The following is a 57,237-nucleotide window of genomic DNA, read 5'->3' as shown; positions in this document are numbered from 1 at the left end:
GCCGGGTAGACTATCCTCGCGGGCTGGCCGTCCGCGACGAGCGCGGCGACGACGCCGACGCTCGCGAGCGTCGCCAGATACGCGGAGAGGACGACTCGGTAGGTGGAGCCGTCGCCGTCGGTGGAGGGCATCGTCCGGAGGTGGGCCCCCGGCGGAAAAACACTACCGCCCGACGACGGCGACCTCGCGGAGGTCGAGCGCGGTCTCGAACTCCTCGCGGCGGTCGGCCGAGCGACCGGCCCACAGCAGTTGCTCGCGGTGGGCGCGCGCGACCGCCTCGTGCTCGCGGCGGCCCAACTCGAGGGCCGAGCCAACCTGCTCCCAGTGGCCCCGTTCGACGAAGAACGCCTCCCACGCGTCGGTTTCGAGCGCGCGCTCGTAGCCGGCCCGGTAGTCGTCGCGGCGGGCGGCGAGATACGACTGCACGTCGTCGAGCAGTCGCGGGAGCGCCGCCGGCCCGACGCTGGCGCGGGCCGTCGCCAGCATCAGCGGTTCGCCCTCGATGGGGTGGTCGGTCCCGGTCACCCGCCCGCCCGCATCGCCTTGCGGGTGAAGTCCTCGACGAGCGGTTCGACCGCCGACGCCTCCCCCTCGAAGACGACGGTCACCTCGGTCAACTCGATGCTTCCGGCGGCTTTCACCTTCTCCGAGGAGAGGGTCGCCGTCCAGTCGTCGCCCTCGACGCGGTCGTCGCTCACCGCCTCGCCGCCGAGATTCGAGAGGTAGTTGCGCGCGAGTCGCTGTGAGATGCCGCGGAACGACTTCTGCTCGCGCATCATCCACCCGCGACCGGCGGGAACACGCTGAGGCTGTCGCCGTCGGCAAGCGGCGTCTCGGTCCCCTGCATGTGGACTACCTCGCGGCCGTTCTTGAGCACGCTCAACTGCGGGCGGATGCTCCCGTCGTCGGCGAGTATCTCGCCTTCGAGGTCGGGCCACTCCGACTCGATGGCCCGGAGGACGTCGCCGACGGTGCCCGCCTCGAACTCCCGCTCGACGGTCTTCGCGCCGACGGCCTCCCGGAACGTGGCGAAGAACCGCAACTCGATGCGCATGCACCTACTGGGAGTGCCACCCGATAAAGCCTGTCGGGGGTCGCGACACGACTTTCACCTATCGGCTCCCGATTCCGGCATGGACACCACGGTCCACCTGCTCGACCGCGGCACGATGGAACTCGACCTGAACTACCCGCTTGAGGGCGCGGTCACGGCGACGGCGTCGAACCCGAACCCCGACGCCGTCCGCGCGGAGGGGCCGGTGTTCAACCTCCTCGTCGACCACCCAGCCGGAACCCTCCTGTGGGACACCGGCTCCCACCCCCGGGCGGGCGCGGGCCACTGGCCCGCCGAGGTGTACGACACCTTCACCCACCGCGACGCCGACGAGCACCCACTCCCCGCGGCGCTCGAGGAGGTGGGCTACGACCTCGCGGACGTCGACCACGTCGTCCAGTCGCACCTCCATCTCGACCACGCGGGCGGCCTCCACAACTTCGCGGGCACCGACGTGCCGGTGTTCGTCCACGAGCGGGAGTTGAAACGCGCCTACTTCGCCGCCGCGACCGGACGGGACGCCGCCTACATTCGCGGCGACTTCGACCACGACCTGAACTGGGCCCCGCTGTACGGCGACGGCGGCCTGCTGTTCGACGGACTGGAGTGGCTCCACCTCCCGGGGCACACCCCCGGCCTCGTCGGCCTGCTCGTGGAGGGTGGCACCGCCGACGGCCGCGACCTGTTCGTCGTCGGCGACCAGGCGTACAGCGCCGCCAACTACGAGGACGGCCACCCGATGGGCCGCGACCTGCTCCACTCGCGGCCGGACTGGGAAGCGAGCCTGCGGCGGTGCCGCGACGTCGAGCGTCGGCGCGACCCACTCGTCGTCTACGGCCACGACCCCGAGCAAGTCGACCGACTCCCGGACGTGCTGTGACCGGGCGACCGCCTCGCCCGGGCGAACACTCATGTCGGTCAGACGCCTGCGTACTGACAGGATGCGACGCCGGAGCTTTCTCGTGGGGTGTGGGGTTGCGCTCGCGGGGTGTGCCGGGGGGTCGACCGAGACGCCCACGCGAACGCCGTCACCGACGGCGACGCCGGCGCCCCAGCGGTCGACGCCGGGCGGTTCACGCGAGTCGTTCGCGGCGTATCTCGACGCCCGCGGCGTCACCGTGGCGTCGCTCGGCGGGTCGGGCGGGACGGTCACGCTCCGCTACGAACCGGCCGGTGGCGACTACGACCAGTTGAGCGCCGAGATCGGGCAGATAGCCGGCGGCTTCCTGCGCGAAGTCGAGGAGGGGTGGGACGTCGACCGCCTCGAGGCCACCATCGTCCGCGGCGACGGCACGGCCGTCGCCCGCTGGCACGTCCGGTCGGCGTGGCTCGACGCGTACCGTGCCGGCGAGATAACGGGTCGAGAACTCTCCTTCCGCGTGCTCGACTCGCTAGAGCGGGTCGGGCCGACGCCCACTTAGACTTAGCGCCGGGCCGCGAGTCCCGCGGCGACCAGCGCCGCCAGCAGGACCGCCAGCACACCGAACCCGGGCTGGGCCGCGCCGCTCGGCGTCTGCTCGGTCGGGGAACTGGTCGGCGACGCACTCGCCGTCGGCGTCGCGCTCGCGGTGGGCGTCCCTGGGACTGGCGTCGCACTCGGGGTCGGCGTGGCGGTCGGCGCCGAGCCGTCGTCGGTCACGGTGACCGTGCCGGCGGTGACGCCGCCGAACGCCACCTCGTACTCGCCGGGCGCGTCGAACGTCGTCGTCACCGACCCGCTCCGCGTCTCGCCCGCGGGCACATCGAGCAGGCGGCTGGTGCCCGTGTCGCTCCCGTCGATGGACAGCGCGAGGTCGACCGAGCCGTCGGCGTCGCCGGTGTTCTCGGCGGTCGCGGAGACGGTCACGGATTCGCCGACCGTCACCTCGGTCGCCGACAGCGACGCCGACGTGACCGACACGTCCGCGGTGCCCGAGGCGGTTCCGGTGGTGCCGCCGGCGGAACCGCCCGTGTCGCCGGAGGTGCCGTCGGTCCCGTCGGTGTCGTCACCCGGGTCGTTGGGCCCGCTCGAGGTGACCGTTATCGACTCGCCGGTCGTCGTGTTCGACAGCGCGTCGCCGTCCGCGTCGGTCAGCGTCTCGACGCTCGCGTCGAGCGTGCTCGACCCCGCGGAGTCGCCGTCAACCTGGAGCGCCGCGAGCGTCACCGTCCCGTTCGGCCCGGGGTACTCGCCGGTGTAGCCGACGATGCGGAGCACGCCCGGCGCCGGGGTCGACGTCTCCACGTCGAACGTCGAGGTACCGCTTGCCGTCACCGAGACGACCGACGGGTCGTAGCTGACGTTGACCGTGAACGAGCCGACGCCGTCGGGGTCGGCCACGTCCGAGACGACGAGGCTGGCGGATGCGGTGCCGCCGACCGCGACGGCGTTCGGAGCGTCGACGCCGACCGTCGGCGTCGACTGGGTGCCGGCCGCGAGGCCGACGCCGGCGGTCACGAGCGCGAGCACGCAGACCAGCGCGAGGATGCGGTCACGCATCAGTCCGCCCTCCGGTAGTCCGCGTCACGATTACCTTGCTCGTACTGGGCGACGAGCATCGCGTCGACCGCGGTGACCTCGCCGTCGCCGTTCACGTCGGCGTAGCCGGTCGCCACGCCGCCGCCGGCGACCACCTCGGCGATGCGTCTGGCGTCGCCCGCGTCGACGGTGCCGTCGCCGGAGGCGTCGCCGGTCGCGTAGCCCTCGAGCGAGAGCGTCACGTCGTGCGGTCCGGGGCCGGTCGTCTCGACCAGCAGGGTGCCGTCCTCGGCGGTCGTCACCGGCGTCGGGGTGCCGTCGACCGTCGCGGAGACGCCGGCGAACGACCCCGGTATCTCGGGGGGTGGCGCGACCCCGACGACGCTCGTCCCGTCGTCGCTGTCGACGACGACGGAGAGTTCGAACGTCGTCGGCCGCGTCGCGTCACCGGCCTGCGTCGTCTGCCGGACGACGCTGTCGGCCGCCACGGAGCCGTTGGCCGTCGTGGCGAGCACCCGCGGGGCGACCAGCGAGTCGGGCGCGACGAACGAGACGTTCGCCTCGTCGCCCGGCGCCACGTCGACGCTCACCGACGGCAAGGCTCGGCCCGCCGCAGTGGCGCCGACGGCGTACGAGCCTTCGACGACTGACAGCGAGAGGTCGCCACCCGTCCGCTCGGTGCCGTCGACGTCGACGGCGGCTCCGGTCATCGTCGCCCCGGCGCCGTCAGTCACCTCGACGTTGAGCGTGCCGACGCCCAGCGCCGTCGCCGTCACCGCGTCGCGGACGTTGTTCGGCTCGTTGTACAGCGGCCGGACGTCGGCCTCGACGGTCCGGTCGCCCGCCTCGTCGACGACGAGCGTGAAGGCGTAGGTCCGCGTCTCCCCGGCGGGCACCTCCTCGCCGTACACGTACAGCGACTGCCCGCTCCGGTAGCTGGCGTTCTGCACCGAGTAGGTCCGCTCGGCACCCGACGCCTCGACGTGCGGGTCGGGCGACGGCGCGGACAGCGAGGTGCCCAGCGGCACCTCGACGATGGGGCTGAACAGCACGTCGTCGCTCGCGGTGTTGTCGACGACGACGCGCACCTCGTTCTCGCCGACCTTGAACTGGTCGGGCAACTCGACCGTCGCGCCGAACGCCGGCGGGGTCGACCCGACGGCCACGAGGGGCGCGACGGCGGCGAGCAGTACCACGGCCGCACAGACGATAGTGAATCTCCGCATTCTCAGGCACCTCCGGTGTTCGCGTCGTACTCGTCGGCGTCGACGAGTTGGTCGTTCTCGACGCCGACGACGAGTTGGCCCGTGCCGGTGGCCTCGACGGTCACCTGTATCGGCGGGCCGGCGTCGCGCAACGTCTGTAACTCGCTGTCGGTGAGCGACAGCGTCCGCCGCGGCGTCGTCTCGTCGACCGACAGCGTCCGGTTGACGAGGTCGGGGTTCGCCGCGGTGCCGAACCGCACCGTCACCGACTGGTCGGGCGCGGCGCCGTCGACGCCGAGCGTCAACAGCGCCTCGATGGCGACGGCGCTCGCGCGGGTGTACCCCCACGAGCCCTCGGCGTCGTAGGTGCCGACCAGATAGGCGGTCCCGGCGGCGACGGTGTCGTTCGTCGCGGCTAGTCCGGTCTCGTTGAGCGCCAGCACCGCGTAGCCGGTCGTCTCGCTGGTCGTCCCGGTCGAGCGCCACGACCCGGAGCGGGTCTCCGTCCACGCGCCGGCGTCGTCGCCGCTCGCCCCCTGGTTGGCGACGAGCCACGCGACGCCCGCGTCGACGGCGTCGTTCACCGCCGGGGTGTCCTCGCCGGAGACCGAGAGGCCCCACAGGGCGAGTGCCGTCGACATGGCGTTGCTCTCGTCGTCGCCCCACGAGCCGTCGGCGCGTTGCGAGGCGACGAGATACGCGGTGGCGTTCGCACGCAGGCGGTCGGCCGCCGCGGTCGCGGAGGCGTTGAACGGGCCGGCGCGGTCGAGCGCGACCAGCGCGAAGCCCGTCATCGCGTCGTCGTCGTCGAAGTAGTGCTTGTCGTTGGCCAGCCGGCCGTCGGCCGCCTGATTCGATTCGAGCCAGAACACCGTCTCGTTGACGTTCACCGCCGAGAGGTCCGCGCTGACGCCCGGTCGCGCCCCCTGTACGGGGTCGTTGGCGACCGAACTCGTGCCGAACAGCGCGTACGCCGTGTAGTACATGTCGCCGCTGGGGTCGTTGCCCCACATGCTCCAGGCGCCGTTGTCGTGCTGGGCGTCCTCGCCGGTCGAGAGCCGCTCGACGCCGACCGCGATGCTGTCGTTCGTCCGTTGCTCGTCGTAGCCGCCAGGTGCGGGGTTCTCGCGGTAGTACTTGTCCGTGTTCAGCGCCGTCAGCATCGGCGAGGTGGTCTGCTCGACACAGCCGTGCGGGTAGTCGAACAGGTAGTCGAGGCCCGCCAGCGTCCGGCCCTGCGGGCCGAGCTGTGCGGTCAGCGACAGCGAGTGGTCGAACGTCGTCTCGTTGCGCACGTCGAGGGTGGTCGTCCGGGTTCCGCTGTCGGTCACGGCGACCGAACCGCTGTCCTCGACGCGGACCCGCGGCGTGATGACCGACACGGAGACGTTGCCGCCGTCGGTCTGGTCGCGGGAGGCCGCCGAGACGCCGACCTCGTACGGGCTCCCGTCGCTCTCGTTGACCGCACGGACTTCCCAGCGGTAGCGGACGTAGCTGTCCGTGACCGCGCGCTGGTCGACCGGGTAGCGGTCCGTCAGTTCCAGCCCGTCGGGAAGCGATAGCGACGCGTTCTGGTCGGCGGCGAAGTTCGACCGCCCCGTCGCGTACACGTAGAACGTCCCGCCGCGCTCTATCTCAGAGGGGGCGTCCGGGCCGCTGAGACGGAACGAGAACGCTTCCGTGTCGGTGACGTCGGTGTCGACGTTGTACGCCTGCGAGGGGTCGTCGGTGACGTTCACGACGACGCGGTGGCGACCGGCCGGGAACGTGTGGTTCCGCGTGGTCTCGTAGTCGCGGCGGGGGTCGATGGACGGCACCGACAGCGTGACGTTCATCGAGCCGTCGCCGTAGTCGAGCGTCGCCTCGTGGCTCGGACTCGGGAGGTTGCCACGGTTGTAGAACCGCACCTCCACCTCGGTCGGCTCGTCCGTGATGGAGTTGTACGGCACGTACACGTACGCCACGAGGTCGCTGTAGCCGACCTCGGTGGCGTTCTCGGCGACGTTGTTCGTCTCGTCGCTCTCGGCGACGGCGTCGGCGGGGTCGGCGGTCGCCACGAGGTCGACCCGCGGCCGCGACCCGGAGACGTTACCCTCCGCCCAGTCGGTGAACTCGACTGTCGTCGTCGCCGACTCGCCGGGGGCGAGGTCGCCCAGCGTCCGGTCGAACGACGTCTCGGCGGTCCGGTAGTAGCTGACCCGGGCGCTGGCGTTCAGCCGCACCGCGACGCCGCGTGCGGTGTCGGTGCCGTCGTTCGTGACCGTGACGTTCGCGGTCACCCCGTCGGTGAGTCGCTGGGTGCCGTTGGCCGCCACCTCGACGGTCAGGTCCGGCGCCTCGCGGACGAACACGTCGACTGTCGTCGTGTTCGCGTTGCCGCTCTCGTCGGTCACCGTCACGTTCACCGCGTGGGTGCCGCCGGTGGCGAACGACAGCGTCGCCGTCGGGTCGGCCGTCGTCACCGGCGCGCCCGAATCGGGCGCGAACGTGTAGGTGGCGATGCGGTGGTTGTCGGTCGAGTTGCTCGCGTTCACGACGAAGTCGGCGCCGGTCGCCACCGAGTCGGGGGCGCCCGCCCGGGCGACGGGTGGAATCCGGTCGACCACGTCGACGGTCGTCTCGGCGGCGAACAGTCGCCGCTCGCCGTCGTCGCTGGCGACGACGCGGGGTGTGCGTTCCCCGAGCGGCCCGGCGTAGGTGTAGTTCGTGTCCGTGTCCGGGTGGCTCGTCGACGCCTCGAACTGGCCGTCGCCGTCGAGGTCCCACGAGTAGAACGCCGGCGTCGGACCCGTGACGTTCCGGAGCCGGAACGTGACGTTCGTGACGTTGGCGTCCGCCGTCGTCGGCACGGCGACGAGGTCGCCGGTCGGCTGGCTGATGGTCACGGTCGTCGTCTCGGTCGCAAGTAGCGAGCCGCCGGCGTCGTACACGTTCACCCGCGCGGTGTAGGTTCCCGCCGCGCCGTAGACGTGGGTCGCGTCGGCGTCGGGGTGGGTCGTCCGGTTCGTCGCACCGTCGCCGAACGTCCACCGGTACTCGTCGGGCGTGGTGCCGCTCGTGTTCGTCAGCGAGAGCGTCACCTCGGTCGCGTTCGCGTACGCCGGCTCGGGCGTGGCGACGAGGTCGCCGTCGAAGCCGCCGGTCGCCTCGGCGGTCCGTATCGCGTAGATGGCGCGGTCGCTCACGACGTTGGAGCCGGCGCGGACGAACAGGCTCCCGTTGGCGACGGCAGGCGCGACGTACACCGGCTTCGGCGTCGGGATGTAGTCACAGCTCCGCGAGGTGTAGTTGTAGTCACACCGCTCCGTCATCCCGAGGTCGTAGTACCACTGCTGGGCGCCCGTCGCCAGGTCCAGCGAGTACACCGAGGCGTTCGTCGTCGCGAGATAGACGCTGTTCCCGGCCACGGCGGGGGCGCCCGACACCGGGCCGCTGGCGTTGAACTCCCACACCAGTTCGCCGGTGTCGCGGTCGAGCGCGCGGACGCCGCCGGGGATGCCCGCGGAGGCTTCGGCGGTCCAGCCCTTGCCGACGACGACGAGATTCTCGGTCACGGCGGGGGAGCCGTCGACGCCGACGTACCCCTCGGCCCCGGACCAGAGTTCGGTGCCCGTTTCGAGGTCGTAGGCGTACGTGGGCGTGCCGTCGCCCGCGAGGTAGACGACGCCGTCCGCGATGGCCGGTGCGGCACCGTCGTAGTTGTATCCAAGCGAGTGGTTCCAGAGATGTTCCCCGGTCGTGAGGTCGAACGCGTACACGTAGCCGGGGTCGCTGTCGCCCCAGCCCTGGGTGACGACGACCGTATCGTTGGCGACTGCGGGCGGCGACCGGACCTGGCTCGCGTGCCGGTCCTGGAGGTCGTCGCGCCACAGTTCGGCGTGGCTCCCGCCGGTATCGACCACGAACACGCTGTCGCTGACCGCGGAGGTGACGACGAGCCTGTCGCCGACGACCTTCGGTTCGGCCACCGCGATGCCGTCCGCGAAGAACCCGTTCCACTCGGCCGGTCGGGAGACGTTCCAGAGCTCGTCCCCGGTGGTGGCATCGAGCGCGTACACGATTTCGTAGGTGGTGTTCGCGCTGGAGTCGTTCCAGAACGCACCGACGTACGCGACGCCGTCGACGACGGTCGGCGCGGAGGTCAGGTCGAACCGCTCCCCGTCGTCGCGCAGACTGTACCCGGGCGGCTGGAGGTAGTTGCTCCACTCGAGCGTGCCGGTTCCCGCGTCGTACGCGAGCACGCTGGGGTCCTCCGTGGAGACGACCATTCCGTTCCAGACGGCCGGGGCGAGCGGTTCAGCCGCGAGGTTGCTCGCGTTCCAGACCGTCTCGACCGGCGCCGCGGGCCCGCGCGCGGAAGCGTTGTAGCCGCTGTTGGCCGCGTCGAAGTGGAACTGGGGCCACGCGCCGCCCACCGGCTCGACGGCCGACTGCACGCTGACAGTCACCGTGTCCGAGGCCGTCGCGCTGTCGTTGTCGACGACGGTCACCGTGGGGTCGTAGACGCCGGCCGTCGCGTAGCTCGTGGTCACGCTGTCGGTCGGCGGCTGGGTCGTCGTGTCGACGATACCGTTGCCGTCGAGGTCCCAGCGGTACTCCACGATTGAGCCGTCGGGGTCCAGCGAGTCCGAGGCGTCGAGCCGCACCGCCTCGCCCTCGGACACGGTCGTCCGGTTCGCGCCGAGGACGGCGTCGGGCGGCTGGTTCGACTCGCCCGCTTCCTCGACGGTGATGGTCCGAACGTGGCTGTCGGTGGCGCCGTCGTCGTCGACGGCCGTCAGCGTCGCGTTGAAGCTTCCCGCCGTCCCGTACGCGTACACGAGGTTCTCGCTCGGGTCGGCGGTCGTCGCGTCGGTGACTCCGTCGCCGTCGAGGTCCCAGCGCAACTCCATGACGGTGCCGTCGGGGTCGAACGTGTCGGTGGCTCCGAACCGGATGGGGCCGCCCACCTCGACTGTGGTCCGGTTGGGTTCGAAGTAGGCGCTGGGCGGCTGGTTCGACTCGCCCGAGCCGACGGTCACGTTCCGGATGGCGGTGAACAGTCGCGTCTCCGTCCGGTTGTACGCGGTCACGCTCGCGGTGTAGGTGCCGTTGGCCGCGTACGCGTGGACGGTCTGGTTGGTCGGGTGGGTCGTGAAAGCGCCCGACCCGTCGCCGAACCGCCACGAGTAGAAGCTCACGTTGTCGTTCACGGCCAGCGACACGTTCGTCACGCGGAACGTGACGTTCTGCGAGGCGTTCACGTCGCTCCGGTTCACCACGAGGTCGGCAGTCCCGGCCGGCAGGACGGTGAGGTTGACCGAGTCCGAGTAGAGGAGGCTGTCGGTGCCGTTCTCGGCGACGCTGACGCTGGCGCGGTAGTCGCCGGGTCGCCGGTAGCGGTGGGCCGTCTCGTTCGTGTCGGTGAGCGTTCCGGCGTCGCTCCCGTCGCCGAACGACCAGTAGTAGGTGACGTTCTCGGGGACGTTCGTCTCGTTGCGGACCCGGAACTTCGCGGGCCCGTAGCCGGCGTACACCGGCTCCTCGACGGTTACGTCGCCGCTCGCCGGCGCCTGGAAGGTCGCGGTGACGTTCCGCGGGCCGTCGACCGTGAGGTTCCGAACGACCGGTTCCGTGAGGCTCCCCTCGGGCGGGAAGACGAGCACCTGGACCGACCCGGTGAGTTCGAGTCCGGGGTCGTTCAGCGACGTGATCTGGAACGGGTAGACGTGGCCGTCGGCGGCCGTCTGATTGACCCACGTGGCGTTCGCGGCGCCGTTCCGGTGGGTGAACCCGACCGTCGCGCCCTCGACGGGGTTGCCCGCGGTGTCGTTGACGTACACGTCGACCACGTACCCCTGGGGAAGCGTCGTCTCCCCGAGGTGGACGTCGGTCGTTCCCGTCTGAATCACGCCGAGTGCGAAGATGTCGGGCGACCCGTCGCGGGGCATCTGGCCGGTGCCGTTCTTGAAATCACCCTGCGCGTACACGTTCGTGAACGTGCCGTTCGAGGGCAGTCCCAGCCTGTAGCCGCCGCTGGCGTTCGTGGTCGTGACGCCGGGGCTGTCGATGGAGGCGCGTTTCGCCCCGACGGTGTCGCCGCCGCGCGTCCCGTCGGCGCGGACGACGCTCCCGGTGACGTTCACGCCGCTCCCGCCGCCCGACGGCCCTGATTCGATAGGTGTCCCGTCGGTCGGTGTCGTGGTCGCCGTCGCCGTTATCCCCGCTGGCGTCGGTGTCGGCGTCGCTGTCGGTGTCGTGGTCGCCGTCGGTGTCGTGGTCGCCGTCGGCGTCCCCTCCTGGGTCGTCGCGGCGACGGCGTTCGTCGCGGCGCCCGAGATGGACGCGCTGACGGCGATCGGCGAGACGACCAGCAGGAAGACGAACGCGACTGCGGACGCCTGGCCGGCCGTCAGCGTCGGTGCCATCGTTCCCCGGTCGCTGTCTGCTGTGGTGAACGGTACGACTGTCTCCGGTGAAGACCCCCTCCCCCTGTCATCAGTGGTTTCACCACTCGACCAGGGCTAATAGGTGTTTCTTAATTGATATATTCTCGGCGACGCGGTGAATAAATTATACGGAGGTTGATATCACTGTGGCGGACCGGATTCGCGGTGACCCCGCCTCCAGCGCGTCGGTAGTTGCTCGGTGCCGGGTCCGAAGTCAGTCGCGGTACATATCCGACAGGCGGATGCCGTCGTCGACGATTCGGGCGTTGCGCTCGCGGTCTAGTCGCTCGGCGAGCGCCTCGTGTTCGTAGAACTGGTCGATGAGCGAGACACAGAAGTTCCGCCACGCGATGGCGTAGATGGGCGACTGGCCCCACGCCCGGAGTTCCGGTACGAAGTCGTCGTACGTCTGCGCTCGCGACTCCAGATGCTCGATGACGTCCAGCGCCGTCGCGGCGGCCTCGGCGTCGTCGTCGGCCTCGCGGATGGCGTGGTTGACGCGCCGCTGGTAGTCCTCCAGCGCCCGCTCCATGTCCTGTCCGGTCGGCCCCTCCTCGGGCAACGAGTCGAGGATGCTCTTCGGGATGGCGAGGTCGAGTTCGTCCATGCACGGGCGTGGGGGTGGCCGCGGGGAAAGGCTTCCGCCCTATCGGAGGCGGCCGACGGCCGCGCCGGCGACGACGGCGACGGTGGCCGACAGGCCGTTCGTGAGACCGACGACGGCCGCCGCCGCGAGGTTCCTGAGTAGCGACCCGGTGCTGGACGCTTCGGGAACGAGCAGGAGCACGGCGCCGAAGCCGACGAGGTAGCCGACGACTGCGAGCAGATACGTGACGGCGGCCGTCACGCCGAGGCGGTTCTCCACGTCGAGCGTCTCGGCGAACCCGTAGCCGAGGACGACGGCGCCGACGGGGACGAACAGCGCCTGCACCACGTCCATCCCGAGCAGGACGCCGGTCAGCGCGCCGGGGCCGAACCCGTCGTCGGTGAGCAGTATCGGGAGGTACTGTCGAACGCCGCGCACGACGCCGTTCAGCAGGACGAGCACCGCGATAGCCGCGTAGGGGAGGGCTGGCGAGCGGGAAGTCACGCCCGGGGGCTGTCACGCCTGGGTGTTAGGGGTACCGCTCCTCGCCGTTCGCCGCGTCGCCGCTCGCCGGTCCGAGACGCGGGTCGCGCTCGCTCCGCTCGCGCTCACCGCGTCTCGCTGTGCCGCACCTCGACGGCGACGCCCCGCGTCGACTCGGCCATCTCGGGGCCGGACATCTCGGCGCGGCCGACGGCGAAACACCGCTCGCCCTCGACGACGACTTCGTCGCCCGGGCGGATGTCGTCGCTGGCGTCCGTGACGCCCGGCGCGAGCACGCTCCCCTGCGGGACGAACGGGTCGATGTCGACCCGCTTCGTGGGCGCCTCGGAGTCGACCCACTTGTGCGCGCCCGCCAGCGTGAAGGAGAGCGTACCGTACTGCGCGACCAGCGTCGCCAGTTGCTCGCCCTCGTGGTTCACGCGCAGTTTCGGGTAGTACGCGCCCGTCCGGATGTCGTCGAACACCGCATCGCCCGCGCCGTCGCCGATGAGGTAGTCCGCGACGGCCCGCACGGTGTTGTGCTCCCGCTCGCGCTTCGAGTACTGGGAGTAGCCGTCGAGCGCCTCGGAGAGGTTCGACAGCGACGCGTCGGTCGTCGGGTGGTCCGCGACGGTGTAGGTGAACTCGACGCCCAGCGCCTCCTCGACGCGCTCACAGATGGGCCGGTAGTCGTCGGGGACGTGCGCTATCAGTTCGGGGTAGCAGTCGCCGTTGCGTTCGAGGTAGCGTTTCAGCACCTCCGCGACGAACGCGTACTCGCCTTCGGACCACTCGCCCGTGACGACGGAGTCGTAGTGCTGTGCCGGGTAGGTGAGTTCGAGTTCGTTCGGGACGACGCCGATGGGCGAGGTCATCGAGACGAGGTGGCCCCGGTAGCCGACGGCCCGCGAGAACTGCCGGTGGCTCTGTGACTCGCTGTACGGCTTGCGCGCCGAGCAGGGGACGAGCACGAGCGGCGCGTCCTCGAACCGGCACCGGTAGCGCGTCGTCACGCGGTCGGCGAACCGCTGTATCTCGGCGCGGTTCAGGGTGTCCTCGCTGGCCGCCAGAAGCTCGTTGCGCCGGAGTATCGGCGTCCGCTGCTCGACGTAGGCGTACTGCTGGTCGAGCCGTCGGAACAGCGCCGTCGTCCACGCCTCGTGGCGCGCCTGCCCCTCGACGTAGTCGCGGAGCCGCCCCCGGCGGATGCGCTGGCGCACGCGGGCCAGCTCCGCCCGCAGGGCGTTCACGTTGTGCTCGGCACAGTCCCGACGGTCGAACTCCGCGCGGGGTTGCTGGCAGGCCTCGCAGGCACAGGGGAGTTCCTCTAGGTCCTCCAGGAACTGCTCACCGTCCGTGTGGAGGTAGAACCCCTCGGTGCCACGGACGTACGCGTAGTCGGAGTCGAACAGGTCGACGCCGGCCCACGCCAGCGTCGCGGCGTTGGCGGGCGTCGCCGCGCCCGGCGCGTACAGCGCGGTGTCGGCCGGCGTCGCGTCCTTCACCGCGAGCAGGGCATCGAGGAACGCCTCGGCGTGCCCGGCGAGCCCCGCGGCCCCCGACAGCACGTAGGCGTCGGCGCCGTAGTCGGCCGCCGTCTCGGGGTTCACGACCGCGGCGCTCGGGAACTCGACGTCCGGGTAGTCGACCTGGAAGGCGTCGGCGACTTCGGGGTCGGTCCCCGCGGGGAACGCGCGGTGGCGCAGGACCGTGAGCCGGTCGTCGTCGCCCTCGGGTGCCGGCTGGTCCTCGCGCCAGAGGCTCCCGGCGTCGTGGAGCACGCCGTCCACGAGCGCCGGCGTCCGCAGGGGGTCGGCGAGGCGGAGTTCCGCCAGCCGCGCGGGGCCGTCGCGCTCGTGAACCTCGAAGTGGTCGGTCATTGCCGGTCCTCCGGCGCCGACCGTTAAGGGGCTTCCCTCTTCGGCCGATGGGCCTTTGTCGCCCGGTTCCCGAGTCGACGTATGCCCGATTCGCCCTCCATCTCCCGCCGGCAGGCGCTCGCCGCCGCGGGTCTCGCGACCACCGGCGTCGGCGGCTACGTCGCCGGCGTCCGGACTGCCGACGCCGTGCCGGACTGGCTCGCCGGCCGCGACTGTGACCCGGCGCCGTTCGTCACCGACCCGACCGACTGGCCGTTCCCCCGGCACGACCGCGCGAACACCGGCCACGCGCCGGCACGCGCCGCCCCGGACTGGCCGCTCGAACGGGCGTGGAAACGCGAGTGGCCGGTCGGCGGGGTGTCCACCACCACCGAGGTGGTCGTCGCCGACGGCGTCGCGCTCCTCGGGGTGCAGGCCGCCCCGCACGACCTCGTGTTCGCCGTCTCGCTCGACGACGGTCGGACGCTCTGGACGCGACGGGCCGACCGCGTCGGCGTGGGACAACCGTTCGCCGCCGGTGGTCTGGGGTTCGCCGCGACGGATACGGCCGGGCCGGACGGGGGGTTCGGCGCCCGGTCGCTCGCGGACGGGGCGCCGCTGTGGCACGGCGGCGTCGGCTACCACGTCCCCCGAACCGTCGCCGGGGGGCGCCTCCTCGCGTCCCGGCGACTGGCCGACAGCGACCCGGACCGGACGTCGATTCGGGCGCTCGACGCCCGCACCGGCGTCGAGTGCTGGCACACGACGGTCGACGGCTGGGCGATGGACGTGGCCGTGAGCGAGACGGCGGCCGTCTACGCGGCACACGACGCCGGCCCGGTCGCGCTCGACCCGGCGAGCGGCGAGACGCTGTGGCGCGGGGCGGCGGCCTGCGACACCGTCGCCGCCAGGGACGGCCGCCTCGTCGGGAGCCACTTCCCCGGCACGCTCCGTGCGTTCTCGCTTGCGGACGGCTCCGTCGAGTGGCACGTCGAGAGCGACCACGTCGGCGACGGCACAACCGACGACGGACAGGGCGTCGCCCGCCCGAGTTTCGAGGTGGGCGCAGTCACGCCCGACGCGGTGCTGTACACGCTCGAAGTCCACAGCGACTACCCGAGTCGCGTGCAGGCGCGCGACCTCTCGTCGGGCGACCTGCTGTGGGACGTCGGCCCCGACCCCGAACCGGGCCCGTACCACGCCTACTCCCGCCCGCTGGTCGTCGGTGACGACGTTCTCGTGGTCCGGTCGACGCGGTCGACCGACGGCCCCGACCCGGGCGACGCGCTCTTGCGTCTCGACGCCGCGACCGGCGCCGAACGGGGTCGCCTCGACCTCCCCGATGGCCGGCACGTGCTCGACGCCGTCCCCGCGGGGGGCCGCCTGTTCGTCGCCACCGACGAGCGCCTCCTCGCGTTCGCCTGACTACGCGTCGTCGCCCGGCCCGTCCTCCTCGCTGAGGTCGATGGTGTCGACGCCGTCGGGCAGGTGGTCGAGCGCGCTCGGCGGCCAGTCGAAGTGGCCGACGGTAAACGCGACGCCCGGGTTCGCCTCGGCCAGTCGCGCGACGCCGTCGGCGGCGGCCTCGTAGGCCGCCCGCTCCAGGCGGTCGGGCACCTCCGCGTTCAGGGGGTACGTCTTCGAGAGCGCACGCGGGAACGGCCCGAACGGGGGTTTCAGTCGCCAGGTCGCGTCGAACCGGCGGTTGTTCTCCCCCTCCGTCAGCAGGACCGTCTCGCCGTCGACCGGCAGGCGGTCGAGTCGGTCGTGGTGCCGGTGCACCTCCGGCCGTCGCGCGGACTCGGCGGAGACGTGGAAGAACGCGTCCTTCGTCGTCGGGTCCGTCCGTTCGAGGTGGTCGGCCTCGTCCAGGAGCGCGCGGTAGCCGTCGACCATCGCCGGGTGCGCGCGGGCCCGCTGTTCGACGAGTTCGAGCAGGGTCCCCCGCCGGAGCGCCTGCTTCACGCGCCGGAGTTCCGCGTACGTGACGTGGAGGTTGTGGCGCGCGAGCAGGTACTCGCGGCGGTCGTCCGGTTCGGCGCGGAGTTCGGTCGGCGTGTGGTCGGCACAGACCGGACACGAACAGGGGAGGTAATCGAGGTCCGCGAGATGTTCGGTCCCCCGGACCGTCAGGTAGCGGTCGTCGCGGGCGTACAGCGCGTACGCCGCCGAGTCGAACAGGTCACAGCCCGCCGCGACGGCCAAGGCGAACATCATCGGGTGGCCCGCGCCGAACAGGTGGACCGGCGCCGCGGGACCGAGTCCCCGTTTGGCCGCGGTCACCACCTCGACCATCTCGGCGTAGCGGTAGTCGTTCATCAGCGGCACCACCGCGCCGACGGGGAACACGTCGAGGTCGGTGCCGGCGGCGTGAGCGCCGGCCGCCTCGCGCAGGTCGGGGTACGTCGACCCCTGGACGGGCGCGTTGACGAGCATCTCCCCCACGTCGACGCCCTCGGCCGTCTCGAGCGCCTCCTGCGTGACCGCGAGGTCGCGTTCGGCCTGCTCGCGGGCGGCGTCGGGTGGCGTCGGGATATCGACGGGCGTGGCGATGTCGCTCCCGATGTCGTGCTGGAACTGCAGTATCTCGGGCGTGTCGACGTCGATGTCGCCGTACTCCGCGAGCTGGAACGAGCCGGAGTCGGTCATGATGGCGCCCGAGAACTCGAAGAGGTCGTGGAGTCCCTCGTCGAGCGCCCGGTCGCGGAACTCATCGCTTCCGTAGAAGATGTAGCCGTTGGTGATGAGTATCTCCGCGCCGAACTCGGCCTCCATCTCGGCGGGCGGCACCGTCTGGAGGTGTGGGTTGATGACGGGGAGGAGAGCGGGCGTCTCGACCGTGACGCCCGCGCGGGGGACCTCGAGTTCGCCGATGCGGCCGGCGGCGTCCTGGTCCCGTATCTCGAAGCGGTCGCGCATACCCCCTCTCCGCGAGTGCCGCCGGTAAGGATGTCGCTTCCGCGGCTCAGCGGTCGTCGTCGCTCTCCCCGCCGGACTGCACGTCGACGCGGGTCGGCCCCTCGTTGCTACGCCGGTCCGACCCGAGCAGTCGCTCGCGCAGGTCGTCCGCCACGGACTCGAGTTGGTTGGTGAGCGTGCCGACCTCCTCGCGGAACTCCTCGACCTCGCGTTCGACGTAGTGGACGCGCTCCTTCGGGATGCGGCGCACCACGTCGCCGTCGTCGGTCTCCTCCATCTTCACTATCCAGTGGTCCTGGAAGTACGCGACGTGTTCGTTCTCGACGGTGTGTTCGACGGTGCCCTCGCCCGGGTCGTCGTACACGATGGTCGCCGTACCGAGGTCTTCGTCTACCATACCAGAACCGACGACGGCCACGCGGGAAAAGCTGGGGGCGTCTCAGCCGCGCTCGTAGAGGATCGACAGCAGGTTCCGCTCGGCGGCCCGGACGTGCTGAGTGAACGTCGAGGCGGCGATGTCGAGCCGTTCGGCCAGCTCCTCGCCGGTCGTCTCGCGGGGGCGCTCGTAGTAGCCCGCCTCGTAGGCGGCTTCGAGCACCTCGCGCTGGCGGTCGGTGAGCCGCTCGTCGACCAACTGGTCGAACTCGTGGCTGGTGAACACCGGGCTCGTGCGCTCCGTCTCGCGTTTCGCGGTCAGTTCGGTTTCGGGGTACGTCTCGAGGAAGGCGGCGGCGACCGTCGACGCCGTCCGGTGGGGTGGCACCTCCGCGACGATGCGACCCTCGCCGTGGCGGCCCACCACGTCACGCGGGACGGCCCCGAGCTCGGCCAGTTCGAGGGCGGGACAGCTCTCCTCGACGACGAACTCGACGAACCCCTCACCCTCCCCGTCGACGAGCACCCGCGGGTCGACGCGCTCGTCATCGTCGGCCCGGTCGACGATCTCGTGGGGGTCGACGCCGTCGACGCTGAAGAACTCCGCGTACCGGCCGTCCCCGCGGGGCAACATCCTGTCCAGCAGTATTTCGCAGTCCTCGGTCGCCGAGACACCGACGAACGGGAACGGCGCGGCTGAGACGTCGAACACCAGCTCCTCGACCGTGCCCCCGGCGGTGCCAGGTCGAGCCATACTATCGGTGGTACCCGTGTCGCACTTGAGTGTACGGGAACGCCGGTCCCGTTGCGTCCGCTCGGCCGGCGGTCCGCACGGTCGCCGGTCGACTCACCGGTCGCCGCGTATCTCGATGGTGCCGTCGCTCCAGACCGTCACGTGGTGCTCGCAGTAGCAGAAGGCGAGCTTCGCGAGGCGGTCGTCGCCGTGGGGGTCGCGTATTGCCTCGAGCGCATCCGGCGGCACGGCCTCGTACAGCGGCGGCAACTCCTCGAGGCGCTGTCCGGTACACGCCGCGACGGCTTCCAGCGTCGCTACCGTGACCGACCGGTCGCCCGTACATTCGTACTGTGGGCCGTGACCGCCATCGCCCGACGACTCGCTCATGACACCACTGTGGCGTCTTGCTCCCGAACGGCAATGAATCGGATGCCACGTTATTTCGGTACCTTCCCGCTCACCTGAAATATTCCGCCAGCCGCTCTGCGGCCGCCACCGCGCGCGGCGTCACCAGCGCGAACCGTATCCAGTCGTCGTAGGCGGTGCCGAACGCCTCGCCGGGCATGCCCGCGACGCCGGCCTCGTCGATGAGCCGTTCGACGTTGTCGAGCGTCCCCGGGTAGTCGTCGAACCGGGCGAGCACGTAGAACGCCCCCTCGGGCGTGATGTAGTCGGCGCCCGCCTCGTCGAGCGCGTCGGTGAAGGCGTCGACCCGGTCGCATAACATCTCGCGGTTCCGCTCGTAGTAGTCCGGCGGCGTCTCCCGGAGCGCGTTCAGGACGGCGTGCTGGCTCGGCGCCGCGCCTGCGACGTTGACGAGCATGTGGCGGGTCCGGGCGGGGCCGACCAGTCGCTCCGGAAGCACCGCGTACCCCACCCGGAGGCCCGTGACGGCCATCGACTTCGAGAACGCGTTCGTGACGGCGACGTTCGGCGAGTCACAGCCGAGCGCCGAGAAGAACCGCCCCGAGAAGTCGAAGTGGTCGTACACCTCGTCGGAGACGAACAGCGCGTCGTTGGCCTCGGCGACGGCCGCCAGTTCGCGCTTCACCTCCTCGCCGTACACCGCCCCGGTCGGGTTGTTCGGCGAGCAGGCCACTATCAGGGCGGTGTCGTCGCCGGCCGCCTCGCGCACGTCGGCCGGGTCGAGGCGTCCGTCGTCGTCGACGGGAACGAACCGGGCGTCGGCGCCGAGCATCTCCGTCCGCCCGGAGTAGTACGGGTAGACCGGGTCGGTGAGGATGACCTCGTTCCCGGGGTGGGCCTCCAGCCCGCAGGCCATCGCCAGGTAGTTCGCCTCGCCCGCGCCGTTGGTGACGACGACCCGCTCGACGTCGACGCCGCGGCGGGCGGCTATCTCCTCGCGCAACGCGGCCAGCCCCTCGCTGGGAGGGTACTGATACTGTTCGACCGGCGCGTCGGCGAACTCGCGGAGCCCCTCGCGGAGCGGTTCGGGTGGCTCCCAGTCGGGGTTGCCGCTCACCATGTCGACGACGTCGCGGTCGGCCTCGTCCGCGTACGCCATCACCTGGAAGAACAGCGGCTCGTCGTAGCTCATGGCTCCCTCTCGACGCGCGTCCGTGTTCGGTGTTGCGTTCGACGCAGGCGGGCGTTCGACGCAGATGGATTCAAGCGCCCGGCTCCCCTCCGTCCGGTATGCGCGAGTTCGCTGCGGACCCGCCCGCCGAGGAACAGGTCGGGGACGCGCTCCGTGAGACGGACGCGACGGTCGCGACCGCCGAGTCGTGTACCGGCGGGCTCATCGGCTCGCTGTTGACCGACGTGCCCGGGTCGTCGGACTACTTCGACCGGGCGCTGTGCACCTACTCGTACGACGCGAAGATGGAACTGGTCGGCGTCGACCGGGAGACGCTCGATTCCGAGGGCGCCGTCTCCGCGCCCGTCGCCCGACAGATGGCCGCGGGCGCCCGCGACACCGCCGGGACGACGTGGGGCGTCGCCACCACTGGCATCGCGGGGCCGTCGGGGGGCACGCCGGAGAAGCCGGTCGGCACCGTCTTCGTCGGCGTCGCCTACCGCGGCGAGTGGGGCACCGGCGAGACGACCACGACCGTCGAGCGCTACGAGTTCGACGGCACGCGGCTGGAAATCAAGGAGCGCATCGCCCGACAGGCGCTTTCGGACCTGCTGTCGGCCGTCGAGCGGCGGCGGTACCGCCGGACGCGGTGACAACCCTTGTAATCCCTCCGCGTGTCGTCGCCGGTAGATGAACAAGAAGGGTCACGTACTGAACGCCGCACTGCTGGGTATCGGTCTCGGCTACGTGCTGGAGCCGTCGGGCGACGTGGAGACGTTCCGCACCATCGCGGAGGTGTTCATCCCCATTACGCTGGGCGCGCTGTTCCCCGACGTCGACACCGCGTTCGGCAAACACCGCAAGACGCTCCACAACCTCCCGGTGCTGGCGCTGTTCGTCGCGTACCCGCTGTACTTCGGCAACCTCCAGTTCGTCTGGATAGGCGTGCTTACCCACTACGTGCTCGACGTGGTGGGGAGCAAGCGGGGCATCGCCCTGTTCTATCCGGTCTGGAGCAAGGAGTTCGGCTCCCCGACGGGCGTGACCACTTCCTCGTCGTACGCCGACGCGGTGACGCTCGTGGTCACCCTGTTGGAACTCGGGGCGGCCGCGGTGCTGATTCACGTCGTGCCGGGCGCCGTCGAGTCGCTGGTGGGGTCGCTCCCGTTCGACGCGGGTAGCGCGACCAACACCACCGCGATGTTCGGTCAGTAGCAGGACACGTCGTCGAACCGGCCGTCGTAGGCGACGTGGCGGGGGTGGGTGGGTTCGGTCCCCGAGAGGAACAGGCGGTCGAGTTTCTTCCAGGTGTTCTCGTAGGCGAGGTGGGCGAACTCGGCGTGGCGACGGAGGTGGTGGCCGGTGCCGGGGCGGTGGAACACGCGCCGGGGTTCGCCCCAGCGGAACGCCGCCACCACGTCCTCCATCGTGTCGGCGGTGCCTTCGAACTCCGTCCACACCTCCCCGACGGTGCCGTGGAGGTGGGCGTACGACGACCCGAACGTCGGCAGGCCGGTCTCCGCGGCCACCTCGCGGGCCCGCTCGTTGTGTTTCCGGCGGTGTTTCGGGTTGTACGTCTCGACGCCCCGAATCGCGTCGCCGTACTCGCGTATCTCCGCGACGCCGAGGCTGACGGTGGCGAACTCCGGGTGGGGGACCAGCGCCGTCGCGTCCTGCCTGCGGAACTCGTCGAACGCGCCGTCGAGCGTGATGAAGTCCGGGACGGGCTCGGAGAGCCCGAGCGCGAGGACGTGTTTTCGGTTCCGCCAGGACCCGGTGAACACCTCGCGGGCCGGCACGACGAGCAACTCGTCGTCGGAGAACCGCTCGGCGCGGGCGCGTATCTCCGGCAAACGCCGGAAGTGGGGCGCGTACACGACGGCGTCGAGGCCGCGTCGCTTGGCCCGCTCGACCACCCGTTCGTCGAGTATCTTGACGTGTGGGTCGACCCGGAACACGCGAGCGGGTTCCGGCGGTAGCGGTTTAGCCGTTCTGATAGGGACCCGCGCGTCCGACTCACGGAACTCCTTATCACCGTTCACGTCGTAGCTGTAATCATGAGCGACTCCGACGACCTCCTCCGCATCGCGCTGGTCGTGCTCGGCGTGCTCCTGTTTGCACCCCTGCTGGTGATGGGGCTGATGATGCCGATGATGGGCTACTGGTACACCGGCGGGGGGATGGGGCCCGGGATGATGGGGTCGGGCGGCGGCCTCTGGTGGGTCGGGACGCTACTCCTGCCTCTGGTGGTACTCGGGGTGGGCGGCTACGCGCTGTACCGTCTGTTGACCGGCCGGGACGGCGGCGGGGACCCCGCAGTCCGCGAACTCCGGATGGCTTACGCCCGCGGCGACCTGAGCGACGAGGAGTTCGACGAGCGCAGGGAGCGTCTCGGTGAGTGACCGGTTTCTCAGCGGCTGAGAACCCCCCGAACCGCTTATAGGTGGGCCCGTCCACGCTCGGGGCATGTGGACGTGCGCTATCGAGGGGTGTGGCCACGAGGCCGACCGGGCGGAGGACCTGCTGGTCCACCAGGCCAGCGAGCACGACCGGCACCAGTGTGCGGTGTGTGGCACCGTCGTCCCCGACGGCTACTTCGCCATCCGGCACGCGTTCTCCGAGCACACCCGCGCCGAGTACGTCCGCGCCTACGAGGCCGACCCGGAGGACGTGCGCCACCGCGAGTCGGTGATGGAGGCCATCGAGGACGCCGTCGACATCGACGAGGTCGTCTCCCGCATCGACGGCACCCCCGACGAACCCCCGGTCTGACATCTCGCTTCACCTCCGAGGCGAAACCCGACGTTACTCCGCGCCGTCCGTCCGCAAGCCGAGCGTACCGGCCGGATGGCCGATATTAACTATCGGCGCGGGCGTCGTGGTCCGGTCCATGTCTCCCCTGCCCAGCGACCTGACGCGACGCACACTACTTCGGGCGACCGGCGGAGGCCTCGGCGTCGCCGCCGTCGGCACCGCCGCCGGCGGCACGGTCGGGGACTGCCCGGACGCGACCCGGCGCCCGGCGATGCGTCACTGCGAGACGGCCGCGACGGCCGCTTGCGCCGACGGGCATCCCGAGACCGTCCGGTTGCGTCGCCGCGTCGAGCGCTCGCTCGAACGCCGGTACGCGACCGTCGGGTCGCTCATCGAACAGGGGTTCGTCCCCTACTTCGACGTGCTTCGGACCGAGACGGGCGGCTACTCCCACTGGCTGAAGCCGGGCTACATCGGCAACGGCTCGGTCGTCGACCCCGAGCGACCGGAGGCCGTTCTCGTCGACAACCGCTGGTGGCGACCCATCGGCGTCATGTTCGTCGCCACCGACGCCGGCGAGGCTCTGGGTGAGGTACCGACCGTGTACGAGGACGACGACGAGCGGTGTTCACCGTGGCACCACCACGTCGGCCTCCCCGGCCGGTTCGCGTGGTGGAGCTACGAGAAGGCGCGCGCGATTCGTCGCGCCGACGACGGCGTCCCCACGGTCCCGTTCCCCTGCCGCACGCCCTGCATGATGCACGTCTGGACGTATCCGAACCCCAAGGGGGTCTACGCCCACCACCCCCCGCCACAGGAGAACCGGGGCGGCCCGCCGGCCGAAGACGCGGGGTTCGACACCTGGGCCACGCCCGGCGAGGACGTGCTCGACTGGGACTGTCTCCCCGACGACGTGGTCGAGGAGGCGCGACCCGACTCGCTTCCGGCGGCGGTGGACGCGAGCGCGCTGGCCGAGGAGTGGCGCGACGAGGTGGCGGAGAGTGGGCTCCTCGACCGGTTCGGCCTGTGACGTTCAGTCGGCGTCGAGGAGCCGCGAGACGATGGTGGCTTCGGCCTTTCGGAGGTGGGCGTGGAGGGTCGGGGCCGCGATGTCGAGCGACTCCGCGACCGCTTCGGCGGTGCTCTCGCGGGGCCAGGTGAAGTACCCTCCACGGTAGGCCGCCTCCAGCACCTCGCGCTGGCGGTCGGTGAGCGCGTCGAGCAGGCCGCCCGGCCTGTCGCCCCCCGAGAGCGGTCGGTCACACCGGGTGGTGGAGACGAGCGTGGCGCCGGGGAAAGCGTCCCGGACGTGGTCGACGAGGTCACGGACGTCGGCGTCGACTGGCGCCTCGATGGTGAGCCGCCCACCGTCGGGACCGACCGTCGCCGAGCGGACCGTCGCGCCCATCGGCTGGACCCGGTCGAGGAGTGCCGACTCCGTGACCACGAGTTCGACCCGTCCGCCCCCGCCGGTGGTCGTCACGACCCGCGCCTGCTCTACCCGGTCGCTCGGTGCCGTCGCGTCCCTGACCACGTCCGGGGCGGCGCCGTCGACGTCGAGGTACAGTATCCAGTTCGCCCCCGAGGCGACGTAGCCGTCGAGCGTCAGTTCACAGTCGAGTTCCGTCGCCGGGTCCTGCAGGAGGCTCCCGTCGCCGGGAACCACGAACTCGAGTTCGACGACCGCGTCGGCGAACAGCAGTTGCCGGTTCCTGGCGGCGTGGACGACGAACCCGACCGTCCGACCGAGCACGGCGAACCCTTCCCGCTCCCGCTCGGTGAACCCGTCGGGGGTCGACGCGTGGACGACCAGCGCGCCGTGGACGTGGTCGTCGTGCTGGAGCGGGACGGCCGCGACCGACTCGTCGTCGGTGCCCAGCACGGGCGACTCGCTGGACACTTCGACCTCGCCGGCGGCCAGCGCCCGGCCGACCGCGCCGTCGTCGGCCGTCGGCACCGCCTCGTCGCCCGGGAGGTCGTCGGGGGCGTCGCCGGTCACCGCGCTGGTCGTCCGTCTGACCGCGGCGTCGCTGTCGAGCGTCGGGCGGCCGATCCAGGCGAGTCGGTAGCGGTCGTCGGCCGCCAGCCGCTCGCAGACGGTCCGCTCGACGGCGTCGCGGCTGTCGGTGCCCAGAAGCACCCGGACGGTGTCCAACAGCAGTTCGTTGATGCGGTCGAGCGTCGCCAGTTCGTCGCGCCGTCGTTGGAGCGCCCGCTCGCGTTCGAGGCGGTCGGTGATGTCGCGGCCGATTCCGACCCGGTAGCTGTCCCCAGTCCGCTCGTCGGTGTACGTCGCGCCGTACAGTTCGTGGGTGATGTACTCGCCGTCCGCCGTCTCGAGGTCGACCACGTTGTGCCGGTCGGGGAGGTCGACCATGTTGGCCGCGTCCGGCGGGAGTTCGTCGGCCTCCGACGGCGCGAGGAACGACCGAGGGTCGACGTCCGCCATCTCCGCGTCGGAGTAGCCGAACCGGTCGCAGAGCTCCTCGTTCCAGGCGGCGAACGTCCCCTCGTCGTCGACGACGTACAGGACGTCGTCGAGCGCGTCGATGACGTTCTCGAAGAACCGCTTTTCCTCCCGGAGCTCTCCCTCCAACTGGTGGCGCTCGGTCACGTCGCGAACGACCCACAGCACCGCTCCATCGTCGCCTCGGCGGACTGACAGCGTCTGCTCGAACGTCGTCCCGTCGGCCCGGAGTCCCGTCGTGTCGCCCCGCCAGGTCTCGCCGTCCCTGACGACCGGGAGCACCTCATCGGCCACCGTGGCTTGTGCGTCCGGTGGGTAGAGGTCGCGCCACGGTCGGCCGACCACCTCGTCGCAGGACGCGTAGCCGAACGCCGACGCGAACGCCTCGTTCACCCGGACGACGATACCGTCCTCCGTCTGTCCGACGCCGTCCATCGATGCGTCGGCGAGGGCTCCCCACCCGATTCCCCCTCGTCGGCTCATATCCTTGTGACAGCGGGAAATCATATCAACGTTCGGCCGGTCACACTAGCCACGTAGCGACCCGCTTTACCTCTCCACCCTCACAGCGGTTCGTCCATGTGGGGACGTGATACGTTCGTGAGTGCGGCCGGCGCGGCCGACGCTCACGGGGGCCATTCCGCCGAACTGGGTCCGTGGCATCGACCGACCGTGACGACACGAACGGAGACAGAAGGGACGCGAAGTGCGCCCGTCGCGCCGGGGGCGAGCCGATGAGTTCGACCGGTTCGGCCGACCGGGTCAGGGCGGTGGCGCTGGCGCTCGTCGTCGTCTGCTCGACGGTGGCGACCGTCGCCGGCCCCCTGGCCGTGACCGCGGCCGCCAACGCGACGCCCGTCGACTCCTGTACCACCATCGACGCCGCCGGGAGCTATCAACTGACGGCCAACGTCACCAACGACTCGACCGACACCTGCATCGAGATAACGGCCTCGGACGTCACGCTCGACGGAGGGGGACACGGGCTCGATGGCGCGAACCGCTCGGCGGGGAGCGTCGGCGTCCGCGTCGTCGCGGCGACATCGAACGTCACGCTCCGGGACGTCGCGGTGACCGGTTGGGAGCGGGGCGTCTCGGTGGGCGACCTCGCCGCGACGGCGGTCACGGACCTCACACTCGATTCGGTCACGGCGGCCGGCAACGGCGCGAACGGGGACGGCGCCGGCATCTATCTCGAGAAGGCGTCCGGGGCGGTCGTCCGTGACAGCACCGTCCGTGACACCGAGGCCGTCGGCCTCCTCCTCATCGACGGCTCGAATGCGGTCGTCGGGAGCAACAGCTTCGTCGGCAACCAGGAGGGCGTGTTCGTCGGCGACGACACCGCCACGGACACCGTCATCAGGAACAACGAGATACGCGACGGCACCCGCGCGGGGGTCGTGCTCGGTGGGGTGAACAACACCGTCCGGAACAACGTCGTGCGGAACAACTCCGACGGCGTGTACGTCTTGGGAAGCGCCCAACACGGCACCGAGGACGCCCGCGTCGCCGACAACACGCTCGCCAACAACGAAAACGGGCTCCGCATCGAGGCGAACCGGAGCGTCTTCGAGAACAACACCGTCACCGGCAACGGCGGCGGTATCCTGCTGGACGGCGCCGACCACAACGTCTTCCGGGACACGACGCTCGTGGACAACAGCCAGTCGGCCGTGAGCCCGCTGTTCGCGCCCGACCAGACGCCACACGTCGTCAACAACACGTTCAGGAACGCCGACCTCGGCTACGGGGGCGTCCGGTTCTCCTTCACGCTCCGTGACGTGTATCTCCAGCGGGCCGGTACGACGCCCCAGCCCCCTGCCGGCATGACGGACATCGGCGTCTACCTCCAGGCGTCGAACCTGACCGACGACGCGTACATGGACCTCACGGTGTCGTACACCGATTCGTCGGCCGCCGACGTCGACGAGTCGACGCTGTCGCTGTGGCGAAACGACACCACGTGGCGCGAGGTCGGCGGGTCGCTCGACACGTCCGCGAACACCCTCTCGGCGAACGTCACGTCGTTCTCGGTGTTCGCGCCGCTGGGCGACGCCTCGGACGGCGGTACCCCGACTCCATCACCGACGCCGGGGACGCCGACTCCATCACCGACGCCGGACACACCGGCTTCGTCGCCGTCGCCGAGTCCGTCACCGAGTCCGTCGCCGAGTCCGTCGCCGTCGCCGAGTCCGTCGCCGTCGCCGAGTCCGTCGCCGTCGCCGAGTCCCACGCCGGACACGGCGACGCCGACAGCGACGCCGACCACCGATACGCCGACCCCGACGCCGACGAACACGGACATCGACTCATGTCGGAACATCACGGCGTCCGGGAGCTACGAGTTGACGAGCGACCTCGCCGTCGGGTCGTCCGACGCCTGTCTCGTCGTCAAGGCCAGCGAGGTGACCATCGACGGCAACGGCCACACCATCGACGGCTACGACAACAACACCTTCGACAGCAACGGCTTCGCGGAACAGATAAACGGTAGCACCGGCGTCCGCGTGCTCGGTCGCTCGGGCGCGTACGTCGAGAACGTGACCGTCCGGAACCTCCGTCTCACCGACGGCAACGTCGGCTACGACGCGTCGTACGCGACCAACGTGACCCTGGAAGGCGTGACCGTCTCGGGAACGGACACCGAGGGCATCGTCACCTTCCAGACCAACGGAACGGTCGCCGTGCGGAACACGACCATCGAGGACAGCGCGCCGTACGGAATCCGGGACGACGGCTACTTCTACTACGACTCGGCGGTGGACATCGGGAAGGTCGACCGGCCGTTCGTCTACCCGTCCCGGGTCGTCCTGTCGGACGTCACCGTGACCGACTCCGGCTACTACCTGGAGTCTGGCTATCCGGCCGTCGACGTCTCCAGCGTCGGGCCGGTCACCGTCGAGGACACGGCGATAACGCAGGTGAACCACACGGGTCTCTCCGTCGACACGAACGAGGGCGGGCGGTGTTGCGACGAGAGCGTCACCATCCGCAACCTCACGGTCCGGCAGTTCGACCAGCTCGGGGACCGGGGGCTTGGCCTCGGAATCAACGCGGAACAGGACGTGACCGTCCGCGACTCGCTGGTGACGGGGACCACGTCGCTCGGTGCCCAGTACGCGGTCACCGTCAGCGCCGACAGGGACATCGCGTTCACGAACACCACGGTGAGCGACGTCGGCGGGGGCGTCGCTCTCTCGGACACGTATCAGAGTACCTCGACCGGTACGACGACGGTTCGTGACGTACACGTCGAGGACACCCTGAAGGGCACCGGCATCCAGGCCGGCGCGGACTCCCGGCTGACCGTCGAGAACGTGACGGTCGTCAACGCCTCCGACGTCGAGGAGTGGGGCGCGCAGTTCGTCGGTAGCGAGGAGGCGCACGTCAGCGACGTGAACGTCAGCGAGGTCGGCAGCCACGGGCTCTCGATTTCGGTGGCCGGGTCGCTCGACGCGGCGAACCTCAGCGTGAGCGACGTTCGTAACGCCGAGGGACTGCTCGTGCAGGCCGACGAGGGGCGCGTCTCGAACGTCAGCGTCGACGACACCGACGACGGGGTCCGCATCAACGAGCGCGGGAACCAGTTCAGGGACGACGCACTCACGGTCGCGTCGCTGGCGGCGACCGACAGCAACGGAACCGGCGTCGAACTGCGCGGCGACAACGTCACGCTCGTCGACGCTCGCGTCGACAACGCCTCCGCGGCCGGCGTCGAGAAACTGACCGAAGACGGGTTCGGTACCGACGCGGACGCGTTCGGCCGGTTCAGGGCACGGAACGTCTCAATCAACGACACCGGCGGCCCCGGCGTCGTGGCCCGGTACGGCGACCGGGACACCGGCCCCAACGACCACGTCAACCTGACCGACGTCGCCGTCGGCAACGCGACGGGGTCGGGCATCGCGCTTCCCGTCGTCAGGACGGCGACCCTCCACGACGTCGATGTGAGCGCCGCCGGCCCCGACCTCAACCTCACGGGCGCCAGCGCCACCCTCGACGGCGTCTCGCTCTCCTCGTCACGGGTCGACGGCACCGCCCGGAACGTGACGGTCGACCCGCTCGCACCGGGCGACGCCCCGGCTCCGCCCGCGAACACGGACGACGTGGAGGTGTTCCTCGCGGTGAACGACACCGCGCCCGACGGCTATCTGAACGCGACCGTCGGCTACGACGACGCGGCCGTTCCGGCGAGCCTCGACGAGTCGACGCTGGCGCTGTGGCGCTACGACGGGTCGCGCTGGTCGAACACCGGCGGCACCGCCGACGCGGCGGCGAACACCGTCTCGAAGAACGTGACGTACTTCTCGGTGTACGCGCCCGTCGGCCACGACGGCTCGCCCCCGTCGCCGGTCAACCTCACGGTCGACATCGACGGCACGAACGGCCCGGTTCGGGCGGGCGAGACGCTGTCGGTCGACGCGACGCTCACCAACGCTCGCACCCAAGAGACCACCCAGACCGTCGAACTACTCGGTCCGAACGGGAGCGTCGTGGACAGCCGGAGCGTCACGGTGGCCGGCGACGGCTCGACCACCGCGACGTTCGAGTGGTCGACCACCACCGCGGACGTCGGCACCCACGAACTCGCCGTCCGGAGCGAGCACGGCTGGGACACCGGGGCGGCGACGGTCTGGGAGCAGGCCGTCTCGAACGCGCCGATATCGAGCTGTACCGACGTGACACAGGAGGGGACGTACGTCCTCACCTCGAACATCACGTATAGCGACGACGGCGAACCCTGCATCGACGTCCGCGCCGACCGCGTCGCCATCGACGGCGACGGCCACGTCGTCGTCGGGCCGCACGCCCCGAGCAACTCCGACGGCGGCACCGCGGTCCGCGTGAACGCGGGCGCCGGTGCCCGCACGAACGTCACCGTCTCGAACCTCTCGGTGCGGAACGTCTCCACCGCGGTGGACCTCCAGGTGCCCGCTGGTGCGACCGCCACGGACATCGCGTTCACGAACGTCAGCGCGCGGTACGTGACGGACCAGGCGCTGAACGTGGTGCTCGACGAGGGGAGCACGCTCGACGGGTTGACCGTCCGGGACGGCGACCTCTCGACGGCCAGCACCGCGGTACAGATGCAGGCGGACGACGCCGGGGCGACGCTGGCCGACGTCACGCTGTCGAACCTCGACGTCGACGTGGCCTACGACGCCGACTTCGGGCCGAGCGGTCCGGGCGTCTGGGTCGACATGAGCTACGACCGGACGGCGATGCTCGATGTCGAACTGTCGAACTCGAGCGTCGACGCGCCCGACGAGTCGTTCGTCCTCGACGGCGTCGGCGCGAACGGGACCGTTCGGAACGTCGATGTCGTCGAGAACAGCCTGAACTCGACGGACGCCGGCGTGGTGTCGATGGACTACACCGGCGAGGACGCGACGTTCGCGGACGTCCGCATCGCGAACAACAGCCTCGACGGTTCGGGCGAGTTCTATCCCGGCGTCGAGTTCTTCGGCGACGAGTCGCGGGTCGCAACCCGCAACGTCACCGTCGCCGGGAACGACGTCACCGACGTGCAGACCGGAATCGAGCTACGGCTCGGCTCGACGGGCGGTCGGATAGACGGGCTGGCGGTTCACGACAACTCGGTTACCGCGATGCAGGCCGGCGCCCGGCTCCTGATGGGGTACACGAACCAGGAGACGGAGAACGTGTCCGTCGTCGCCAACGATATCTCCGCGGGGAGCAACGCCGGCGTCTTCGTCCGCGCCGACGGCAGTAGTGCGGCCCATCGCAACCTCACGGTCGCGGACAACGCGGTGGCTGGCGCCAACGCGGGGGTCGCTCTCAGGCTCGACGGCGACGACCCCGAGTACGACGCGTCGGTCGCCGACAACACCGTGACCGACGTCTCGACCACGGGCATCGCCGTCGCCGCGCAGGCCGACCCCGGCGGCACCCTCGCCGTCGAGAACAACACCGTCCGCAACGAGAGCGGGTCGGTCACCGGCGTCCTGCTCGAGACCTACTCCGCCAACGCCACGGGCAACGGGTCGCAGGTCATCAAGCGGAACGTGATTCGGACGGGCGGCGACGCCATCGTCGTCAACGAGGACTACTTCGCCGTCGGCCCGGTCGACGCCGTCGACATCAGCTACAACGTCCTCGACGCGGACGGGTTCGGCGTCGAGAACCACAACGTCGAATCCGACGAGGGGCCGGAGGTAATCGACGCCCGGAACAACTACTGGGGCACCTCCGACGGGCCCGGGAGCGCCGGACCGTACGGGGACCCCGTGACGGGCACGCTCGCCGACGGAAGCGGGAGCAACGTCACCAACGGCTCCTCGGCGACCGCGGCGAACGTCCGGTTCGACCCGGTGTTGACGAGTTCGCCGGTCGACGCGGTGCTCGTCACCGTCGAGAGCACGACCTCGCCGGTGGTCGAGGGCGACACGCTGTCGGTCGATGCGACCGTCGAGAACACCGGCGACGCGAGCGAGACGCAGGACATCACTCTGAGCGTGGGCGGCGTCCAGCAGGACAGCCAGTCGGTCAGCCTGGCCGCGGGTGCGACGAAGACGGTAACGCTCGAGTGGCAGACCGCCGACGGTGACGCCGGTAGCTACACCGCATCGGTCGGTTCCGCGGACGATTCGGCGACCACGTCGGTGTCGGTCGCTACGGCGGACGCCGACTCCGACTGGCCGATGTTCCGCGGCAACGCCGAGAACTCCGGTCACGTCGATGGGCCGGGTCCGACGGGCGAACTCGAGGAACTGTGGAACTTCACCACGAGCGATCCCATCACGTCGGCGCCAGCCGTCGTGAACGGCACCGTCTACGTGGGGGAGTTGAACTTCCAGGGGACGATGTACGCGTTGGACGCCACGACCGGGGCCGAGGAGTGGACCTTCTCGACGTCGGGGGACATCGACTCCTCGCCGGCCGTCGTCGACGGCGTCGTGTACTTCGGGAGCGACGACAGTCGCGTCTACGCTCTCGACGCGTCGACCGGCGACGAGATATGGAACGTCACCACCGACGGGGCGGTGGCGTCCTCGCCGACCGTCGTCGACGGGACGGTGTACGTCGGCGACGGCGAGGGCACGGTGTACGCGCTGGACGCGTCGACCGGCTCCCAGCGGTGGAGCTTCGGGGTCGACGGGAGCTTCACGTCCGTCGACTCCTCGCCCGCGGTCGTGGACGGCACCGTCTACATCGGCTCGGGCTCTTTCGAAGGCGGACACGTCTACGCGCTCGATGCGGCGACTGGTGCCGAACAGTGGGACTACGCCACGGCCCACAACGTCGAAACTGCACCGGCAGTCGTGAACGGGACCGTCTACGCCGCCACCCCGGACGGGTTCGCGTTCGCACTCGACGCCTCGACGGGGACCGAACGGTGGAACGTCTCCATCGGACCCGACGGTAGCTCCCCGTCGTCACCGGCCGTCGTCGGCGGAACGGTGTACGTCGACGGAGTGAGCGAACTGTACGCGCTGGACGCGACCACCGGCGCGACGGACTGGACGTTCGATACGTCGAGTAGCCTCGGCGCGTCGGTCGTGGTCGACGGAACGGTGTACGTCGGCGGCGGTCAGGGCACGATGTACGCGATAAACGCCTCGTCGGGTACGGAGGCGGGGCGGTTCGAGACCACCGACAACCTCTACTCGACGGTCGTCGCGAACGGCACCGTCTACGTCGGGAGCCAGAACGTGGGGTTGTACGCGCTCACGGCCGACGCGACGACACCGTCGGCGCAGTTCCAGGTGACCGTCGACTCGACGAACAGCCCGGTCGTCGAGGGCGACACGCTGTCGGTCGACGCGACCGTCGAGAACACCGGAAGTGCGAGCGGGACGCAGAACGTCGCGCTGACCGTGGACGGCGTCGAGCGTGACACCGCGACGGTGACGCTCGGTGCCGGCGCGTCGACGACCGTGACGCTGACGTGGGAGACGGCGGCCGGCGACGCCGGCGGCTACGACGCGACCGTCGCGTCGGCCGACGACACGGACACCACCCAGGTCGACGTCCAGCAGTCGTCGGGTGGTGGCGGCTCGTCGAGTCCGACGCCAACCTCCCCGAGCCCATCGCCGAATCCGTCGCCGAGTCCGTCGCCGAGTCCGTCGCGGAGCCCGTCGCCCACGGTGACGGCCAGCCCGTCGCCGACGGTGACCGTGTCCCCGTCGGACCCCTCACCGACGACCGTGACGACGCGGGCGGACGGTCCCGGCTTCGGCGTCGGCGTCGCCGTGGTCGCGCTACTGGCCGTTGGGTTCCTCGTGGTGCGCCGTCGGGACTGACGGCGGGCGCGACGACCTCTTTCGGGTCGCGCTCGGTCAGCGTTCGAGGGTCGCTATCGGGTCGAGCCGTGCGACGCGGCGGCCGGCGACTGCCGCGCCGAGGACGCCGAGGCCGACTGCGAGAACGAGTCCGCCGGCGGCGAGCCACGGCGGGAGCACGACGAGCCCGGGGAAGCCGGTGAGTCGCTCGACGGCGTGGTTCAGACCGGCCGCCGCCGGACCGACCGCGAGCAACGCCACGACGCCGCCGGCGAGTCCGAGGAGCCCGCCCTGCAGGGCGACGACGCCGGTGAGCGTCGCCGCGGAGACGCCGGTCGCGTTGAGCGCCGCGAGATGTCGCCGCTGTCGGGCGACGACGTGCGCGAGGACGTTCACCACCAGCGCGACGCCGGCGACCACCGACAGCGCCACCAGCGCGACGAGGCTCCCGATGGTCGGCGCTCGGGACGCGACCGTCGCCCGGAACTGCTCGCGTCCCGTGCGCACGTCAAGCCCCTCGGGTCGCCGTTCGATGGCCCGCTCGACGGCCGCCGGGCGCGCACCGGGCGCCAGCGTCAGCGTCAGCAGGGCGGCCGGGTCCGTCCCCGTGGTTCCGGTGACTTCTTGGAGTTCGCTGAGATGCATCCCGACGGTCGGCGCGCCGAGGAGGTTCGAGAGGTCACGCGGCGTGCCGACGACCGTGAACGTCTGCTCGCGGGCGGCCGTGACCGTTCCCCCGATGTGGACCGTGTCGCCGACGTCGAGCCCGTAGCGGGCGGCGGTCCGTTCGTCGACGACGACCCGGCGGGTCATCGGCCCCTCGTAGGTCCCGTTCGCGTAGTGGCGGTCCCGGCGGGTGAACCGGCTGGCGATGCGCAGGCGGCCGGCGTCGCCGCCGACGCCGACGCCGACGACCGTCTCAAGGTCGTCAGGGTCGGTCCCGAGATACACCGTCTGGAACGCGAACGGCTGGGCGTGTTCCACGCCGGGCCGGGCTTCGAGTTCGCGGCCCAGTTCGTGGGCGTCGTGGATGGGGTTGGCGACGCCCTCGACGGAGCCCGGGCGGAGCTGTGCGCCGCCGCCCGTCACCCAGAGGTCGCGCTCGAACCACGAGACGGCGTCGCCACCGCTCGTCGCCGCGCCGTAGCCGACGCCGCCGAGCAGGACGACCAGCAGGACGGCCACGGCGACGCCGCCGACGGCCAGGACCGTTGCGGTGCGGTGGCCGCGGAGCTGGCTGGTCGCCAGCGCGAGCATCCCCCGGAGCCGGTGGCGGGTAGGCATGGTGTCTCCGTCGGTCCAGTCAGGCCGGATTGCTAGTCGCTCGCGGCCCCTGTGACGTAAAGAGTTGGTTCGACCGGACGACAGGACGGTCCTGCCGCTGACCGGTATCGCCTACGGAGAACGGGCCGAGGAGCTACTGTGCGCTCGCTGGTCGAGTGAGCGAACGGAGCGAGGACGGAGCCGGCGACGAGTACGAGTACGTCAGCGCTCTTCGCTGTCCAGCACGCGAATCTGGTCGCCGCGCACCGTCACCGGGATGGGGACCGTCGCCTCGTACAACTCGACGGTGACCTGGTCTTTCCCTTCGTCGATGCGCTGGACCTGCGCCTTCTCGCCCTTGAACGGGCCGGCGATGAGTTCGACGATGTCGCCCTCCGCGATGCCTTCGACGTCCGGCTTCGGCGACAGGAAGTGTTCGACCTCGGCGATGCTCGACTCCCCGGGGACGACGCCCCGCGAGTGGGGAATCTCGTCGAGGATGCGGTCGAAGACGCTCGCGTCGTCGGCCTCGACCATCACGTAGGAGGTCAGCGAGTCGGGCGCCAGGGCGGCGTGAACCGACTCCTCCTCGCGATTCATTATCATGTCCGCGACGGTGCGTTCCTGCGAGGCGGTGGTCTTGACGGCGTAGATACCCATCTCAGACACCTCCGGGCAGGAAGCTCATCACGATGAAGATGATGAACCCGAGCAGGCCGACGAGCGCGACACCGGCGCCGGCGATGAGCGCGACCCGGGAGAACTCCTCCCAGGATGGGGTGCTCGCCAGCTTCAACACCCGCACGTAGCTGGAGAGGTCGTAGGGTACGTCCATACGCGAACAAACCAGTGAGGGCTTCTATACCTGTTGGTAGCGCGTAGCCGGGAGATGGGGAGAAGGACGCGTTACTCGACGAAGTCGATGTCGTCGCCCTGTGCGGCCTGGCCGCCGACGCCGCCGCCGACGCGGTTGCCGCCGCCGCCACCGCCGCCCCGCTGGGCGGCGCGTTCCCGTTCCGCCTCGCTCTTGCCGTATATCTGTGGGCTCTCGACGCCGGTGACGACTATCATCGTCTCCATCTTGCCGTCGAACTCGTTGTTGACCGACGCGCCCCAGATGATGCGGGCGTCGGGGTCGATGCGGTCGTATATCTCCTCGACGACGCCTTCCGCCTCCTCGATGGACATGTCGGGACCACCCACCACGTTCACCAGCGCGGAGTTGGCGCCGTCGAACTCCACGTCCAACAGCGGCGACCGGAGCGCCGAGCGTATCGAGTCCTGTGCCTTGTTCTCGGAGTCGGACTCCCCGAGACCTATCATGGCGACGCCGCCGTTCTCCATGATGGTCTTCACGTCGGCGAAGTCGACGTTGACGAGGCCGGGCTTGGTGATGAGTTCGGTCATCCCCTTCACCGAGCGCATCAGCACCCGGTCGCAGATCTTGAACGCGTCCTGGAGCGGCAGGTTCGGCGCGTAGTCGAGCAGGCGGTCGTTCGGGATGACGATGACCGTGTCAGCGACCGCTCGCAGGCGTTCGAGGCCGGCGTCGGCGTTCGCCCGCCGTCGTTCACCCTCCGCGGTGAACGGGATGGTGACGATGGCGATGGTGAGCGCACCCTGCTCCTGGGCGGCCTGTGCGACCACGGGCGCGGAGCCGGTGCCGGTGCCGCCGCCCAGCCCCGCGGTGATGAACACCATGTCGGAGTCGTCGATGGACGCCTCGATGTCCTCGATGTTCTCCTGGGCCGCCTCCTCGCCGATCTTCGGCACGCTCCCGGCGCCGCGGCCGCCGGTGCGCTGGCGCCCGATGAGTATCTTCGTGTCGGCCTCCACCTCGCCCGCGAGATGCTGGGCGTCGGTGTTGGCGGCGACGAGTTTCGCGCCGTGGATGCCCTCCTCGTGCATCCGGGTGACGGTGTTGCCGCCGGCGCCGCCACAGCCGACGACGGTGATCTTCGTCTCGAGGTCCTTGACGACGCTCGCCAGTTCGTCGTCGGTCATCGTGCCCGACGTCGACGGCTGTGCGTTCGTCTCCCCCGCTCCGTTCCCATCCGGAGCCTCCTCCCTGTTCTCCTCGGCCTCGTCAATGGCATCCTCGATGATGGAGTCCATTTGAACGCGGCTATTGCGCATACGGGTATTGTATCTTTCCCCGATGTCTGACGCCCGTCACACGATTTCGCGCTCGATTCCGGGCGTTTCTCCGAAAACGGGCGATAAACCTGTAGCCACGATACGAAATCGACCCCTCAGCGGGGGAACTCGACCTCGCGCGCGGTCCGCACGCGCTCGGGGTCTATCTCCCGGCCGCGCACCTCCACGGACTCGCCGGCCGCGAGTTTGCCGAATGCGGGCCCCTCCTCGATTCCGAGCGTCTTCGCCTTCGCGGGGTCGAACGCCTCCTCGCGTGCCACCACCCGGTCCTCGGCGACCGTCACCTCGTCGTAGCCCTCCCGGAGCACGTCCGCGAGCGCGCAGACGAGGTCGTCTCGGGACGCGGCGGCCAGCGCCGCCCGCCCACGAGGGCGGGTACCGTTCTCGACCGTCTCGAACGCGACCGCGCGGTCGGCGACGGCGGCGCGGGCCGCATCGGGGTCGACGTTGGTCGCCTCCTCGGTCAACTCCGCCGGCAACTCGACCACGGCGAACTCCCCGTCGTGGCCCGCGGCGGGCGCGCCGAACCGGAGTCCGTCGTCGACCGGACACAGCGCCGCCTCCGCGCGCTCGACGGTGTCGAGCGGGACGGCCGACGTCTCCCGCACCCACGTCTCGCTCACGACCCGGTAGCCGAGGTCCGCGACGACCTCGCGGAGCACCGGATGGTCGCCGTCGACCAGCGCAACCTCGGCGGCCGACTGCTCGAACGCCTGCTCGACGGTCTCGGTCGCCTCCCGGGGGTGACCCATGTCGTCGAGCCCCCAGTCGGCGGCGACGTGGCCGACGGCCCAGTCCGTCTCGCGGACGACCCGCTCGAAGCGGGGAACGTAGTGGCCGCCGCCGAAGCCGACTAGCTGGCGCTCGCGGTCGGGAGCGGCGTCACGAACGTCGAGGACGGCGCGGGCGACGGCCTCGGCACCCGCGGAGTCGTCCCACTGCTCGTCGCTGGAGCCCAACTCGACGAACAGCGACGGGCAGCCCACCTCGCTCGGGCCGTGGTGGGTACACTCCATCCCAACGCCGTACTCGTCGGGCGCGTGGCGGTCGAACGCCACCAGCAGGTCCGCCAGCGCGTTCGGCGCGGCCCGCGCGAGGTCGCCGTCCGTGCCGCCGAACTCCGCGGGGCCGAAGTTGCCGGTCGCGTGGGCGGTGAGCAGGGCACCGGTGTCGCCGGAGTGGCGCGACGCGAAAAACAGCAGGTCCGGGTCCGAGAACGCGGCCGCGGTGTCGTCGAGATGCAGGTGAAGTTCCTCGAAGGTGCGGAGTTCGATGCCGTCGGTCGTGTAGTAGGTGCCGCCCCCCTCGGCGTCCGAGCGGTCGGCGTCGGTGCGTTCGGTCCACTGGTCGAGCGCGAGCAACTGCTCCCCGATGTGTTCGGAGGCCCGGTCGGCACGCGAGACGACGACGGCTAGCATTACCGGTCATCGGTGCCGTGGCGGCAAATCCTCTGCGACATCGGGAAGCCGGCGGACGCCGCTCGCCGGCCGGACTCGTGGTGGGGGGTCGTGGCCGAGCACCGATTTCCTATCGCCGCATTCGGTTTACGCGGACGGCCGTCGAGACGCGCGCCGGACCAGTTTTGGTTCCGCGGGCCCACGTTGCACGCAATGAAGGAGTACGAGCGGGAGATCCTGCTCGAACGCATCGGGAAGGAAGGCGCGACGGTCGGCGCCGAGATTCCCGACCGCATCGACGTGCAGGGCCAGGAACTCGACCTCCAGGAGTTCGTGTTCGAGATAAAGCGCCGGGACACCGTGCCCGCGGGCGAACGCGAGCGGGTCGAGACCGCGAAGAAGAACCTTCGGCGCGAGCGCCTCCAGCGCAAGCAACGGATAGCGGACGCCGACATCAGTTTCGAGGAGGGCGAGGATATCGCGCGGGCCATCATCGGTATCGACCGCGCGCTGAACGCCCTGGAGAGTCTCGGCACGACGACCGACATCGAGGGCGAACAGCAACGAAAGGAGGCGATGGACCAGAAGCGGTGGATGAACTTCCTGAAGAAGGCGCTGGGCGACGACGACGGGCCGCGAATCGGGGGGCGATGAGCCGGAACGCCGAGGTCGCGGCCCTGCTGGAGGAGATGGCCGACCGCCTCGAAGCGTTGGACGTCGACTACAAGCCCCGCGCGTACCGGCAGGCCGCCGAGAACGTCCGCGGCCACACCGTCGCCGTCGAGACGCTGGCCGCCGAGGGCCAGGACGCCGTCGAAGAGATAGACCGCGTGGGCGAGGCCATCGCCGCAAAAATCGTCGAGTACGTCGAGACGGGGTCCATCGCGGAACTCGAGGAGTTGCGCGAGCAACTGCCGGTCGACATCGAGGCGCTGACGCGCGTCGAGGGGGTCGGCCCCAAGACGGTCGCGGACCTGTACGAGGCGCTCGGCGTGCAGGACCTCGACGACCTCGAAGCCGCCGCCGAGGCCGGCGAGATACAGGAGGTGAAGGGGTTCGGCGCCAAGACGGAACAGAACATCCTCGACAACATCGCGTTCGCACGCGAGAGCCACGAACGCCAGCTATTGGGCGACGCCCAGCCGCTCGCCGAGCGGGTGATGGACCACCTTCGCGCGTCCGATGCGGTCGAGCGGGTCGAGACTGCCGGGTCGCTCAGGCGCTGGCGCCCCACCGTCGGCGACGTGGACGTGCTGGTCGCCACCGACGACCGCCAGGCGGTCGTCGACCGCTTCGTCGAGTTCGACGCCGAGACCATCGAGGCGGGCACCTCGAAAGCCTCCCTGCGGGCGAACGGCATCCGCGTCGACCTCCGGGTCGTCGTCCCCGACGAGTGGGGGAGCGCCCTCCTCTATTTCACGGGGAGCAAGGACCACAACATCGTGCTCCGGAACCGCGCCATCGAGCGCGAGCTGAAGGTCAACGAGTACGGCGTGTTCGACGTGTCGGGCGTCGACGACCCCGATTCGGGTCAGCGCGTCGGCGAACGCGTCGCCGGCGAGACGGAAGCGGCGATGTACGCGGCCCTGGAGTTGCCGTACATCGCCCCGGAGATGCGCGAGGACCGCGGCGAGGTCGCCGCCGCCGCCGCGGGCGAGTTGCCGGACCTCATCGACGAGACGGATGTCCGCGGCGACCTCCATCTCCACACCGAGTGGTCCGACGGCGACGACAGTGTCGCGGAGATGGTCGCGGGCGCCGAGGAGTTCGGCCACGACTACATCGCCATCAGCGACCACGCCACCGGCCCGGGGATGGTCGGCGGCGTCGGCGTCGACGACGACGCCCTGCTCGAACAGGCCGAGGAGGTGCGTGCGGTCGCGGCCGACGCCGACGTTCGGGTGTTCACGGGCGTCGAGGCGAACATCGCACCGGACGGCTCGGTCTCCGTCGCGGACGACGTGCTCGCTGAACTCGACTGCGTCGTCGCCTCCCCGCACGCCTCCCTGGATGGCGACGGCACCGACCGGCTGGTCGCGGCCTGCGAACACCCCGAGGTGAACGTGCTCGGCCACCCGACCGGCCGCCTGCTGAACCAGCGTCCCGGCCTCGATTTCGACGTCGAGGCGGTCGCTGAGGCCGCGGCGGCGAACGACACGGCACTGGAGATAAACGCCAACCCCCACCGCCTCGATTTGAGCGGGTCGTACGTGAAGCGCGCCATCGAGGCGGGCGCGACCCTCGCCATCGACACGGACGCCCACACCCCCGCGAGCTACGGGTTCGTCCGGTTCGGCGTCCACACCGCGCGCCGCGGGTGGGCCGAACCGGCGGACGTGCTCACGACGAGGGAGGCCGACGACGTGGCGGCGTTCCTGGGGCTGTGAGCATCGACGGCCCCTTCCTCTGTGACGCCATGTGCGGGAAACTCGCCGTCTACCTGCGGATGTGTGGCTACGACACCGCCTACGCGCTCGACCGGGGCGTCGAGGCCGACGACGCGGTGCTGGACCTGTCCCGCGCGGAGGGCCGGACGCTCCTGACCCGCGACCGCGACCTCGCGGCCCGCGCGGAGGGGGTCCTGCTCACTGAACGGGAGATCGAGGGACAGTTGCGGGAACTCCACGACCGGGGGATGCGGCTCGAACTCGCCGAGCCGACGCGGTGTGGCGCCTGCAACGGCCGACTTCAGCGGGTCGACCCGGCGGCGTCGACCCCCGACTACGCGCCGGACTCGCGAGACGAAGCGGTCTGGCGGTGTTGCGACTGCGGGCAGTGCTTCTGGAAGGGGTCCCACTGGAAGCGGGTCGAGAAGACGCTCCCCTAGTTGTTCGGCGACCACTGCGAGCAGGCTTCCATGTCGTCCATGACTTCCTCGTGGAGCCCGCAGTACGGTTCGAGCCCCTCGTCGGTGCGGACGTAGTTGAACTGGTCGCAGTTGCCACAGTAGCGGTCGCTCGGCGGCGTCCCGGCGCCGCTGTCGACGAGTTCGGCGTCGTCGGTCGTCGTCGGGCCGGACCGCTGGGGCGTCGTCGACACCTGTTCGAGCGAACTACCGCCCGCCGACCGCGACGTGGACCCCCCGGTGTCGGGCGAACTCGCGTGGCTGACCTCCGCGCCGCCGTCCGAGACGGCCGCCGACCCCGGCCCGTTCGTCTGCGTCTTCGCCTCGCCGTCGGGCGTGCCGCCGAGCAGGCCGATGCCCCCCAGCCCCTGCTTGAGCCGGTCGTTCGACACCTCGACGACCTTCGTCTTCCCCTCCTTGGTCACTTCCAGGCGGACCGTGCCGCCGGGGTCGTTGCGCGCCTTGAAGTTGGCGACCGCGACGAACAGACACCAGAACGTCGTGATGATTCCGAGGAAGTAGACGGCCGTGACGTGGAGCGTGTAGTCCGTGGCCATCCCGTACCACTGCCCCGGGTACACTTCGGTGAACAGCCAGACGCCGGCGACCGCGACGGCCGACCCGAGCCCCGCGATGGCGCGGAGTCTGGTCGACGCCTTCGGCAACACGATGATGGCGCCGAGGAACGTCGCCGGCAACCCGAGCCCCGCGAAGATGCCCGCCAGTTCGCGTGCGCCGTACACGTCAACGCCGAGCATCGCGGCGACGCTTGTCGATGTTCCCACGACGATACCGGCGACGGTCAGAACTGCCCCCAACAGGAACAGCGCCACACCGCCGTACAGCCGTCGAAGGTCGGCCCCTCCTGCGCCTCCCTCGTAAACCTCCGTTAGGCTGGTCATACCGTGCCTTTCCGCCCATCCCGCAAAAATGTGCGTCAGACACGCGGCATACGCCCGCGGATTGTGGAGTATGAAAAAGGACTTATCGGCCGCTGGTGACGTTCGGGGCATGAAGGCAGTCGTGCTCGCCGGGGGGTACGCCACGCGACTGTGGCCCATCACCCGCCACCGGCCGAAGATGATGTTGCCGGTCGGTGACACCACCGTCATCGACCGCATCTTCGCGGAACTGGAAGCCGACGACCGCATCGAGGAGGTGTTCGTCTCCACGAACGAGGCGTTCGCCGACGAGTTCGAGGCGTACATCGCGAAAAGCGAGTTCGAGAAGCTCACTCTCTCGGTGGAGGACACCACCGAAGAGGACGAGAAGTTCGGCGTCGTCGGCGCACTCGGCCAACTGGTCGACCGCGAGGGCGTGGCCGACGACCTCGTGGTCGTCGCGGGCGACAACCTCATCGGGTTCGACATCGCGGAGTTCGTCGACTTCTTCGAGCGCACCGACGGCGCGGCGCTTGCGGCCTACGACGTCGGCACGAAGGAGAAGGCCACCTCCTACGGCGTCATCGACGTTGACGGCGAGCGCGTCCGCGCGCTCGAGGAGAAGCCGGACGACCCGCCGAGCACGCTCGTGTCCATCGCCTGCTACGCGTTCCCCGAGGACGCGCTCCGGTTCCACGAGTACCTCGACGACGGCAACAACCCCGACGAACCCGGCTGGTACATCAAGTGGCTCGTCGAGCACGACGAGGTGTTCGCGTTCTCGTTCGACGAGCCGTGGTTCGACATCGGCACGCCCGAATCCTATCTGGAGGCGGTCGCGTGGGCGCTCGACGGCGGTTCGCTCGTGGCCGACGACGCCGAACTCGTCGACAGCGAGGTCGGTGCGAACGTCCACGTGATGAGCGGGGCCCGCGTCGTCGACTCCACGCTCGAGAACAGCGTCGTGTTCCCGAACGCGACCGTCCGCAACTGCGAACTCCACGACTCCATCGTCGACGAGGAGACCCACCTCGAGGACGTCGACCTCGGCGGCGCGCTGGTCGGCGCGCACACGAAGCTCTCGAACGGCGAGACGTAGGTCGCGGCCGTCCGGCTACTCCAGCGTCGCGTCCGTGATTTCGAGGTGGCCGCGGTCGCCCTCCCATACCGTCTCGTACGCCAGGTCGATACGCTGGTCCATGTGTGGCCCGTCGACCACGAACGTCTCGAACTCGCCGCCCTCGCCGAGGATGTGGACGCCGTACTCGTCGTTCAGCCGTTCGAGGTCGGCGAGCGCGTCGGCGTCGAGCGTGCGACCGAGCCACGACTCGTCGAGGCCGTAGGCGGCGACCTGCAGAATCGTGATTTCGAACCCCGCATCCAGCATCGCGTTCGCGAGGCCGCGAGGCTCTTCCTGCCACAGCGGCGCGAACAGTTCGGCGTCGAGGCGGTCGCACATCGCCCGAATGCGGGAGGTCTGGTACTCGCTCTCGACGGCGCCCGCGGTGACGCCGCCGACGCCGCCCCACTCCTCGCCGAGAGCGCGGACGGCCGCCTCCAGCGGTTCGAGTTCCGCGTCGCCCTGCCGCCCCGAATCGGTCGCGGTCGCGGCGTCGAACTCGTCGGGGTGGACGTCGAGCAACTCGATGCCGACCGACTCCGCGGCGAGGTCCGCGAGGTGGGTCGCCGGCGTGTGGTACATGTAGGAGTCGCCGTCCGGGTGGACGGTGACGAGACGCTCGACCGGGTGGCCCGCCTCGAGCGCCCGGTACAGCGCCCACGAGGAGTCCTTCCCGCCCGAGAACAGGCTCACCCACGGGGCGTCGTCGTCGCGCATACCCGCCCTATCGGTCCCGCGAAGATAGGCGCTCCGTCTCGCGCCAGCGCGCCGATCACCGACTGACGATGCGTTCAGGCCCTCTCCGGGGTGTTTTTCTCGAACTGAAGCGACCGGACGAATATAACCGACAGGAGCACGAACGACCGGTGTGTTCCGGTCACGGTCGTCGTCCGACGAACGGGCGCTGTCCCCGGTCGTCGGCGCGGCGTTGCTCGTCGCCATCGTGGTGGTGCTCGGCGTCATCGGCGGAACGATGGCGCTGGGGCTCACCGAGACGACCGACCCGGCCCCGACCGCGCAGTTGAGTCTCTCGGGGACGCCGGGGGCGTGTCAGTACAGCCTCCGGCACGGCGGCGGCGACACGCTTGAGGGCGACCGCATCGAGGTGCGGGGCGTCGCGGACCCCGGCGTGCTGGGCGGCCGCGAACTCACCACGGGCGAGAGCGCCCGCGTCAACCCCGAGCGCGAGAAACTCCGCGTCGTCTGGCGGAAGCCCGGGAGCGATACGTCCTACGTCGTCGCCCGCTTCCGGGTCGAGAACCCCGACGCGAAGGAGGCCTCCTGGGCGTGTGCCGCCGGCACGCTCTACACCGGTGAGGGCGGCCGCGTGAAGGTCGTCGCCCCCGACGGCGCGGTCGTCGAACTGTCCGCGACGACTGACCTCGCGGCGCTGGGCCCCGCCGACACCGACCTCACCGGCGACGGGCGCGCCGACGTACCGTACGTCTCGGCCGGCGGGTCGCTCCGGCTGACCAACGACACCAACGGCACCACAACCGTCGCCTCCGGCGGCGACATCCCCGGCACCATCGAGACGTCGAAGACGCGCCTCGGCGTCGGCCGCTGGAACGGGAGCGCCGCCTCCGTCTTCTTCGTGAACGAGAACCACGACACCCTCTACCGGGTTCGGCCCGGCGACTCGCCCGTCGAGGTGGCGACGCCGGGCAACGGCGTGCAGGCCGTCTCCGGCGTCGGTGACGTGGACGGCGACGGCACCGACGAACTCGTGTTCGCGGACGCCAGCCAACAGCTCCGGTATCTGGAGCCCGACGGGACGACGAACAACCTCGACGGCGGCCAGACCGGCTCGAACACCGGCATCGGCGCGGGTGCGCTGGCGGACTTCGACGACGACGGCGTCGCCAGCGTCGTCGCCGTCGACGGGAGCAACGACGTGAAGGTGACCGGCGCGCCGACGGCCGACGGTGGGGAGGGCACCACGGTCGTCACCGCGGCGGACGCGGCGAAGGCTCCCGTCACTGCCGCCGACGTGGACGACGACGACGACCCCGAAATCGTGTACGTCGGGCTCGACGCGGGGAAGGTGAAGTACGTCGACGACGTGCGCGGCGCGAACAGCGTCGCCGTCCTGCGCGACGAGGACGGCAACGCGGTCGGGGCGTCGGACGAACTCGGCGTCGTGTAGTCAGGGGTTCTCGGTGACCCGCTCGACCTCCCGTCCCGAGAAGTAGGTGGCGAACCGGACGCCGACCAGCGAGACGGCGACGCCGGTGACGACGAACACCGCCAGCCGCTCCCAGACGGTGAGGGTGAACGACGACACCTCGAGTGCGCCGGCGGAGAGTCGCGGGACGGTCAGCGCCGGAATCTCGCCCGCGCGCTCGAGGAAGTACGCCGAGAAGCCCCGGACGACGAGGCCGACGGCGACGACGCCGAACGGGAGGTTAAGAAGCGCCGACCGGACGCCCTCGTCGCCCAGCAGTTCGTCGAGCAGGCGGCCGGTCGAGGCCGCCAGCGCCGCCGCCGCCAGCCACGGCACGGCGTCGAACACGAACCGCATCGCGGTGATGAACACGCCGTCGTTGCCCAGCGGTGAGACGGCAATGGCGCCGGCGAACACGCCCACGAGCGCCAGCCCAATCCCGATGACGTAGGTGACGAGCGACACCTGCCCGGAGTAGAAGGCGTCCCGGACCGCCCGGGGCAGGGAGGCGACGAAGTCGTCGATGCCGAGCCCTTTGTACAGGAGGAAGGTTCCGAGGACGGCCACGACGACGGCCAGCGCGACGGTGATGGATTCGGCGAGGAACAGCAACAGCGGGAACGCCAGAAGCGCCGCCCCCAGCGGCACCAGCACCGTGGACCGAAGTTCCTCGTCCGCGAGGAACTGTTTGAGCACGTAGTACGTCGACTCGATGTCGTGGCTCTGCCGGACGACCACGCGGTCGACGGCGTCGACCCGCACCCGCGACTCGATGATGGGGAGCGTGCGCTCGCCCTCCGCGCTGTCCGTGACGACGATGGCCGAGTCGGGGTCGTACTCCGCGACCAGGTCATCGACGGCCCGTGCGATGGCGCGGTCGGTGGTGATTGCGTCGCCCGTCCCCGAGACGACGGCCACGACCGGGTCCTCGTTGCCGTCCCGGAGGTCGCGGGCCACCTTCAGGCTCTCCAGCAGGCAGTTCACCTGCGAGTCCTCGGGGTCCTCGATGCCCACGTCGGTGACGAGCGCGCGGACCGCCTCCCAGCCGACGACCGGCTCGTCGGTGAGCCCGCCGTCCCGGTCGACACAGAGCACCAGCGTGGTCACAGCGGAACGAGGCCGCCGTGGGTTAAAAACCTACAGGCGGAAGTCGGCGTCGCCGTCGACGCTGTCCGCGACGCCCCGGCCCAGCGCGTACGCCACCGTCGCGGCGCCGCCGCGGAACCGGGCCGCCAGCCCCCGCGAAGGCTCGAACTCGCGGACCGCGACCTCGACGTCGAGCCGTTCCTCGAGTCGGTCCTCGACGTCCTCGCGGGTGCCGAGCGCGTCCACCAGGTCGAGTTCCGCCGCCTCCTCGCCGAGATACACCTTCGCCTCCGTCGACCTGACGAACTCGGGGTCGAGGTCGCGCGACTCCGCGACCGTCTCGACGAAGTTCTCGTAGTGGTCGTCGATGAGCCCCTGCAGGTACTCCCGTTCCTCGTCGTCGAGGTCGGTGAACGGGACGCCCGCCTCCTTGAACTCGCCGGCCGTGAACTGCTCGTAGTCGACGCCCAACTGGTCGAGCAGGCCCGTCGCCGTGAATCGGGAGCCGCGGACGCCGATGGAGCCGACGACGCTCCCCTCGCGGGCCCACAGTTCCTCACAGCCGCTGGCTATCCAGTAGCCGCCCGACGCGCAGACATCGGTCGTGTACGCGACCGTCGGGCCGTCGAACCGCTCGGCGGCCAGCCGGATGTCGTCGCTGGGGACGATTTCGCCGCCCGGCGTGTTCAGTTTCACCAGCAGGGCGTCGACGGCGTCGTCCTCGTCGGCCCGCTCCATCTGCTCGACCACGTCGTCGGCGGACTGGCCCACGGCCCCGGTCGGGACGGTGCTTCCCCCGTCGCGGGTGATGGGTCCCTCGACGGCCACCTCCGCGACGTTGTAGTTCGGGAACAGGCTCCCGGCTATCCGTCCGCCGACCCGCGCGGCCAGCGGCACGCTGGCGGCGACGAGCAGGAGGCCGACCACGTCCGCGAGGTCCGCGGCGTAGTCGACGAACAGCGCGAACGCGACGAGGACGGCGAGGAGGACGGCCGCGAGGACGACGGCCAGCCGCCCGAGTCGGTCGCTGGTATCGTTCATAGCTCTCGGTGGGGTCGGGCGGCGGATAAAGGCGCGTGTCGGCGCGCGGGCCGCGCCGCCCTGGGGGGTTCCCCACCGCATCGCTTTTCTCGCGGCATCGAGAACGGGGGTCCGTGTCACCGACCTACCCCCGCCTCTCCTCGCATCTCGACGACCGCGACGCGGACGGCTATCTCGTCGACGCCGACGGCGAGAACAGCGACCAGTACTACCTCTCGGGCTACCACGCGCCCGACCGGTTCACGACGCTGTACGCCGAGGGCCGCGTCGTCTCGCTCGTCTCCTCGCTCGAGTACACCCGCGCCGAGAGCGACAGCGCCGCCGACGAGGTGCGGAAGACCGCGGAGTTCGAGGACGACGAGGTCGACGAGATGGACGACCCCCGGGTCGCCGCCAAACACGTGACGGCGAACTTCCTCGAGGCGTACGGCGTCGACAGGGTGGTCGTCCCCGACGCGTTCCCGACCGGCACCGCGGACGTCCTCCGCGAGCGGGGCGTCGGCGTGGCGTGGGACGACGAGTACGTCATGACGGACGTGCGGGCGGTGAAGAGCGAGCGGGAGGTCGACCACATTCGGGCGGCCCAGCGCGCCAACGAGGCCGCGATGCGGGTCGCCGAGGAGATGCTGGAGCGTGCGACCGTCGCGGACGGGACGCTACGGCTCGACGGCGAGCCACTGACGAGCGAGCGGGTGCGCGAGCGGATCGAGATTCGACTCCTCGAGGCGGGCTGTCGGCTGGACGACTGCATCGTCGCCGGCGGTCCGGCGGCGGCCCGCGGCCACGACTCCGGGTCGGGGCCGCTGACGGCGAACACGCCAATCGTCGTCGACATCTTCCCCCGCGACAGCGAGACGCGCTACTTCGCGGACATGACGCGGACGTTCGTGAAGGGCGACCCGGACGACCGGACCCGCGAGTGGTACGACCTCGCTCACGAGGCGTACGAGGCCGCCCTCGACACCATCGAGGCGGGCGTCACCGGCGAGGAGGTCGACGACGCCGTCTGTGACGTGTTCGAGGACGCGGGCTACGCCACGCCCCGCTCGCACGACGCCCCTGAGGACGGGTTCATCCACAGCACCGGACACGGGGTCGGTCTCGACGTCCACGAGTCGCCGTATCTCGCACAGAAGGGGGGCGAACTCGAGGCCGGTCACGTCGTCACCGTCGAACCGGGCCTCTACGAGCAGGGCGTCGGCGGCGTCCGCGTCGAGGACCTCGTCGTCGTCCGCGAGGACGGCTACGAGAACCTCACCGACTACCCGACCGAGTTACAGGTGGTGTGAACGAATCGTTTGCTGGATGAGGCCGTCGTCGTTCGTCCGCGAGCGAGCGCAGCGAGTGAGCGGTTCGCGGCGCCGAACGGAGTGAGGCGCCGTAGCGCGCACGGACTGGAGGCGAGCCCGTGGCTCGCCGGAAGGAGTACGCGCGCATATTTTCCGCAGGTTTTTGCCTGACTGAGCGTTCGCTGACGGATTCAGCGAACGCGAAGGAAGTGCAAAAACTGCGCTTAGAGTAGCCCCGTCTTCTGGAGCTTCATCAGGTCCTCGGTGTCGAGGGTCTCGCCGTTCTGGAAGGCCTCGTATATCTCCTCGGCCTCCTCGCGGGCGGCCTCCTTCTCGGCCTCGCGCTCCTCCTGGCGCTCCTCGTCCTCCTCCTTGTCGAGTTCGCGGAGCCGCTTCTGGACGCGGACGAAGTCCTCGTGGTGGCGGTCGGCCGCTTCCTGGGCGTCGACGAACTTCTCGTGCCACTCGTCGGCCTCGTCGCGGATTTCGTCGGCCTCGCGGTAGGCCTCTATCATCTGGTTGTGGTGCTCCTGGGCCTCGTCGGCGAGTTCGGTCACCTTCTGGTGGTGCTCGGAGGCCTGCGCGCGGACGTCCTGGGCCTTCTCCTTGAGCTCCTCCAGGTCGCCCGACTGGTCGAGCTTCTCCTTGCGCTCGGAGAGCTTCTCGCGTTTCTGCTCGATTTTCTCGATGAGCTCGCGCTCCTCCTCGGTGGAGAGCACCTCGGTCTGCTGTTTGAACTCGAGGTCCTCGATCTCCTCTTCGAGCTGGTCGACGCTCTTGCCCTCGTTGAGCTCGAGGTCCTCCTTCATCTCGTCGACCTTGTCGAACAGCTCGTTGGCCTTCGCGTTGAGCTCGTTGCGCTTCTCCTTGTGCTCCTGGACCTTCTCGTTGAGCTCGTCGCGCTTCTCGCGGTGCTCTTGGGCCTCGTCGACCTTCTCGCGGGTCTTCGCGTTCAGCTCGTCCCGCTTGGAGGCGCGCTCGGAGGCCATCTGGTTCAGTTCGTTGCGTCGGTCGCGGAGCTGACCGGCCTTCTTGATGAGTTTACCTTTGTTGTCCGTCTCGAGGTCGTTGTCTGCGAGTTCTACGTTGTCGGATTCGTCAATGCTCTCTGCCATTGTTGTATCACTCTATTCCATTACCGCTCCGGGGACAGCATCGACTGGAAAAGGTGCAACCGTCGGACAAGCAGCGTTCCCTGTCATTCTGGTCGGCTAGCGATGCTGAACGCCGGAGGCGTTCTGGTGCCTGAACATACAGCGTATTCGTATTTAAGTTTTGTGCAGGTTGAACGGGGTGTAAACGACTACCAAACGCCGGACGGGACCGCGGTACGAGTTCACACGCCCGTCGGAAAGTTATATAAGCGATGAGCCGATGCCGGCGGCCGCGAACGGCGCCGCTCAAGTGGCCGCGCCGCGACGCCCCGACATGGAACAGCGCGTCCACGCGACCGGCCACGAGCACGTCACGGCCGAGCACGCGAGCACGTGGGAGCTGACGAGCGACGACTGGCTCACGCCGGCGGGCGACTGCATCCTCGGGGTCGAGGCCGACACCGTCCCCGCCGAGTTCGACGCGGCGTTCGTCGACGCCTGCCGGGACCACGACGCGACCGTCGAGGCGACCCTGCGGGCCGACAGCCACGAGCAGACCGTCGTCGGGCGCGGCCACCCCGACCTCACCTTCGAGAGCGACCGCTCGCTGGTCGCCCGCACCAGCGACTACGTCGACGACCGGACGGTGATGGTCGGTGCCGACACCGCCGCCGAGGGGGTCGACCGCGACCTCGCCGCGGCGCTCGCGGACGGCGCCGACCTGACCTGCGTGTTCCGGGTCGCGTAGCCGCGGTCAGCACGCCTTTGTGTCGCTCGCTTCAACGGGCGGCATGCGCGTCGCCGTACTCGGCGCCGGGTACGCCGGGCTGACCGTCGCCCGGCGGCTCGAACGCCGCCTGCCCGCTCACGCCGAGATAGTCGTCGTCGACGAGTCCGACAGCCATCTCGTCCAGCACGAACTCCACCGCGTCGTCCGCCGCCCCGAACTCGTCGACGCCGTCACGGTCCCGCTCGACGACTGCCTCGACCGCGCGACGGTCCGGCAGGCGCGGGTGACCGGCGTCGACCCCGAGGCGGGAGTAGCCACGCTCGACACCGGCGAGGGCGAGGAGGAACTCGACTACGACGCGGCGGCGGTCTGTCTCGGCGCCGAGACGGCGTTCTACGGCCTGACGGGCGTCGAGAGCCACGCCACGCCGCTGAAGCGTCTCGACGACGCCATGGCCGTCCGACAGTCGACGCTCGCCGCGCCCGACGGCCACGCCGTCGTCGGTGGCGGCGGCCTCTCTGGCGTGCAGGTGGCCGGCGAACTCGCCGCGCTGGCCCGCGAGGAGGAGTCGGCGCTCGACGTGACCGTCCTCGAGCAGGCCGACCGGGTCGCGCCGACGTTCGACTCCGCGTTCGCGGCCGCCATAGCCCGCGAGTTGACCGACCGCGGCGTCACCGTCGAGACGGGCGCGACCGTCATCGAAGCCGACGCGGAGGCGGTCCACCTCGACGACGGTCGGGAACTCGGCTACGATACGTTCGTCTGGACGGGCGGCATCCGCGGACCGGGGGCGCTCGGCGGCGAGCGCACGCCGGTCGGCGCCGACCTCCGTGCCGGCGACGCGACCTTCGTCGTGGGCGACGCCGCCCGCGTGACCGACGCCGGCGAGTCGGACGTGCCCGCGAGCGCACAGGCCGCGGTCCGGGAGGCGCGGGTCGCCGCCGCGAACATCGAGCGAGCGGTCGCAGACGAGGCGGACGCCCCCGAACGGTTCCGGTTCGACGACGCCGGGTGGGCCGTCTCGGTCGGCGACGGCGCGGTCGCACAGGTCGGTCCCGCCGTCGTCAGCGGCGACCCGGCGCGGGCGGCAAAGGCCCTCGTCGGCGGCGGACATCTCGGCTCCGTCGGCGCCATCGGCCGCGCGTCGACGCTGGTCTGTGAGGAACTGGGCTGGCCGACCGGCGCCGACGCCGCCAACCGGCTCGTGCGGGGGCTGGGCGTCGAGACGGTGTCGACGCGGACGGACCCCGCGACGCCCGGCGAACTTGAGAACCCTGCCGTCGTCCCGCTCGGCGCGCTCGCGGAGGCCGTGACCGGCGGGTCGGCGGTCGATTTGACGCCGCTGACTCGCCTCGCGGACCGGACCGCCGCCGGCTCCCCGGCGGAGACGCTCGACAGCGCGGTGTCGGCCTCGCTCGGCCTGTTCGGCGTCGGGCGCGACCGGAAGCGTGGCCGCGAGGAGTGAGGGAGCTCAGGACACGGGTTCGACGTTCTGGTTCATGCTGAACACGTTGTCGGGGTCCCACTCAGCTTTGAGTTCGGCCAGTCGCTCGTAGTTCTCGCGGTAGGCGGCCCGCTCCTGCCCACCCTCCTCGGGGACGAAGTTGACGTAGACGCCGCCCGTCGCGTGTGGCGTCATCGCGTCGTACAGTTCCCGTGCCCACGCGACACACCGGTCGTCGTCCGCGGGGTCGGTCCAGCGGGTGTGGAGGTTCATCGTGAACGCGGCGTCGCGGTGGGGGTACGCCGTCGCGTCCGTCGGCTTCTCGTTGATAGCGCCGCCGAGTTGTGCGACGGCGAGTTCGGTATGGGGCGTCGGTAGCAGGTCGGCGTAGCGGACGAAGGTGTCTATCATCCCGTCGGTTATCTCGACGAAGTTGTGCGACTTCCAGTAGTTGCGGGCGCCGGGTTCCAGCAGTGGGTCGAACACCTGTTGCCACTCCTCGTAGACGTGTGGTTCGACCGCGTCCGCGATGGGCGTGCCCATCTCGCGGAACGGGGCGACGGCCGCCTCGCCGTCGTCCACGTCGCCCGCGTAGAACGCCGCGAAGATGAGCACCTTCTCGCCGTGGTACGCTTCCGGGATGACGGGGAGCGGCGGCGCGTGTCGGAACACGAACCAGACGGCCAACTCGTCGGGCGCGTCGGCGACGAGCTCCCGGTACTCCTCCAGTCTGTCGGCGGCGTCTTCGAAGGGGTGGACGAGGATGCCCGACAGCACCTCCGGTCCGACCTCGTGGAGGTCGAACTCGAAGGCGGTGACGACGCCGAAGTTGCCGCCGCCGCCGCGGACGCCCCAGAACAGTTCCGGGTTCTCCTCGTCGCTGGCGCGGACCAACTCGCCCTCGGCGGTCACGAGGTCGACCGCCCGGAGGTTGTCGGCCGTCAGCCCGTACGCCCGCGAGAGCCAGCCCCATCCGCCGCCGAGCGTCAGCCCGGCGATGCCCGTCGTCGAGTTGTAGCCGACGGGCGTCGCCAGCCCGAACGCCTGCGTCTCGTGGTCGAGGTCGTGGAGGGTCGCGCCCGGTTCGACCGTGGCCGTCTTCGCCGCGGGGTCGACCCGAACCGACCGCATCCCCGAGCAGTCGACGACGAGTCCGTCGTCACACACCGCGTTGCCCGCGATGTTGTGGCCGCCGCTCTTCACCGCCAGCGGCAGGTCGTGGTCGCGCGCGAACCGCACCGAGGCGATGACGTCCGCGACCCCGGCACACTGTGCGATGACTGCCGGGTACTTGTCTATCATCGCGTTCCAGACCGCCCGGGCGTCGTCGTACCCCTCGTCGTCGGGGCGGAGCACCACGCCGCGCAGGCTCGCGGCGAACTCGTCTATCGCGTCGTCCGATAACGGGCCGCCGGCGGTAACTGACATGGTATCACCAAGCGTGACAGTTCACCGGGGACGAGCGTAACCGTACCGTCCAGATGCGACTTCGGTAGCCACGTTTACTGTCGTGGGTTCGCGACTCGGACAGCTCTTTGTCCCGCCCACTCGAAGCGTGAGGCATGGACGACGAGCCAGCCGAGAACATCTCCGGGGGGGAGTCGGGCGGCGGGACGGCCGCCTCGTTCGCCCCCGGCGAGGCTGACACGCACGCCGAGGCCGTCGTCGACCGTCTCGGCGACATCTACTGGCAGAAGACGTACGGCGGCCAGCAGGCGTTCGAGTGTCTCGTCCGGACGATACTCTCGCAGAACACCTCCGACACGGCGAGCCAGCCGGCCCACGACAGCCTGATGGAGCGGTACGGGGCGAGCGAGCCGCGTAGCGGCTCGGACAGTCGAGCGGGCGATGCCCGCGAGACGGGCGACCTGGCCGCGTCGCTGGCGGAGGCAGAACAGTCCGAACTCGCCGAGACCATCGCCTCGGCGGGGCTGTACAACCAGAAGTCGGAGACCATCATCCGGCTCGCCGGGCGCGTCGTCGACGAGTACGGGGGCGTATCGGACTCCAGTCCGGAGTCCGACGGCCGCGAGACGGAGCCTCGCCCGGCCGAGGGGTTCGACGCGTTCGTGACCGAGAGCGACCCCGGCGTGGTGCGCGAGACTCTGCTCGACATGACGGGCGTCGGTCCCAAGACGGCCGACTGCGTCCTGCTGTTCTCCGGTGGGCGCACCGGCGTCTTCCCCGTCGACACGCACGTCCACCGCATCGCCCGGCGGATGGGCCTCGCGCCCGCCGATGCCGACCACGAGACGGTCCGCGAGCATCTGGAGCGTGACGTTCCCGCCGAGAAATGCGGGTTCGGACACACCGCGATGATACAGTTCGGACGCGACTACTGCACGGCCCGGACGCCGGCGTGTCTGGACGACCCGGAGGCGTGTCCGCTCGCGGACGCCTGTGACCAGGTCGGCGTCTACCCCGCGTCGGGCGAGGTGGTCGACCCGAGCGAGGCCCCCGAGCGGGAGTGACGCGGGGCGACGAGCGCGCGACTACTCGGCCAGCGCATCGAGCGCGCCCCCCGTTCGCCGTCGGGCGGTCGAACGGAGCGACGACGTGCAGGACGGACCTACTTGAACCGGAACGTCTCCAGGTTCTTCGGCGCGAACGTCCGCATGTTGAACTCGTGGTACAGCGCGGAGGAGAGGTCCTGCGTCGACGACTCGTCGCCGTGGACACACAGCACCTTCTCGGGGCGGGGGTTCATCGTGCGCACGAAGTTCTCGAGTCCCTGCCGGTCGGCGTGGCCCGAGAACCCGTCGACGGTCTTCACGTCCATGTTGAGCGTGAGCGTCGACCCGCGGGAGGCGTCGCGGTCGTTGATCGGAATCTCGTCCCAGCCGTTCTGGATGCGACGGCCGAGCGTCCCCTGGGCCTGGTAGCCGACGAACACGAGTCGGTTCTGCTCGTCGCCGCCGAGATGGCGGAGCCAGGACATGATGGGGCCGCCGGTGACCATCCCCGACGTCGAGAGGACGATTGCGGGGCCGCCGTCCGCGACCTCCTGGCGCTCCTCCTCGCCGCCGTCGATGTGGTTGAACTGGTCGGCGAGGAACGGGTTCTCGTCGTCGTGGAAGATGCGGTCCCGGAGGTCGTCACGGAGATACTCGGGGTAGGTCGTGTGGATGGCCGTCGCCTCCCATATCATCCCGTCGAGGTGGACGGGCATCTCCGGGATGTCGCCGCTGCGCATCGCCTCCTCCAGCACGAGCATTATCTCCTGTGAGCGGCCGACCGCGAACGCCGGGATGACGACCTTGCCGTCGCGCTCGTACGTCTCGTTGATGACCTTCTTGAGCTTGCGCTCGGAGTCTTCCTGGTCGGTCTGGTAGTCGTTGCGGCCGCCGTACGTCGATTCGAGGACGAGCGTCTCCACCCGCGGGAACTCGTTGACAGCGCCGTTGAACAGGCGGGTGTCCTCGTAGTGGATGTCGCCCGAGAACGCGACGTTGTAGAGGCCGTCGCCGATGTGGAAATGCGACACCGCCGACCCGAGGATGTGGCCCGCGTTGTGGAAGGTGAGTTTGATGTCCGGCGCGATGTCGGTCACGTCACCGTACTCCAGCGTGATGCAGTGCTTGATGGCGTCGCGGACCATCTCCGACTCGTACGGCGGCGCGCGGCCCTCCTTCGCGGCGACGTCGAGGTAGTCGAGCGTGAGCAGGCCCATCAGGTCGCGGGTCGGCTCCGTACAGTAGATGGGGCCGTCGTAGCCGTACTTGAACAGAAGCGGGATGAGCGCGGAGTGGTCGAGGTGGGCGTGGGTGAGCACGACCGCGTCGATGGTCTGTGCGCCGGCGCCGAGCGCCTCCGGCACCTGCAGGTAGGGCACCTCGCCTTCGGCGCCGGGCTTGTCGCCGCAGTCGATGAGGATGCGCGTCTCGGGCGTCGAGAGGATAAAGGCGGCGCGGCCGACCTCACGACAACAGCCGAGCGTCGTGATGCGGACCCACTCGTCGTCGGACATCTCCTGGCGGTGAATCTGCCGGCCGATGCGCTCGAGGATATCCCGGCGCTCGTCGCGCTCCTGTTTCAGGAAGTTGCGGACGTTCGAGACGGTCGACGACTCGATGGGCGGCGTGCGGACGACCTCGGGCGTCCAGCCCACCTTCTGGGTTATCTCGCGGAGCGTCGACCCGCGGCGGCCGATGACCATCCCGGGCTTCTGGGCCTCGATGACGACTTCGCCGGTGTCGGCGTGGAAATCGAGGTCCGTGACGCCCGCGTCCTCGGGGATTATCTCGCGGATGGTCTGCTCGGCCTCCTCCGGCCGCGAGAGCACGTCCGGGTCGGGACGGACGGTGATGCGCTTGCGGAGCTTCGAGGCGAGCCGGCGCACCAGGTCGCCGTCGCTGGCGAACTCCTTGGGGTCGCGCGTGTACACCACCAGCTCGGGACCCTCGTAGGTCACGTCCGAGATGGAGATGTCGGCCGGCACTTCGCTCGCTATCTCTTCTTTTAGGTCTTCGAGTTGCCGCTCTACTGAACTCATAGCTATCGAGTGGGGTCCCGGTCGCGGTGCGCCGCTGTGGCGGGTCGGTCCCGTCCGGACGCACGCGCTGTAGTACAAGTGGTCATGCTACTCTGTGGTGAGAGACTCGTCGCCCCGGCGGGCGACTGCGGGGTACTGATACCGGAAAACCCGCTTATCCGTTCGTAGACTGCTGTTGATATAAAAGCCTTCGCAAACTGTACGTTCGTATGCGACTCACGCAGGCGACCGTCCGGGCCGAGCGGGACCGCGTCCGCGAGAACGACCGGGTCGTACCGCTCGTCAACGACGTGCGGGACGCGCTCGGCGACGCGTTCGAGGCCGACGTGGGCCACGTCACCCGCGAGCAGTACGCACGCGAAGTCGACGCCGTGTTCGCGGACGGCGACGTGGCGGTGAACGTCGCGGCGCTGGCGGGCCTGCTCCGTGACCTCGACGTGGCGGGCGACTATCCGGGGTTCGTCGTCGACGAACTGCTCGGCCGCGAACTCGCGGCGACGCTCGCCGGCGGCCGGCCGTTCTCGCTTCTGGCGGAGGCGACGTTCCACTACGCTGATATCCACACCCACGGGAGCGACGGCGAGGCCGCCGGGCGCGACGACCTCGATGCGGCGCTCGCGGCGGGGTTCCAGACTCGACTGCCGGGGTGGGACTGGACCGAGACGGAGAGCCCGTTCGCCATCGAGGAGTAACTGCCGGCGCCCACGGCTTTTTGCGCGTGGGCGCCGCGGGGCGGACATGGAGAAGGTCGCCATCGACGAGGCACCGAACGAGCCGAACCCGCTCGGCGTCAACAGCGTCCGCCGGTCGCTGGCCGACGCACTGGGCACCGAGGACGTGTCGCTCGCGTTCTACGAACTGGAGCCGGGCGAGCAGTTCTCCGGCGGCTACCACACCCACCACGACCAGGAGGAGGTGTTCTACGTGGTGGACGGCGAAGCGACGTTCGAGGTGGGGCCGCCGCCCGAGTCCGACGACGTGGCCGACCAGGAGGCGAGCGAGGACGTGACCGTCGGCGCGGGCGAACTGATACGGTTCCCACCGGGGCAGTTCCAGTGTGGCCGCAACGAGTCCGACGAGCAGGTGCGGGGGCTGGCCATCGGCGCGCCCGGCACCCGGCACAACTGGGA

At 70.3% G+C, this 57,237-nt stretch carries 49 protein-coding genes (2 of these 49 cut by a window edge); 20 read left to right on the top strand and 29 right to left on the bottom strand.

Features of this window, described 5'->3' with window-relative positions; genetic code table 11:
• The 4 genes in view from NL112_RS01370 to NL112_RS01355 are tightly spaced (at most 31 nt apart) and all read right to left on the bottom strand, a layout consistent with a single transcriptional unit that may run on beyond the window.
• Positions 1-131: the beginning of a hypothetical protein gene (locus NL112_RS01370; RefSeq protein ID WP_255150833.1), read on the bottom strand. Its footprint begins 697 nt before the window's first position; the window shows 131 of its 828 coding nt (coding positions 1-131); it begins with the start codon at positions 129-131; the stop codon falls past the left edge of the window.
• A 31-nt stretch (positions 132-162) separates the two neighbouring features.
• A complete protein-coding gene (locus tag NL112_RS01365; protein WP_255150832.1) occupies positions 163-525 on the bottom strand; it encodes a DUF8048 family protein in 363 nt (120 codons plus the stop codon).
• Complete coding sequence (locus NL112_RS01360) at positions 522-776, bottom strand: MoaD-like domain-containing protein (RefSeq protein WP_350356184.1); 255 nt, start codon at positions 774-776, stop codon at positions 522-524. Before NL112_RS01360 ends, NL112_RS01365 begins: the two co-directional genes overlap by 4 nt.
• Entirely contained in the window at positions 776-1,054 is a 279-nt protein-coding gene (locus tag NL112_RS01355; RefSeq protein ID WP_255150830.1) for a ubiquitin-like small modifier protein 1, read from the bottom strand. The genes NL112_RS01360 and NL112_RS01355 overlap by 1 nt, the downstream gene beginning before the upstream one ends.
• A 79-nt stretch (positions 1,055-1,133) precedes the next feature.
• On the opposite strand from NL112_RS01355, the gene NL112_RS01350 reads away from it, so the two are divergent.
• Positions 1,134-1,934 carry an N-acyl homoserine lactonase family protein gene (locus tag NL112_RS01350; protein ID WP_255150829.1) on the top strand — a complete coding sequence of 267 codons (801 nt, stop codon included), beginning with the start codon at positions 1,134-1,136 and terminating at the stop codon, positions 1,932-1,934.
• 61 nt (positions 1,935-1,995) lie between these two features.
• A complete protein-coding gene (locus NL112_RS01345) occupies positions 1,996-2,475 on the top strand; it encodes a DUF8159 domain-containing protein (RefSeq protein WP_255150828.1) in 480 nt (159 codons plus the stop codon).
• Positions 2,476-2,477: 2 nt separating this feature from the next.
• Here the strand turns inward: NL112_RS01345 and NL112_RS01340 are convergent, their stop codons facing one another.
• The 6 genes from NL112_RS01340 to arcS form a co-directional block, all read right to left on the bottom strand.
• Positions 2,478-3,533: a CARDB domain-containing protein gene (locus tag NL112_RS01340; protein ID WP_255150827.1), complete on the bottom strand. Its 1,056-nt coding sequence runs from the start codon at positions 3,531-3,533 to the stop codon at positions 2,478-2,480.
• On the bottom strand, positions 3,533-4,738 hold the full coding sequence (locus tag NL112_RS01335; RefSeq protein WP_255150826.1) for a dockerin type I domain-containing protein: 1,206 nt from the start codon (positions 4,736-4,738) through the stop codon (positions 3,533-3,535). Before NL112_RS01335 ends, NL112_RS01340 begins: the two co-directional genes overlap by 1 nt.
• Positions 4,739-4,740: 2 nt before the next feature.
• Positions 4,741-11,124 (bottom strand): PKD domain-containing protein, encoded by a 6,384-nt coding sequence (locus NL112_RS01330; RefSeq protein ID WP_255150825.1) that lies wholly within the window; start codon positions 11,122-11,124, stop codon positions 4,741-4,743.
• A gap of 235 nt (positions 11,125-11,359) precedes the next feature.
• Complete coding sequence (locus tag NL112_RS01325; protein ID WP_255150824.1) at positions 11,360-11,752, bottom strand: DUF7971 family protein; 393 nt, start codon at positions 11,750-11,752, stop codon at positions 11,360-11,362.
• A gap of 39 nt (positions 11,753-11,791) precedes the next feature.
• Positions 11,792-12,235 (bottom strand): hypothetical protein, encoded by a 444-nt coding sequence (locus NL112_RS01320; protein ID WP_255150823.1) that lies wholly within the window; start codon positions 12,233-12,235, stop codon positions 11,792-11,794.
• A 104-nt stretch (positions 12,236-12,339) separates the two neighbouring features.
• Positions 12,340-14,094 carry an archaeosine synthase subunit alpha gene (gene arcS / locus NL112_RS01315; RefSeq protein WP_255150822.1) on the bottom strand — a complete coding sequence of 585 codons (1,755 nt, stop codon included), beginning with the start codon at positions 14,092-14,094 and terminating at the stop codon, positions 12,340-12,342.
• A gap of 81 nt (positions 14,095-14,175) precedes the next feature.
• On the opposite strand from arcS, the gene NL112_RS01310 reads away from it, so the two are divergent.
• Positions 14,176-15,498: an outer membrane protein assembly factor BamB family protein gene (locus NL112_RS01310; RefSeq protein WP_255150821.1), complete on the top strand. Its 1,323-nt coding sequence runs from the start codon at positions 14,176-14,178 to the stop codon at positions 15,496-15,498.
• Here the strand turns inward: NL112_RS01310 and tgtA are convergent, their stop codons facing one another.
• The 5 genes from tgtA to NL112_RS01285 form a co-directional block, all read right to left on the bottom strand.
• Complete coding sequence (gene tgtA, locus NL112_RS01305) at positions 15,499-16,992, bottom strand: tRNA guanosine(15) transglycosylase TgtA (protein ID WP_255150820.1); 1,494 nt, start codon at positions 16,990-16,992, stop codon at positions 15,499-15,501. It abuts the gene before it with no gap.
• 46 nt (positions 16,993-17,038) lie between these two features.
• On the bottom strand, positions 17,039-17,389 hold the full coding sequence (locus tag NL112_RS01300) for a hypothetical protein (protein WP_255150819.1): 351 nt from the start codon (positions 17,387-17,389) through the stop codon (positions 17,039-17,041).
• 42 nt (positions 17,390-17,431) lie between these two features.
• Positions 17,432-18,121, bottom strand: coding sequence for a helix-turn-helix domain-containing protein (locus NL112_RS01295; protein WP_255150818.1), 690 nt, complete (start codon positions 18,119-18,121; stop codon positions 17,432-17,434).
• 93 nt (positions 18,122-18,214) lie between these two features.
• A complete protein-coding gene (locus tag NL112_RS01290) occupies positions 18,215-18,490 on the bottom strand; it encodes a HalOD1 output domain-containing protein (protein ID WP_255150817.1) in 276 nt (91 codons plus the stop codon).
• A gap of 70 nt (positions 18,491-18,560) precedes the next feature.
• On the bottom strand, positions 18,561-19,661 hold the full coding sequence (locus NL112_RS01285; RefSeq protein ID WP_255150816.1) for a pyridoxal phosphate-dependent aminotransferase: 1,101 nt from the start codon (positions 19,659-19,661) through the stop codon (positions 18,561-18,563).
• 98 nt (positions 19,662-19,759) lie between these two features.
• Between NL112_RS01285 and NL112_RS01280 the strand changes: the two genes are divergently transcribed.
• The gene (locus NL112_RS01280) at positions 19,760-20,293 is read left to right on the top strand and encodes a CinA family protein (protein ID WP_255150815.1); all 534 of its coding nucleotides are present in this window, start codon (positions 19,760-19,762) and stop codon (positions 20,291-20,293) included.
• 37 nt (positions 20,294-20,330) lie between these two features.
• Positions 20,331-20,855: a metal-dependent hydrolase gene (locus tag NL112_RS01275; protein ID WP_255150814.1), complete on the top strand. Its 525-nt coding sequence runs from the start codon at positions 20,331-20,333 to the stop codon at positions 20,853-20,855.
• On the opposite strand, the gene NL112_RS01270 is transcribed toward NL112_RS01275, so the two are convergent.
• Complete coding sequence (locus NL112_RS01270; protein WP_255150813.1) at positions 20,849-21,598, bottom strand: PHP-associated domain-containing protein; 750 nt, start codon at positions 21,596-21,598, stop codon at positions 20,849-20,851. The genes NL112_RS01275 and NL112_RS01270 overlap by 7 nt on opposite strands.
• Positions 21,599-21,697: 99 nt before the next feature.
• On the opposite strand from NL112_RS01270, the gene NL112_RS01265 reads away from it, so the two are divergent.
• The 3 genes from NL112_RS01265 (at position 21,698) to NL112_RS01255 (ending at position 23,424) form a co-directional block, all read left to right on the top strand.
• Positions 21,698-22,042: an SHOCT domain-containing protein gene (locus NL112_RS01265; protein WP_255150812.1), complete on the top strand. Its 345-nt coding sequence runs from the start codon at positions 21,698-21,700 to the stop codon at positions 22,040-22,042.
• A gap of 64 nt (positions 22,043-22,106) precedes the next feature.
• Positions 22,107-22,412 (top strand): DUF7565 family protein, encoded by a 306-nt coding sequence (locus NL112_RS01260; protein WP_255150811.1) that lies wholly within the window; start codon positions 22,107-22,109, stop codon positions 22,410-22,412.
• A 118-nt stretch (positions 22,413-22,530) separates the two neighbouring features.
• Positions 22,531-23,424: a hypothetical protein gene (locus NL112_RS01255; protein ID WP_255150810.1), complete on the top strand. Its 894-nt coding sequence runs from the start codon at positions 22,531-22,533 to the stop codon at positions 23,422-23,424.
• A gap of 3 nt (positions 23,425-23,427) precedes the next feature.
• On the opposite strand, the gene NL112_RS01250 is transcribed toward NL112_RS01255, so the two are convergent.
• Positions 23,428-25,344: a bacterio-opsin activator domain-containing protein gene (locus tag NL112_RS01250; RefSeq protein WP_255150809.1), complete on the bottom strand. Its 1,917-nt coding sequence runs from the start codon at positions 25,342-25,344 to the stop codon at positions 23,428-23,430.
• Between the two features lie 251 nt (positions 25,345-25,595).
• Here NL112_RS01250 and NL112_RS01245 point away from each other — a divergent pair, with 251 nt between their 5' ends.
• Positions 25,596-33,125 carry an outer membrane protein assembly factor BamB family protein gene (locus NL112_RS01245; RefSeq protein WP_255150808.1) on the top strand — a complete coding sequence of 2,510 codons (7,530 nt, stop codon included), beginning with the start codon at positions 25,596-25,598 and terminating at the stop codon, positions 33,123-33,125.
• A gap of 36 nt (positions 33,126-33,161) precedes the next feature.
• On the opposite strand, the gene NL112_RS01240 is transcribed toward NL112_RS01245, so the two are convergent.
• The 5 genes from NL112_RS01240 to NL112_RS01220 all read right to left on the bottom strand — a co-directional run bounded on the left by NL112_RS01240 (position 33,162) and on the right by NL112_RS01220 (position 37,942).
• A complete protein-coding gene (locus tag NL112_RS01240; RefSeq protein ID WP_255150807.1) occupies positions 33,162-34,388 on the bottom strand; it encodes an ABC transporter permease in 1,227 nt (408 codons plus the stop codon).
• Positions 34,389-34,589: 201 nt separating this feature from the next.
• A complete protein-coding gene (locus tag NL112_RS01235) occupies positions 34,590-35,027 on the bottom strand; it encodes a transcription elongation factor Spt5 (RefSeq protein WP_255150806.1) in 438 nt (145 codons plus the stop codon).
• A 1-nt stretch (position 35,028) separates the two neighbouring features.
• Positions 35,029-35,202, bottom strand: coding sequence for a protein translocase SEC61 complex subunit gamma (locus NL112_RS01230; RefSeq protein WP_255150805.1), 174 nt, complete (start codon positions 35,200-35,202; stop codon positions 35,029-35,031).
• Positions 35,203-35,273: 71 nt separating this feature from the next.
• Positions 35,274-36,482 (bottom strand): cell division protein FtsZ, encoded by a 1,209-nt coding sequence (gene ftsZ / locus NL112_RS01225; RefSeq protein WP_255150804.1) that lies wholly within the window; start codon positions 36,480-36,482, stop codon positions 35,274-35,276.
• A gap of 137 nt (positions 36,483-36,619) precedes the next feature.
• Positions 36,620-37,942, bottom strand: coding sequence for a D-aminoacyl-tRNA deacylase (locus NL112_RS01220; RefSeq protein WP_255150803.1), 1,323 nt, complete (start codon positions 37,940-37,942; stop codon positions 36,620-36,622).
• A gap of 192 nt (positions 37,943-38,134) precedes the next feature.
• Here NL112_RS01220 and NL112_RS01215 point away from each other — a divergent pair, with 192 nt between their 5' ends.
• The 3 genes from NL112_RS01215 to NL112_RS01205 are packed head-to-tail and all read left to right on the top strand — an operon-like array spanning position 38,135 to position 40,748.
• Positions 38,135-38,575 (top strand): DUF5788 family protein, encoded by a 441-nt coding sequence (locus NL112_RS01215; protein WP_255150802.1) that lies wholly within the window; start codon positions 38,135-38,137, stop codon positions 38,573-38,575.
• Positions 38,572-40,308: a DNA polymerase/3'-5' exonuclease PolX gene (polX, locus tag NL112_RS01210; RefSeq protein WP_255150801.1), complete on the top strand. Its 1,737-nt coding sequence runs from the start codon at positions 38,572-38,574 to the stop codon at positions 40,306-40,308. Before NL112_RS01215 ends, polX begins: the two co-directional genes overlap by 4 nt.
• A complete protein-coding gene (locus tag NL112_RS01205) occupies positions 40,305-40,748 on the top strand; it encodes a Mut7-C RNAse domain-containing protein (RefSeq protein ID WP_255150800.1) in 444 nt (147 codons plus the stop codon). The genes polX and NL112_RS01205 overlap by 4 nt, the downstream gene beginning before the upstream one ends.
• Here NL112_RS01205 and NL112_RS01200 read toward each other — a convergent pair.
• The gene (locus NL112_RS01200; RefSeq protein ID WP_255150799.1) at positions 40,745-41,668 is read right to left on the bottom strand and encodes a cell division protein CdpA domain-containing protein; all 924 of its coding nucleotides are present in this window, start codon (positions 41,666-41,668) and stop codon (positions 40,745-40,747) included. The two genes, NL112_RS01205 and NL112_RS01200, sit on opposite strands and share 4 nt — an antisense overlap.
• Before the next feature lie 109 nt (positions 41,669-41,777).
• Here NL112_RS01200 and NL112_RS01195 point away from each other — a divergent pair, with 109 nt between their 5' ends.
• Complete coding sequence (locus NL112_RS01195; RefSeq protein ID WP_255150798.1) at positions 41,778-42,746, top strand: nucleotidyltransferase family protein; 969 nt, start codon at positions 41,778-41,780, stop codon at positions 42,744-42,746.
• A 15-nt stretch (positions 42,747-42,761) separates the two neighbouring features.
• On the opposite strand, the gene NL112_RS01190 is transcribed toward NL112_RS01195, so the two are convergent.
• A complete protein-coding gene (locus NL112_RS01190; protein WP_255150797.1) occupies positions 42,762-43,484 on the bottom strand; it encodes a diphthine--ammonia ligase in 723 nt (240 codons plus the stop codon).
• A gap of 151 nt (positions 43,485-43,635) precedes the next feature.
• On the opposite strand from NL112_RS01190, the gene NL112_RS01185 reads away from it, so the two are divergent.
• Positions 43,636-44,913, top strand: a complete 1,278-nt coding sequence (locus NL112_RS01185; RefSeq protein WP_255150796.1) for an archaellin/type IV pilin N-terminal domain-containing protein — start codon at positions 43,636-43,638, stop codon at positions 44,911-44,913.
• Here NL112_RS01185 and NL112_RS01180 read toward each other — a convergent pair whose 3' ends face one another.
• A complete protein-coding gene (locus tag NL112_RS01180) occupies positions 44,914-46,038 on the bottom strand; it encodes a DUF373 family protein (RefSeq protein ID WP_255150795.1) in 1,125 nt (374 codons plus the stop codon).
• Positions 46,039-46,068: 30 nt separating this feature from the next.
• Entirely contained in the window at positions 46,069-47,058 is a 990-nt protein-coding gene (gene sppA, locus NL112_RS01175) for a signal peptide peptidase SppA (RefSeq protein WP_255150794.1), read from the bottom strand.
• 113 nt (positions 47,059-47,171) lie between these two features.
• On the opposite strand from sppA, the gene NL112_RS01170 reads away from it, so the two are divergent.
• The gene (locus NL112_RS01170; RefSeq protein ID WP_255150793.1) at positions 47,172-48,347 is read left to right on the top strand and encodes a M24 family metallopeptidase; all 1,176 of its coding nucleotides are present in this window, start codon (positions 47,172-47,174) and stop codon (positions 48,345-48,347) included.
• 224 nt (positions 48,348-48,571) lie between these two features.
• Here NL112_RS01170 and NL112_RS01165 read toward each other — a convergent pair whose 3' ends face one another.
• Positions 48,572-49,462: a coiled-coil protein gene (locus tag NL112_RS01165; protein WP_255150792.1), complete on the bottom strand. Its 891-nt coding sequence runs from the start codon at positions 49,460-49,462 to the stop codon at positions 48,572-48,574.
• Positions 49,463-49,775: 313 nt separating this feature from the next.
• Between NL112_RS01165 and NL112_RS01160 the strand changes: the two genes are divergently transcribed.
• Both NL112_RS01160 and NL112_RS01155 read left to right on the top strand, forming a co-directional pair.
• Positions 49,776-50,189, top strand: a complete 414-nt coding sequence (locus NL112_RS01160) for a DUF371 domain-containing protein (RefSeq protein ID WP_255150791.1) — start codon at positions 49,776-49,778, stop codon at positions 50,187-50,189.
• Positions 50,190-50,232: 43 nt separating this feature from the next.
• Positions 50,233-51,636 (top strand): NAD(P)/FAD-dependent oxidoreductase, encoded by a 1,404-nt coding sequence (locus NL112_RS01155; RefSeq protein ID WP_350356145.1) that lies wholly within the window; start codon positions 50,233-50,235, stop codon positions 51,634-51,636.
• Between the two features lie 6 nt (positions 51,637-51,642).
• Here the strand turns inward: NL112_RS01155 and NL112_RS01150 are convergent, their stop codons facing one another.
• The gene (locus NL112_RS01150) at positions 51,643-53,043 is read right to left on the bottom strand and encodes an FAD-binding oxidoreductase (RefSeq protein ID WP_255150790.1); all 1,401 of its coding nucleotides are present in this window, start codon (positions 53,041-53,043) and stop codon (positions 51,643-51,645) included.
• Between the two features lie 134 nt (positions 53,044-53,177).
• Between NL112_RS01150 and NL112_RS01145 the strand changes: the two genes are divergently transcribed.
• Positions 53,178-54,086, top strand: a complete 909-nt coding sequence (locus NL112_RS01145) for an endonuclease III domain-containing protein (protein ID WP_255150789.1) — start codon at positions 53,178-53,180, stop codon at positions 54,084-54,086.
• Positions 54,087-54,184: 98 nt separating this feature from the next.
• On the opposite strand, the gene NL112_RS01140 is transcribed toward NL112_RS01145, so the two are convergent.
• The gene (locus NL112_RS01140) at positions 54,185-56,107 is read right to left on the bottom strand and encodes a beta-CASP ribonuclease aCPSF1 (RefSeq protein WP_255150788.1); all 1,923 of its coding nucleotides are present in this window, start codon (positions 56,105-56,107) and stop codon (positions 54,185-54,187) included.
• A 209-nt stretch (positions 56,108-56,316) separates the two neighbouring features.
• On the opposite strand from NL112_RS01140, the gene NL112_RS01135 reads away from it, so the two are divergent.
• Together NL112_RS01135 and NL112_RS01130 are read left to right on the top strand one after the other, a co-directional pair.
• Positions 56,317-56,799, top strand: a complete 483-nt coding sequence (locus NL112_RS01135) for a DUF7984 family protein (protein ID WP_255150787.1) — start codon at positions 56,317-56,319, stop codon at positions 56,797-56,799.
• Positions 56,800-56,845: 46 nt separating this feature from the next.
• On the top strand, positions 56,846-57,237 hold the 5' portion of the coding sequence (locus tag NL112_RS01130) for a cupin domain-containing protein (RefSeq protein WP_255150786.1). Its footprint extends 124 nt past the window's final position; 392 of the gene's 516 nt are visible here — the first part of the coding sequence; its start codon is at positions 56,846-56,848; the stop codon falls past the right edge of the window.

The sequence above is a fragment of the Halorarius halobius genome, from assembly GCF_024298865.1.
GTDB lineage: Archaea > Halobacteriota > Halobacteria > Halobacteriales > Haloarculaceae > Halorarius > Halorarius halobius.
Note: the sequence above shows the minus strand (reverse complement) of the source record. Positions and strands in the feature narration are given on the sequence as shown.

Coding starts and splice junctions, on each gene's coding strand:
- NL112_RS01360 (WP_350356184.1), bottom strand. CDS start 776: ATGCGCGAGCAGAAGTCGTTCCGCGGCATCTCACAGCGACTCGCGCGC.
- NL112_RS01355 (WP_255150830.1), bottom strand. CDS start 1,054: ATGCGCATCGAGTTGCGGTTCTTCGCCACGTTCCGGGAGGCCGTCGGC.
- NL112_RS01350 (WP_255150829.1), top strand. CDS start 1,134: ATGGACACCACGGTCCACCTGCTCGACCGCGGCACGATGGAACTCGAC.
- NL112_RS01345 (WP_255150828.1), top strand. CDS start 1,996: ATGCGACGCCGGAGCTTTCTCGTGGGGTGTGGGGTTGCGCTCGCGGGG.
- NL112_RS01340 (WP_255150827.1), bottom strand. CDS start 3,533: ATGCGTGACCGCATCCTCGCGCTGGTCTGCGTGCTCGCGCTCGTGACC.
- NL112_RS01335 (WP_255150826.1), bottom strand. CDS start 4,738: ATGCGGAGATTCACTATCGTCTGTGCGGCCGTGGTACTGCTCGCCGCC.
- NL112_RS01330 (WP_255150825.1), bottom strand. CDS start 11,124: ATGGCACCGACGCTGACGGCCGGCCAGGCGTCCGCAGTCGCGTTCGTC.
- NL112_RS01325 (WP_255150824.1), bottom strand. CDS start 11,752: ATGGACGAACTCGACCTCGCCATCCCGAAGAGCATCCTCGACTCGTTG.
- arcS (WP_255150822.1), bottom strand. CDS start 14,094: ATGACCGACCACTTCGAGGTTCACGAGCGCGACGGCCCCGCGCGGCTG.
- NL112_RS01310 (WP_255150821.1), top strand. CDS start 14,176: ATGCCCGATTCGCCCTCCATCTCCCGCCGGCAGGCGCTCGCCGCCGCG.
- tgtA (WP_255150820.1), bottom strand. CDS start 16,992: ATGCGCGACCGCTTCGAGATACGGGACCAGGACGCCGCCGGCCGCATC.
- NL112_RS01300 (WP_255150819.1), bottom strand. CDS start 17,389: ATGGTAGACGAAGACCTCGGTACGGCGACCATCGTGTACGACGACCCG.
- NL112_RS01295 (WP_255150818.1), bottom strand. CDS start 18,121: ATGGCTCGACCTGGCACCGCCGGGGGCACGGTCGAGGAGCTGGTGTTC.
- NL112_RS01290 (WP_255150817.1), bottom strand. CDS start 18,490: ATGAGCGAGTCGTCGGGCGATGGCGGTCACGGCCCACAGTACGAATGT.
- NL112_RS01285 (WP_255150816.1), bottom strand. CDS start 19,661: ATGAGCTACGACGAGCCGCTGTTCTTCCAGGTGATGGCGTACGCGGAC.
- NL112_RS01280 (WP_255150815.1), top strand. CDS start 19,760: ATGCGCGAGTTCGCTGCGGACCCGCCCGCCGAGGAACAGGTCGGGGAC.
- NL112_RS01275 (WP_255150814.1), top strand. CDS start 20,331: ATGAACAAGAAGGGTCACGTACTGAACGCCGCACTGCTGGGTATCGGT.
- NL112_RS01265 (WP_255150812.1), top strand. CDS start 21,698: ATGAGCGACTCCGACGACCTCCTCCGCATCGCGCTGGTCGTGCTCGGC.
- NL112_RS01260 (WP_255150811.1), top strand. CDS start 22,107: ATGTGGACGTGCGCTATCGAGGGGTGTGGCCACGAGGCCGACCGGGCG.
- NL112_RS01255 (WP_255150810.1), top strand. CDS start 22,531: ATGTCTCCCCTGCCCAGCGACCTGACGCGACGCACACTACTTCGGGCG.
- NL112_RS01250 (WP_255150809.1), bottom strand. CDS start 25,344: ATGAGCCGACGAGGGGGAATCGGGTGGGGAGCCCTCGCCGACGCATCG.
- NL112_RS01245 (WP_255150808.1), top strand. CDS start 25,596: ATGAGTTCGACCGGTTCGGCCGACCGGGTCAGGGCGGTGGCGCTGGCG.
- NL112_RS01240 (WP_255150807.1), bottom strand. CDS start 34,388: ATGCCTACCCGCCACCGGCTCCGGGGGATGCTCGCGCTGGCGACCAGC.
- NL112_RS01235 (WP_255150806.1), bottom strand. CDS start 35,027: ATGGGTATCTACGCCGTCAAGACCACCGCCTCGCAGGAACGCACCGTC.
- NL112_RS01230 (WP_255150805.1), bottom strand. CDS start 35,202: ATGGACGTACCCTACGACCTCTCCAGCTACGTGCGGGTGTTGAAGCTG.
- ftsZ (WP_255150804.1), bottom strand. CDS start 36,482: ATGGACTCCATCATCGAGGATGCCATTGACGAGGCCGAGGAGAACAGG.
- NL112_RS01220 (WP_255150803.1), bottom strand. CDS start 37,942: ATGCTAGCCGTCGTCGTCTCGCGTGCCGACCGGGCCTCCGAACACATC.
- NL112_RS01215 (WP_255150802.1), top strand. CDS start 38,135: ATGAAGGAGTACGAGCGGGAGATCCTGCTCGAACGCATCGGGAAGGAA.
- polX (WP_255150801.1), top strand. CDS start 38,572: ATGAGCCGGAACGCCGAGGTCGCGGCCCTGCTGGAGGAGATGGCCGAC.
- NL112_RS01200 (WP_255150799.1), bottom strand. CDS start 41,668: ATGACCAGCCTAACGGAGGTTTACGAGGGAGGCGCAGGAGGGGCCGAC.
- NL112_RS01195 (WP_255150798.1), top strand. CDS start 41,778: ATGAAGGCAGTCGTGCTCGCCGGGGGGTACGCCACGCGACTGTGGCCC.
- NL112_RS01190 (WP_255150797.1), bottom strand. CDS start 43,484: ATGCGCGACGACGACGCCCCGTGGGTGAGCCTGTTCTCGGGCGGGAAG.
- sppA (WP_255150794.1), bottom strand. CDS start 47,058: ATGAACGATACCAGCGACCGACTCGGGCGGCTGGCCGTCGTCCTCGCG.
- NL112_RS01165 (WP_255150792.1), bottom strand. CDS start 49,462: ATGGCAGAGAGCATTGACGAATCCGACAACGTAGAACTCGCAGACAAC.
- NL112_RS01160 (WP_255150791.1), top strand. CDS start 49,776: ATGGAACAGCGCGTCCACGCGACCGGCCACGAGCACGTCACGGCCGAG.
- NL112_RS01155 (WP_350356145.1), top strand. CDS start 50,233: ATGCGCGTCGCCGTACTCGGCGCCGGGTACGCCGGGCTGACCGTCGCC.
- NL112_RS01150 (WP_255150790.1), bottom strand. CDS start 53,043: ATGTCAGTTACCGCCGGCGGCCCGTTATCGGACGACGCGATAGACGAG.
- NL112_RS01145 (WP_255150789.1), top strand. CDS start 53,178: ATGGACGACGAGCCAGCCGAGAACATCTCCGGGGGGGAGTCGGGCGGC.
- NL112_RS01140 (WP_255150788.1), bottom strand. CDS start 56,107: ATGAGTTCAGTAGAGCGGCAACTCGAAGACCTAAAAGAAGAGATAGCG.
- NL112_RS01135 (WP_255150787.1), top strand. CDS start 56,317: ATGCGACTCACGCAGGCGACCGTCCGGGCCGAGCGGGACCGCGTCCGC.